Source organism: Nitrospira sp., from assembly GCA_024760525.1.
Classification (GTDB): domain Bacteria; phylum Nitrospirota; class Nitrospiria; order Nitrospirales; family Nitrospiraceae; genus Nitrospira_D.
The window spans coordinates 3,319,036-3,376,706 of record CP060499.1 but is presented as its reverse complement, the minus strand read 5'-3'; the positions used below and the strand labels follow the sequence as shown (position 1 = coordinate 3,376,706).

56 protein-coding genes and 1 pseudogene (2 of these 57 only partly in view) are annotated in these 57,671 nt (G+C 55.2%); 35 read left to right on the top strand and 22 right to left on the bottom strand.

The genetic code is table 11. The features are described 5' to 3' along the window. The 3 genes in view from fabF to H8K04_15880 are tightly spaced (at most 59 nt apart) and all read left to right on the top strand, a layout consistent with a single transcriptional unit that may run on beyond the window. Positions 1-398 carry the final stretch of a beta-ketoacyl-ACP synthase II gene (gene fabF / locus H8K04_15890; protein ID UVT15278.1) on the top strand. The gene continues 865 nt to the left of window position 1, outside the view, so only the last 398 of its 1,263 coding nucleotides appear in the window; its start codon lies off the left edge, out of view; the stop codon is at positions 396-398. Between the two features lie 13 nt (positions 399-411). Continuing rightward, positions 412-1,119, top strand: a complete 708-nt coding sequence (gene rnc / locus H8K04_15885) for a ribonuclease III (protein UVT15277.1) — start codon at positions 412-414, stop codon at positions 1,117-1,119. A 59-nt stretch (positions 1,120-1,178) separates the two neighbouring features. Beyond that, positions 1,179-1,784 carry a peptidylprolyl isomerase gene (locus H8K04_15880; protein ID UVT15276.1) on the top strand — a complete coding sequence of 202 codons (606 nt, stop codon included), beginning with the start codon at positions 1,179-1,181 and terminating at the stop codon, positions 1,782-1,784. Between the two features lie 105 nt (positions 1,785-1,889). Here the strand turns inward: H8K04_15880 and H8K04_15875 are convergent, their stop codons facing one another. The 3 genes from H8K04_15875 to H8K04_15865 form a co-directional block, all read right to left on the bottom strand. Then, entirely contained in the window at positions 1,890-2,792 is a 903-nt protein-coding gene (locus tag H8K04_15875) for a universal stress protein (GenBank protein ID UVT15275.1), read from the bottom strand. A 12-nt stretch (positions 2,793-2,804) separates the two neighbouring features. Further along, positions 2,805-3,410, bottom strand: a complete 606-nt coding sequence (locus H8K04_15870; GenBank protein UVT15274.1) for a hypothetical protein — start codon at positions 3,408-3,410, stop codon at positions 2,805-2,807. A 92-nt stretch (positions 3,411-3,502) separates the two neighbouring features. Further along, a complete protein-coding gene (locus H8K04_15865; protein UVT15273.1) occupies positions 3,503-4,546 on the bottom strand; it encodes an NHL repeat-containing protein in 1,044 nt (347 codons plus the stop codon). 119 nt (positions 4,547-4,665) lie between these two features. On the opposite strand from H8K04_15865, the gene folD reads away from it, so the two are divergent. The 3 genes from folD to panB are packed head-to-tail and all read left to right on the top strand — an operon-like array spanning position 4,666 to position 7,212. Beyond that, positions 4,666-5,526 carry a bifunctional methylenetetrahydrofolate dehydrogenase/methenyltetrahydrofolate cyclohydrolase FolD gene (gene folD / locus H8K04_15860; GenBank protein UVT15272.1) on the top strand — a complete coding sequence of 287 codons (861 nt, stop codon included), beginning with the start codon at positions 4,666-4,668 and terminating at the stop codon, positions 5,524-5,526. Positions 5,527-5,536: 10 nt separating this feature from the next. Beyond that, positions 5,537-6,424 carry a methylenetetrahydrofolate reductase gene (locus tag H8K04_15855; protein ID UVT15271.1) on the top strand — a complete coding sequence of 296 codons (888 nt, stop codon included), beginning with the start codon at positions 5,537-5,539 and terminating at the stop codon, positions 6,422-6,424. Next, positions 6,424-7,212, top strand: coding sequence for a 3-methyl-2-oxobutanoate hydroxymethyltransferase (gene panB / locus H8K04_15850; protein UVT15270.1), 789 nt, complete (start codon positions 6,424-6,426; stop codon positions 7,210-7,212). Before H8K04_15855 ends, panB begins: the two co-directional genes overlap by 1 nt. Positions 7,213-7,274: 62 nt before the next feature. Here panB and H8K04_15845 read toward each other — a convergent pair whose 3' ends face one another. The 4 genes from H8K04_15845 to H8K04_15830 form a co-directional block, all read right to left on the bottom strand. Beyond that, positions 7,275-7,808, bottom strand: a complete 534-nt coding sequence (locus H8K04_15845) for a DUF309 domain-containing protein (GenBank protein ID UVT15269.1) — start codon at positions 7,806-7,808, stop codon at positions 7,275-7,277. A gap of 4 nt (positions 7,809-7,812) precedes the next feature. Continuing rightward, positions 7,813-8,619, bottom strand: coding sequence for a symmetrical bis(5'-nucleosyl)-tetraphosphatase (locus H8K04_15840; GenBank protein UVT15268.1), 807 nt, complete (start codon positions 8,617-8,619; stop codon positions 7,813-7,815). Positions 8,620-8,719: 100 nt separating this feature from the next. Beyond that, on the bottom strand, positions 8,720-9,121 hold the full coding sequence (gene queF / locus H8K04_15835) for an NADPH-dependent 7-cyano-7-deazaguanine reductase QueF (protein UVT15267.1): 402 nt from the start codon (positions 9,119-9,121) through the stop codon (positions 8,720-8,722). A gap of 25 nt (positions 9,122-9,146) precedes the next feature. Beyond that, a complete protein-coding gene (locus tag H8K04_15830) occupies positions 9,147-9,395 on the bottom strand; it encodes a methylenetetrahydrofolate reductase C-terminal domain-containing protein (protein ID UVT18014.1) in 249 nt (82 codons plus the stop codon). 437 nt (positions 9,396-9,832) lie between these two features. On the opposite strand from H8K04_15830, the gene H8K04_15825 reads away from it, so the two are divergent. The 5 genes and pseudogenes from H8K04_15825 to H8K04_15805 all read left to right on the top strand — a co-directional run bounded on the left by H8K04_15825 (position 9,833) and on the right by H8K04_15805 (position 13,982). Further along, on the top strand, positions 9,833-10,735 hold the full coding sequence (locus H8K04_15825; protein UVT15266.1) for a ferredoxin oxidoreductase: 903 nt from the start codon (positions 9,833-9,835) through the stop codon (positions 10,733-10,735). Between the two features lie 24 nt (positions 10,736-10,759). Then, on the top strand, positions 10,760-11,476 hold the full coding sequence (locus H8K04_15820; GenBank protein ID UVT15265.1) for a 2-oxoacid:acceptor oxidoreductase family protein: 717 nt from the start codon (positions 10,760-10,762) through the stop codon (positions 11,474-11,476). Between the two features lie 21 nt (positions 11,477-11,497). Continuing rightward, a pseudogene (locus H8K04_15815) lies at positions 11,498-11,728 on the top strand (hypothetical protein). Positions 11,729-11,842: 114 nt separating this feature from the next. Further along, positions 11,843-12,607 carry a 2-oxoglutarate:ferredoxin oxidoreductase gene (locus H8K04_15810; GenBank protein UVT15264.1) on the top strand — a complete coding sequence of 255 codons (765 nt, stop codon included), beginning with the start codon at positions 11,843-11,845 and terminating at the stop codon, positions 12,605-12,607. 40 nt (positions 12,608-12,647) lie between these two features. Then, on the top strand, positions 12,648-13,982 hold the full coding sequence (locus H8K04_15805; protein UVT15263.1) for a ferredoxin oxidoreductase: 1,335 nt from the start codon (positions 12,648-12,650) through the stop codon (positions 13,980-13,982). 146 nt (positions 13,983-14,128) lie between these two features. Here the strand turns inward: H8K04_15805 and H8K04_15800 are convergent, their stop codons facing one another. Beyond that, a complete protein-coding gene (locus H8K04_15800; GenBank protein UVT15262.1) occupies positions 14,129-14,377 on the bottom strand; it encodes a hypothetical protein in 249 nt (82 codons plus the stop codon). Positions 14,378-14,415: 38 nt separating this feature from the next. On the opposite strand from H8K04_15800, the gene H8K04_15795 reads away from it, so the two are divergent. Continuing rightward, positions 14,416-15,597 (top strand): hypothetical protein, encoded by a 1,182-nt coding sequence (locus H8K04_15795; protein UVT15261.1) that lies wholly within the window; start codon positions 14,416-14,418, stop codon positions 15,595-15,597. Positions 15,598-15,750: 153 nt separating this feature from the next. Here H8K04_15795 and H8K04_15790 read toward each other — a convergent pair whose 3' ends face one another. Together H8K04_15790 and H8K04_15785 are read right to left on the bottom strand one after the other, a co-directional pair. Then, positions 15,751-15,933 carry a hypothetical protein gene (locus H8K04_15790; GenBank protein ID UVT15260.1) on the bottom strand — a complete coding sequence of 61 codons (183 nt, stop codon included), beginning with the start codon at positions 15,931-15,933 and terminating at the stop codon, positions 15,751-15,753. 42 nt (positions 15,934-15,975) lie between these two features. Beyond that, entirely contained in the window at positions 15,976-16,335 is a 360-nt protein-coding gene (locus H8K04_15785) for a hypothetical protein (protein ID UVT18013.1), read from the bottom strand. 95 nt (positions 16,336-16,430) lie between these two features. Between H8K04_15785 and H8K04_15780 the strand changes: the two genes are divergently transcribed. From H8K04_15780 to H8K04_15720, 13 genes are all read left to right on the top strand, one after another. After that, positions 16,431-16,862: a dual specificity protein phosphatase family protein gene (locus H8K04_15780; GenBank protein UVT15259.1), complete on the top strand. Its 432-nt coding sequence runs from the start codon at positions 16,431-16,433 to the stop codon at positions 16,860-16,862. Positions 16,863-16,951: 89 nt separating this feature from the next. After that, the gene (gene mutM, locus H8K04_15775) at positions 16,952-17,806 is read left to right on the top strand and encodes a bifunctional DNA-formamidopyrimidine glycosylase/DNA-(apurinic or apyrimidinic site) lyase (GenBank protein UVT15258.1); all 855 of its coding nucleotides are present in this window, start codon (positions 16,952-16,954) and stop codon (positions 17,804-17,806) included. 167 nt (positions 17,807-17,973) lie between these two features. Beyond that, on the top strand, positions 17,974-19,170 hold the full coding sequence (locus tag H8K04_15770; protein ID UVT15257.1) for an ATP citrate lyase: 1,197 nt from the start codon (positions 17,974-17,976) through the stop codon (positions 19,168-19,170). Positions 19,171-19,257: 87 nt separating this feature from the next. Next, positions 19,258-21,078, top strand: a complete 1,821-nt coding sequence (locus H8K04_15765) for an ATP citrate lyase (protein ID UVT15256.1) — start codon at positions 19,258-19,260, stop codon at positions 21,076-21,078. 165 nt (positions 21,079-21,243) lie between these two features. Next, positions 21,244-23,487, top strand: coding sequence for an aconitate hydratase (locus H8K04_15760; GenBank protein ID UVT15255.1), 2,244 nt, complete (start codon positions 21,244-21,246; stop codon positions 23,485-23,487). A 24-nt stretch (positions 23,488-23,511) separates the two neighbouring features. Beyond that, positions 23,512-25,740, top strand: coding sequence for an NADP-dependent isocitrate dehydrogenase (locus tag H8K04_15755; GenBank protein ID UVT15254.1), 2,229 nt, complete (start codon positions 23,512-23,514; stop codon positions 25,738-25,740). 72 nt (positions 25,741-25,812) lie between these two features. Continuing rightward, positions 25,813-26,523 carry a (2Fe-2S)-binding protein gene (locus H8K04_15750; GenBank protein UVT15253.1) on the top strand — a complete coding sequence of 237 codons (711 nt, stop codon included), beginning with the start codon at positions 25,813-25,815 and terminating at the stop codon, positions 26,521-26,523. A gap of 76 nt (positions 26,524-26,599) precedes the next feature. Beyond that, positions 26,600-28,183 (top strand): FAD-binding protein, encoded by a 1,584-nt coding sequence (locus tag H8K04_15745; GenBank protein UVT15252.1) that lies wholly within the window; start codon positions 26,600-26,602, stop codon positions 28,181-28,183. A 176-nt stretch (positions 28,184-28,359) separates the two neighbouring features. Further along, entirely contained in the window at positions 28,360-29,538 is a 1,179-nt protein-coding gene (gene sucC, locus H8K04_15740) for an ADP-forming succinate--CoA ligase subunit beta (GenBank protein ID UVT15251.1), read from the top strand. 97 nt (positions 29,539-29,635) lie between these two features. Beyond that, positions 29,636-30,508: a succinate--CoA ligase subunit alpha gene (gene sucD / locus H8K04_15735; GenBank protein ID UVT15250.1), complete on the top strand. Its 873-nt coding sequence runs from the start codon at positions 29,636-29,638 to the stop codon at positions 30,506-30,508. A gap of 551 nt (positions 30,509-31,059) precedes the next feature. Continuing rightward, the gene (locus tag H8K04_15730; GenBank protein ID UVT15249.1) at positions 31,060-31,929 is read left to right on the top strand and encodes a hypothetical protein; all 870 of its coding nucleotides are present in this window, start codon (positions 31,060-31,062) and stop codon (positions 31,927-31,929) included. A gap of 203 nt (positions 31,930-32,132) precedes the next feature. Further along, positions 32,133-32,483, top strand: a complete 351-nt coding sequence (locus H8K04_15725) for a hypothetical protein (GenBank protein UVT15248.1) — start codon at positions 32,133-32,135, stop codon at positions 32,481-32,483. 85 nt (positions 32,484-32,568) lie between these two features. Beyond that, entirely contained in the window at positions 32,569-33,426 is an 858-nt protein-coding gene (locus H8K04_15720) for a hypothetical protein (GenBank protein UVT15247.1), read from the top strand. A gap of 74 nt (positions 33,427-33,500) precedes the next feature. Here H8K04_15720 and H8K04_15715 read toward each other — a convergent pair whose 3' ends face one another. The 4 genes from H8K04_15715 to H8K04_15700 form a co-directional block, all read right to left on the bottom strand. Further along, entirely contained in the window at positions 33,501-34,271 is a 771-nt protein-coding gene (locus tag H8K04_15715; GenBank protein ID UVT15246.1) for a DUF72 domain-containing protein, read from the bottom strand. A gap of 5 nt (positions 34,272-34,276) precedes the next feature. Beyond that, on the bottom strand, positions 34,277-35,473 hold the full coding sequence (locus H8K04_15710; GenBank protein ID UVT15245.1) for a hypothetical protein: 1,197 nt from the start codon (positions 35,471-35,473) through the stop codon (positions 34,277-34,279). A gap of 133 nt (positions 35,474-35,606) precedes the next feature. After that, positions 35,607-35,960 (bottom strand): PilZ domain-containing protein, encoded by a 354-nt coding sequence (locus H8K04_15705; GenBank protein ID UVT15244.1) that lies wholly within the window; start codon positions 35,958-35,960, stop codon positions 35,607-35,609. 207 nt (positions 35,961-36,167) lie between these two features. Beyond that, the gene (locus tag H8K04_15700) at positions 36,168-37,751 is read right to left on the bottom strand and encodes a hypothetical protein (protein UVT15243.1); all 1,584 of its coding nucleotides are present in this window, start codon (positions 37,749-37,751) and stop codon (positions 36,168-36,170) included. A 1,149-nt stretch (positions 37,752-38,900) separates the two neighbouring features. Here H8K04_15700 and H8K04_15695 point away from each other — a divergent pair. From H8K04_15695 to H8K04_15670, 6 genes are all read left to right on the top strand, one after another. After that, the gene (locus H8K04_15695) at positions 38,901-42,968 is read left to right on the top strand and encodes a hypothetical protein (GenBank protein ID UVT15242.1); all 4,068 of its coding nucleotides are present in this window, start codon (positions 38,901-38,903) and stop codon (positions 42,966-42,968) included. A gap of 108 nt (positions 42,969-43,076) precedes the next feature. Further along, the gene (locus H8K04_15690) at positions 43,077-44,561 is read left to right on the top strand and encodes an amidohydrolase family protein (GenBank protein ID UVT15241.1); all 1,485 of its coding nucleotides are present in this window, start codon (positions 43,077-43,079) and stop codon (positions 44,559-44,561) included. Between the two features lie 154 nt (positions 44,562-44,715). Next, the gene (locus tag H8K04_15685) at positions 44,716-45,399 is read left to right on the top strand and encodes a TIGR00266 family protein (protein UVT15240.1); all 684 of its coding nucleotides are present in this window, start codon (positions 44,716-44,718) and stop codon (positions 45,397-45,399) included. A 284-nt stretch (positions 45,400-45,683) separates the two neighbouring features. Then, complete coding sequence (locus H8K04_15680; protein UVT15239.1) at positions 45,684-46,826, top strand: M48 family metallopeptidase; 1,143 nt, start codon at positions 45,684-45,686, stop codon at positions 46,824-46,826. Next, positions 46,823-47,323, top strand: a complete 501-nt coding sequence (locus H8K04_15675; protein UVT15238.1) for a metallophosphoesterase family protein — start codon at positions 46,823-46,825, stop codon at positions 47,321-47,323. Before H8K04_15680 ends, H8K04_15675 begins: the two co-directional genes overlap by 4 nt. A 127-nt stretch (positions 47,324-47,450) precedes the next feature. Next, complete coding sequence (locus H8K04_15670; GenBank protein UVT15237.1) at positions 47,451-48,053, top strand: DUF3332 family protein; 603 nt, start codon at positions 47,451-47,453, stop codon at positions 48,051-48,053. A gap of 40 nt (positions 48,054-48,093) precedes the next feature. Here the strand turns inward: H8K04_15670 and H8K04_15665 are convergent, their stop codons facing one another. Next, positions 48,094-48,645: an outer membrane beta-barrel protein gene (locus tag H8K04_15665; GenBank protein ID UVT15236.1), complete on the bottom strand. Its 552-nt coding sequence runs from the start codon at positions 48,643-48,645 to the stop codon at positions 48,094-48,096. Positions 48,646-48,832: 187 nt separating this feature from the next. Further along, positions 48,833-49,153 (bottom strand): hypothetical protein, encoded by a 321-nt coding sequence (locus H8K04_15660; protein UVT15235.1) that lies wholly within the window; start codon positions 49,151-49,153, stop codon positions 48,833-48,835. 347 nt (positions 49,154-49,500) lie between these two features. Here H8K04_15660 and H8K04_15655 point away from each other — a divergent pair, with 347 nt between their 5' ends. The 3 genes from H8K04_15655 (at position 49,501) to H8K04_15645 (ending at position 52,819) form a co-directional block, all read left to right on the top strand. Then, positions 49,501-50,010: a DUF3015 domain-containing protein gene (locus tag H8K04_15655; GenBank protein UVT15234.1), complete on the top strand. Its 510-nt coding sequence runs from the start codon at positions 49,501-49,503 to the stop codon at positions 50,008-50,010. Between the two features lie 81 nt (positions 50,011-50,091). Further along, complete coding sequence (locus H8K04_15650) at positions 50,092-51,978, top strand: DUF4105 domain-containing protein (protein UVT18012.1); 1,887 nt, start codon at positions 50,092-50,094, stop codon at positions 51,976-51,978. 76 nt (positions 51,979-52,054) lie between these two features. Continuing rightward, positions 52,055-52,819: an alpha/beta hydrolase gene (locus H8K04_15645; GenBank protein ID UVT15233.1), complete on the top strand. Its 765-nt coding sequence runs from the start codon at positions 52,055-52,057 to the stop codon at positions 52,817-52,819. Positions 52,820-52,892: 73 nt separating this feature from the next. On the opposite strand, the gene H8K04_15640 is transcribed toward H8K04_15645, so the two are convergent. After that, positions 52,893-53,342: a winged helix-turn-helix transcriptional regulator gene (locus H8K04_15640; GenBank protein ID UVT15232.1), complete on the bottom strand. Its 450-nt coding sequence runs from the start codon at positions 53,340-53,342 to the stop codon at positions 52,893-52,895. Between the two features lie 317 nt (positions 53,343-53,659). Between H8K04_15640 and H8K04_15635 the strand changes: the two genes are divergently transcribed. Next, complete coding sequence (locus H8K04_15635) at positions 53,660-54,139, top strand: tautomerase family protein (GenBank protein UVT15231.1); 480 nt, start codon at positions 53,660-53,662, stop codon at positions 54,137-54,139. A gap of 85 nt (positions 54,140-54,224) precedes the next feature. Here the strand turns inward: H8K04_15635 and H8K04_15630 are convergent, their stop codons facing one another. From H8K04_15630 to H8K04_15610, 5 genes are all read right to left on the bottom strand, one after another. After that, entirely contained in the window at positions 54,225-54,629 is a 405-nt protein-coding gene (locus tag H8K04_15630; protein UVT15230.1) for a hypothetical protein, read from the bottom strand. A 157-nt stretch (positions 54,630-54,786) separates the two neighbouring features. After that, complete coding sequence (locus H8K04_15625; protein ID UVT15229.1) at positions 54,787-55,521, bottom strand: SDR family oxidoreductase; 735 nt, start codon at positions 55,519-55,521, stop codon at positions 54,787-54,789. Between the two features lie 33 nt (positions 55,522-55,554). Continuing rightward, positions 55,555-56,328: a TIGR04282 family arsenosugar biosynthesis glycosyltransferase gene (locus tag H8K04_15620; GenBank protein UVT15228.1), complete on the bottom strand. Its 774-nt coding sequence runs from the start codon at positions 56,326-56,328 to the stop codon at positions 55,555-55,557. Positions 56,329-56,447: 119 nt separating this feature from the next. Continuing rightward, positions 56,448-56,861, bottom strand: a complete 414-nt coding sequence (locus H8K04_15615) for a hypothetical protein (protein ID UVT15227.1) — start codon at positions 56,859-56,861, stop codon at positions 56,448-56,450. A 2-nt stretch (positions 56,862-56,863) separates the two neighbouring features. Continuing rightward, on the bottom strand, positions 56,864-57,671 hold the 3' portion of the coding sequence (locus tag H8K04_15610) for a 2'-deoxycytidine 5'-triphosphate deaminase (GenBank protein ID UVT15226.1). 350 nt of this gene lie beyond the right edge of the window; only the last 808 of its 1,158 coding nucleotides appear in the window; its start codon lies beyond the right edge, outside the window; the stop codon is at positions 56,864-56,866.

Sequence of the window (57,671 nt, the reverse complement as noted above, 5' to 3'; positions counted from 1 at the left end):
GCTGCATGGAATTGGCGCTCAAGGACGCCAAAATCAGACGCGACCAGATCGGGTATATCAACGCGCATGGCACATCGACGATGGCCGATGCCATTGAGACGCGGGCCATCAAACAGGTGTTCGGTGAACAAGCCTTTCGCATTCCGGTCAGCTCGACCAAATCCATGACCGGTCATTTGCTGGGAGCAGCGGGCGGGATTGAAGCCGTCTTCAGTATTCTGGCGCTTTTCCACGGAGTGCTCCCGCCCACGATCAATCTCGACAACCCGGATCCCGCCTGTGATTTGGACTACGTCCCCAATAAAGCGCGGCCGACTGCCATTCAGATGGCATTGTCCAACTCGTTCGGATTCGGCGGGGTGAATGCGTGTTTGATCTTCAAGAGACTGGACGCCTAATACGCACGCCACGATGACACCGGCTTCTTCAGCCGATTCTCCTCCCGCCTTCCTCAAATATCGATTCACGAACTCGGCCTTCTTGACGGAAGCGCTGACACACAAATCGTACGTGAATGAACGACGAGACGCGGATCGAAAACATAATGAACGGCTGGAATTCCTGGGGGATGCCGTTTTGTCGCTCATTGTCAGCGATTATCTTGCCAGCCGATATCCTGAGTTGAGCGAGGGCGCTCTCTCGAAACTCAAAGCGAAGCTCGTGAGTGAGAGCCCGCTGGCGAATGCCGCCAGGCGTCTGGATCTTGGAGCCTACCTGCAGCTCGGTCGAGGTGAAGAACTTTCGAATGGGCGGGACAAAGCCTCACTCCTGGCTGATGCGCTGGAAGCCGTCATCGCCGCGGTCTACCTCGACGGAGGGTTTGAGGCCAGTCGCGATTTCACCATCGATGTGCTGAAGGATGAGCTGTGCCGCATCGAGCTTTTGCAAACGAAGCCCGGAGGGGATGACTACAAGACTCGCTTCCAGGAGTGGTGCCAGAAACGATATGAAGTGTTGCCTCGGTATGTGATTGTGCGAGAAACTGGACCCGATCATCACAAGTTCTTTGAAGTCGAAGTCCACGTGAATGACAAGGTCTGTGGCATTGGCCAAGGACACAGCAAGAAGGAAGCGGAGCAGGAGGCGGCGCAACGAGCACTGGAGCAAGTTGCGCGTTGACGCGCGACACGTGGTAGGATGAGACAGTACTGTCATGTAAACGGTTGTGGAGGTTGGTGATGCTGAAGCGCACAGGATGGCGAATCTGTCTGGGAGTGCTGGTGGGAATTGCCTTGTCAGTCTCAGGTATCGAGTCGGTGATCGCCGCGGATACGGCGACCACACCAAAAGCTGAAACCCCGAAAGGGCCGCGGGGGATCATCAAAACGAAATTCGGTGATATCGAAATCAAGTTCCATTCGGACGTTGCACCAAAACATGTGGAGAATTTTATCAAGCTGGCGAAGTCCGGCTTTTACAACGGGACCATTTTTCACCGCGTCATTCCCGGTTTCATGATTCAAGGCGGTGACCCGAATACGAAGGATACGCTCAAGAAGGATACCTATGGTCAGGGTGGCCCCGGCTATACCGTTAAGGCGGAGTTCAGCGATATTCCACATAAGCGCGGGGTGGTTTCCATGGCCAGAGCAGCCGAGCCGGATACGGCCGGTTCTCAGTTTTTCGTCGTGGTAGAGGACTCGCGGTTCTTGGATCGCAAGTACTCCGTGTTTGGCGAAGTGACCAAGGGAATCGGTGTGGCCGATAAGATCGTCAATGTTGCGCGCGACGAGCGGGATAATCCCAAAGAGCGTGTAGAAATGACCGTCACGATTGTGGAGTAGTATCCATCGGCATCCCATATTGGGTGCTTGTTCTCGAACAGTGGAGCCGCTTCTTACTTACACTCAGGCGTGAAGTGACAGTCCCGCGGAGAGTCTTGTCCCGCTTCAGGATCCTAGCCGGCTTTCTGATTGAGCTTCCAACACCGAGGCAATAAATCCGCCTGCTGGGATCGCCAGCAGCGGGCAGGGCGCTTTGTGAAGCACCCGTTCGCTATGACTTCCCCGCAAGGCATCGAGAAAGCCATGGCGTCCTTCGGTCGTCATGACAATGAGATTCGCCCTGATCTCTTCCGCAGTTCCACAGATCACGTCCACCACATCTCCTTGCTTGGTGATTCTATTCCACCGCCAGCCGGGCAGATCGAAGTAGTGGAGATCGGGCAGGTCTCCTTCCTCGCCGACGTGTAGTACCGTAAAGACGCCGGCGGGAGAATTGAGGCGGTATGCCATCCGCACGGCGGCCTGGAGTGCCGCCTGGCCAGGTGGCGTGGAGGTGACGGGAATCAGGATGTTGGTCAACGAGATGGACCCATCATGCGAAGAAACGAATCCGGCTGCGTCTTTCGGGATAAAGAGGGTCATCTGCCGTGACTCCAGAGCAACGGGCACCGCCACGGACTTGCTGAACCATGGAAGGCCGCCTTTACTTTGATCAGTAGCAAGCACGATCAGATCTGTCGCATGCTCCCTTACGTAGGATGTGACCGATTCAATGGGATCCGGATGGACCGCTTGGACTTTCTTGACGTTGATACCCAACTTGGCGACATCGGATCGCCGGCTGTTCATGGGTAGCAGGCCCCATCGTTCCAGTGCTGCACGTACACCGGGAAACTCCATCCATTCCGTATCCCGATCAGATGAGACATGTAGAATCGTCAGATTGGCCTGAGCCATCAAGGCGGTTCTCAAGGCATGCGCGAACGCGGCTTCGCTAGCCGGGGTGAAATCGGATGGATGAAAGATGTTCCGAAGGATAGGGATGTCGAGTGAGTCGGGAAGAGGCATGGACGATCCTCTCTAATGACTATGATGCCGGCAGTCGGGACCATGGGTATGTTCTTCGGGGGCGGGTGGTGGTAGGAACGATTGTCCCGGCAGAAGGATATGTCCCGATTCATGCTGCTTCTTGAGGTGCGCCGCGATTTCCGGATGCTGCACCTTCACGTAACCGATCAGTCCTCCCAGAAACCGGCTTGACTGAAACTCATTCTCTGAAAATGAAGAGACAAACTGGACGGCGCGATCCAGGATTGTGAGGGCGTCGGACGAGTCGGCAATCTGGTCCGGATGCTGCTTGTGAAAGGCCTCGTACTCTTTTTTGAGGCGCTCGGCAAAAACCGGGGCAGGGGCAGCCGGAATGTGAAGTGGGCTGAGTGTGCGGCGGAGCGTTTGCAGTGCCGTGACGACCTCGACATCCTGCCCATCCCTCCGTCCTTCAAAATAGCTGAACGTGACGACCTCAATCAGGTTGAAGAGCCCGACGGCTTTATGCCCCCCCGATTGCTCCAACTCCTGATAGAAGTTTCGGCGAACGGACGCGAATTGCACTCCGAGCCGTTTCTGCTGGTAATCACTCCCACTGTCAAGATAGGCACAGTCGTGGGGACATGAGATTCGCGTCATGCGATGCTCGCCACAGCACTGGCTGCAGATCGATCCTCCCAGGGCCGGACATGCCCGCTTCCCCTTCCGATTGTGGCAATAGACACATAAGCTCATTTTTTGATCTCTTCCGGCGCGGGCTTTGGGGGCGGAGGAATGAACCCATAGTCGGCCAGTGTGCGTTTATCGCCCTTGGGCCTGGCCGTTGACGGGGCTTCCAGCCCATTCATCTCGGCCGCATGCACGTAGTGATAGGGAACCAGTATGAGGTTATTTTCTCGGTCGATGCTGATATCAGCCGGGGCGGGGAGGTATTCGGCAATGACTTGGAATCGATGGTCCCTGGTCATGCGCCAAATCTTGCCTTTCGTGAAATCCGACACATACATGTTGCCCCATTGATCGAAATCGACGCCGCTCAGATTCTGGAAACGACTGGTAAAAAATCCATTCGACTCCAGTTCAGTCAGCTGTCCATCCGGAGTGATCTCGAGAATTTTCCCCTTGTCCCAGCTCACGGCAATGAGGTGATTGGTTTTCGGATGGATCGCGATTCCTGCGGGGCCGGCAAGGCGGTCGTCGTGGATCAGCAGGTCCACTCGATAATTGTCCGATGGGTTGATGCGGTAGATTGAATTGGCCGTTTGGTCCGAGGTGTACAGAAGGCCGGTCGGTGAAACCGTCACGTCGGTCAGGGATACCGGTGTCTGGGATCGAGAGGAAAACGAGACCGTGGTCACGAGTTTTCCGGTTGTCTTGTCGAAACCTTTCAATTGGTCAAGATCCGCGACATAAAGGATCGATCCCACGATGGCCATCCCCTTTGGAGCATGCAGAAGTTCCGCCCCGCCGCCTTGGATGAACTTGAGGTGGATGATCTTTCCCTCGGAATTCAACTTTGTGATGAAGCCGTTGTTGTCTCGGGCCTCCGGCTCCCCATTAATGTTGGAAATAAAATATTCTTTCGCCGTGGGGTCGCCGACGAAACTGTTGGGGGATTCCAAGCCTGTAATCTGGGCTGCCTCGCCCGGTAGCGTAAGGCCAAGAGTAAATGCCCAAGGGAGGAGAAAACGGTAGTAGGAATACAAGGGCAACGAGCGGATATCCCTGATTAGATCTAAGTTATCGTATCGAAGGTGTGAAGAGACTGTCAACATCCCCAATTCCTGACTACTCGCGCGGACCTTCAACCGTTCAATCAGCGTTGACTTGCATAAAATTCACCTGCTAAGTTGCAACGATTTTGCTGGCCAAATAGCTACAGGGGAGGGGGACTGTGACCGCACGATTGATTGATGGAAAAGCGCTCGCGCAACAGGTTCGTGACCGTCTGGCGGAGGCATCCGCGGAGTTGTTCGCTAAGAAATCGATTAAACCGGGGCTGGCAACCATTTTGGTCGGTGACGATCCTGCCTCGCATGTCTATGTTCGTAATAAGCAAAAGGCTTGTGAATTGGCAGGGATCCATGTCGACGATCACAAGCTCCCGGCCAGCACGACGCAGGCTGAGCTCTTGGCGTTGATCGACAAAAAGAATGCTGACCCTAAAATCCATGGAATCCTGGTTCAGCTCCCGCTTCCCAAGCATATCGACAGCAAGGTCATTCTGGAAGCCGTCTCGCCGCTCAAGGATGCAGACGGCTTTCATCCATACAACTTCGGCCGGCTTGTGGAAGGGCATCCCGTATTCGAGGCCTGTACCCCTAAAGGCGTCATCAAGATGATTGAATCGGCCGGCGTGACGATTGAAGGGAAGCGGGCGGTTGTACTGGGACGAAGCAATATTGTCGGAAAGCCGTTGGCGTTGATGCTGCTCCAGAGAAATGCGACGGTGACGATTTGCCATTCGAAGACAAGAGACCTCCCTGCGGTCTGCCGTGAGGCAGAGTTACTGTTGGTCGCGATCGGAAAGGCGAAGTTTGTAACGGCCGACATGGTGCGCGAGGGAGCGGTCGTCATCGACGTGGGTACGAACAAAACACCTGAGGGCAAATTGTGCGGCGACGTCGACTTCGAAGCTGTGAGCCAGAAAGCCGGTTGGATCAGCCCTGTTCCGGGTGGAGTCGGCCCGATGACCATCGCGATGCTGCTGGAAAATACAGTAGAGTCCGCCAAGAGAGCAGCAGGAATGATATGAGGGGCTAGCCATGAGCCGAGAGCCACAGCGCCTGATCGATATTCTCAACCGAGGCACGTTCGCCGTCACGGTCGAGTACAATCCTCCCAAGGGCACGAACATCTCGTCCGTGCTCGAGAATGCCAGACAGTTAGTAGGGCGTGTCCACGGAGTGAATGTCACGGACAATACGGCGGCCGTGGTTCGTGCCGGCTCGCTGCCGGTCTGCCGCCTCCTGTATGAACTAGGGCATGATCCCGTGATGCAGTTGACCTGTCGTGATCGCAACCGAATTGCGATGCAGTCGGATTTAATGGGTGGGCATATGCTCGGGATTCGAAATATTTTGTGCCTCACCGGCGATTACCCGACCGTCGGCGATCACAAGGAAGCCAAACCGGTCTACGATCTCGATTCAGTTCAAGTGATGCAGCTTGTGCAGGGATTGAACAATGGGCACGACATGACCGGCCATAAACTGGATGGCTCGACGGCGTTTACCATCGGCGCGGCTGTGACTCCTGAAGCTGATCCGCTGGGGCCTATGCTTGCCAAGTTTGAAGTGAAGGTGAAGGCGGGTGCCCAATTCTTTCAGACCCAGGCGGTGTACCATCCGGAGCAGTTCGGGAGCTTTATGAAGGCGATCCGGCCGTTCAAAGTGAAGGTCCTGGCCGGTATTCTTGTATTGCGCAATCACAAGATGGCTGAGTTCATGAACGCCAACATTCCGGGCATCTCAGTGCCAAACGAGATGATCGAAGAACTCAAGGCGGCCGGTGAGAGAGCCGAGGATGTCGGAGTCGACATCGCTGTACGGACGATCAAGGCGGTGCGGCCACACTGCGACGGTGTCCATATCATGGCAATCAAAGCGACACATCGGTTGGGAGAAATCATCACCAAGGCCGAATTGGACTGATGACCATCCTCGATTTTCAGCAGTACAAACGAGAAAAGAAGAAGGTGGTTGTCGTGACGGCCTACGATGCGCTCTTCGCTCGCATTGTGGAGCAAGCGGGGATTCGCGCGATCCTGGTGGGAGATTCGCTGGGCGTCGTTGTGCAAGGAAAACCCAATACGCTCACGGTCACGATGGAGGACATGCTGTACCATACGAAACTGGTAGCCGGCGCCGCGCAGCAGTGTCTGGTGATCAGCGATATGCCGTTTATGTCCTACCAGGTGAGTACGGAAGAGGCTGTCCGCAATGCGGGCCGGTTACTGCAAGCCGGGGCCGCAGCGGTGAAGCTGGAGGGAGGCGCGGCGGTAGCGGATCGAGTCAAGGCGATCGTGAACATTGGGATTCCTGTCATGGGCCACTTAGGCATGACCCCGCAATCGGTCCATGCGCTTGGCGGCTACAAGGTCCAAGGCAAAGTCGAAGATCAAGCGGCCAGACTATTGGAAGATGCTCAAGCGCTTGAGGCGGCCGGGGCGTTCGCCATCGTGTTGGAAGCGGTGCCTGTCGGGTTGGCCAAGAAAATTACCCAAGCCCTTTCGATCGCCACCATCGGGATTGGAGCGGGTCCACACTGCGACGGCCAGGTACTCGTGCTCTACGATCTGCTTGGTCTCTTTGATACCTTCATCCCGAGATTCGTCAAAACCTACGCTCACCTTAAAGCGGATGCTCTTCAAGCGCTGAATCGGTACAAGGAAGAAGTCGAACAGGGGAAATTCCCCAGCGACTCCGAGAGCTACCGCTAAATCAGCATCGTTTCTCGACTTGCCGTGCATGTGGACGAGCGGTCTCGTTCCCGCTGAGTCAGTTATCCCGGTTTTTGCGAGGAGTCGCAGGTGAGAAGAGTGAGGAGAGCAGGACGGAATTCTGAACCTTCAGAGGCTGTCGTTTTGTACCGTTCGGTAAAAGCGGTCACATCGATGCCCATGTAGGGAGAAGGGACCTTTTGTAATCGGTCTAACCCGTTACGGGCAAGTTTCCGTGCAGCGGTCTCATTGCCTAGAGACCATTTCAGGTTCGATGCGGCAAACTGGATGAGGGCTTGAAAAAGGTTTCCTTGCTCACTGTTGTGTCCGAACGCGTGCCACAGTCCCTCAAAAACCTCATGGCATTCCCACCAATAGGCAAAGTTATAGAGGTCGATCCCATACAAGTAATCCTCTGAAGTCTGCCATTCATCTACGGCGAACCGGGTTGGTTTCCGCTCCGGCTTACCATATGAATGCCCGCTTGGATCACGGCGTGGGTGTGGTGCCAGGCCCGGCGCAAACCGGTACGAAGGAAACGGTTGTGTGGAATAACGCGGTCCGTTGGGATCGGGCGGTGTCGGCTCAATCGCCATCGTCTCAGACGCCGTTACAGGGCACCTGAAAGACTGCTCGGTCTTCCAACCGTAAAGCCGTCAATTGCCGTCCCCACACACAGCCACTGTCGATGGCTAAAAGATGTGCTTCGCAGTGGAGTCCTAATGCAGCCCAGTGTCCACAGATGATGGTCGTGTCGCGATGGGATCGGTCAGCAATTTTGAACCAGGGGACATATCCGACGGGGATTCGTTCGGGGGGTCCACTATAAGTAGATTCCATCCGACCATCGGGAGAGCAAGCCCGAAGTCTTGTGAAGACTTTCAAGATAGTTGCCAGTCGAGTCGAACCGGTCAAGGTTGAGGACCATTGTAAGTGTTTACTGGGATAGAGAGCCTGGAGAACGTCCCGATAAAATGGGCCCCGCAAGCCGGTTTCAACCTCATGGGCCAGCTGTTGAGCTTCTTCGATCGACCATTGAGGCAGTACGCCTGCGTGGACAAGGGCGAAAGGATCTTCGTGATAGAAGAGCCGTTGTTGACGGACCCATGCGAGAAGCTCATCACGATCCGGTGCTTCAAGGACCGCCTGCAGGGTATCTTCAGGGCGAACCGCGACAACGCCCTCCGCAACGGCAAGGAGGAACAGGTCATGGTTGCCCAGCACGACAACCGCTCTGTCTTCCAGATCCTTGATATAGCGGAGGACAGAAAGCGAATCCGGCCCACGGTTGACCAAATCGCCGACGAACCAGAGACGGTCGACAGTCGGGTCAAACCGAATATTCTCAATAAGCCGTTGTAAGGCATCATGGCATCCCTGCACATCGCCGATCGCATAGGTGGCCATGGATGAAGGATCGTTCTCCTTTCGCGTTCAACTTGTCGTGACGACACCGAGGCGAGACGGTGACCTCTCACCGGCAGATTCGGTCCATTCGAGTGTTCAGTTATGGAAACTTAGCTTCTATTTGGCTCGACAGTCCGCCTCGAGCGGTGAACGTACCGGTCACTTTCGCCCAAACGGGTCGGCTGGACGTGACGACATCGTGGAGGATTCGGTTGACGGCATTTTCATAGAAGATGCCGAGATTGCGATAGGCATGGATGTATGTCTTGAGGGATTTTAGTTCGAGACATTTTTGATCAGGCATGTAGTGCAGCGTGATGGTCCCGAAGTCCGGCAAATTGGTCTTCGGACAGATCGCAGTGTATTCGGGAATCTCAATCGTTATTTCATACCCCTTATACTGATTTGGGAAAGTGTCTAGTTCAGGCAGAGGAGAGTCGATACCGCTTCTCGCGTGCCGCTCATTGTAGCCCAATTTCGTGGTCTTCTGCTTACCTCTCATGTTCTCCTCTTCTCCGCCGGTCTCGTCACACTTGCTTCATCCATTCGGTCTGGCCGATTTTTTCCAATTCAATGTAGAGCGAGACCCATGGACACTTCATTTCGGGATAGACTTCGCACAGTCCACCCCGACGGACACCTCCGCAAGGGCCGTGTGCCATGAACTTCGGGCATTCAGCCTTGATTGAATCGTCCGGAATCGGCGGGCGTTTATGGACCCCGCCTACGTGGACACCCGCGTCATCTTCGCCCGGGATGAGCACCCGTAGTAGCATAAAAGTCAGTGTAAACGGAACGCGGCGAATCGGCAATCTCTAAACATGAATGTTTGAAAGATTTGGAGACTTTCATGCGTGCTAGTCGATCGTTTGAGATATTTGGGGCGAATGGCCTATCCAGCCAGTGGGATCTAGGCCTTCTTTCGGATGCCCTGGGTCCACTTAGAAGTTGCTTTGATTTCCGTGGCGTTATAATCTTTACAGGTGTGTAGACGATTCGGGGTACGTGTAGTCGAGCATCCATGGGGGCGAGAAAAGGCTTGAGCAAGATTGACAGTCTTTTTTCGGCTTTGCTAGGATGGCCGAGATTCAGTGGCCGAGAGTGTTGGTTCGATTGTCCAGATCCTCAAGTCTCCAAGTTTTTTCGTTGCATGTGACAGCGTAGGGAATATAAGCAGCGGTCTTCCGTTGCTCACGATATAGGGAGGTGCCTGATGAGTCTTGATTATGTCAAATTTTCGAATGGGTTCGAAAAGTTTATGCCGAAAGAATATCGGGACATGGTGGAGCATGGACCTTTTGGGAAAAAGGTCACGGTCTCACAGATGGGAAGTTTCAAGGAAGTGTTGGAGGAGCATCCCATGTGTGCCGGTTGCGCGATGACGCTCTTCATTCGGCTTGCCATGATTGCGTTTCCCAATCCCGAAGATACCATTACTGTCGGAACAGCCGGATGCGGTCGTCTTGCCATCTCTCAGGCTGCGATTCCTTTCGTCTACGGCAACTACGGCGACCAAAACGGCGTGGCGAGCGGCCTGTCCCGTGGCCTCCGTCTTCGCTTCGGCGACAAGCCGAAGGATGTGGTCGTGATGGCCGGCGATGGTGGAACGGCGGATATCGGATTCCAACAGGTTCTCCATTCGTGGTTCCGCAAAGAGCGATTTACGACCATCATGTTGGACAACGAAGTGTATGGGAATACTGGTGGTCAGGAAAGCGGCATGACCAATCGGGGCGCTGTGCTGAAGATGGCCCCTCTCGGCAAGAAGTTCGAAAAGATGGATATGTTACAGATGGCGAAGGTTGCGGGTTGCGCCTATGTGGCGACGGTGGTGCCGAATAATCCACGCCGTGTAGAAAGCGTCATTAAGAAGGCCGTCTTGATCGCTCGCGAAGTCGGCTCGAGCTATATTCAGGCGTATACTTCCTGCAATATCGAGTATGCGATTCCTACCGACAAAGTCATGGAAGATGCGAAGACGGTCGAAAACGATCGGTATCAGTTCACGGAATATGTCAGTGACGAAGCAAAACAATATCTAGCCGATCGGTATGGCTACAAAGAATATCTCCCGAAGCCGACCGCTCCCGCCGGTGCGATTCCAGGCAAGGCCTAAGGACGACGAAAAGGAGTCTGAACTATGGCGAAGCGATTCAACATTCGAATGGCAGGTGTCGGTGGACAGGGTGTTGTGACCGGCTCACATATTCTGAGCACAGCCGTCATCAACGCCGGTGGTGAAAGCACCATCGTGCCGTTTTACGGATCGGAAAAGCGAATGGCGCCGGTTGAAAGCTACGTCCGTGTTTCGGATGAGCCTATCTATGAAATCGGCGAAATCACATTTCCGCACATCATCATCATCTTTCATCCACAGGTCATTACGCACGGCAAATCCTATACGATGCCGTTCTACTTTGGTCTGAAAGAGGACGGGATTGCGCTGATCAATAATGATGGCCCGATGAATTTACACAGGGATCAGGCGCGTGAGCTACAGGAGCGTCGCGCGAAGCTCTATTACTTCCCGGCGACGAAGATCTCATTGGAGGTCGCAGGCATGGACCTCGCCACCAACATGGCCCTGATGGGCTGTATCGGTGCGATTACAGGCCTGACGAGCATGGCTGGATTGGATCAGGCGGTGAAGGATCGGTTCCTCGGAAAAGGCTTCGTGGTATCCGGCGGTACAGCCGCACTCGATAGCGTTGTTGAGCGAAAGTTCAAAAAGAAGCAGGAACTGATCGAGAAGAACGTCGCGGTCATGCGCGCAGGATGGAACTACGCCGTCGACCATGGTTGGGCTGCGGCCGACGTCAAACGTGCTGAAGAACCAGTGGCAGCGGCTACCGCATAGCCGAGCCATAAAGGAGTTTTCATGTACCTCGTAGCTGATATCAGTATTGAAATCTGTGCCGCAAAGAGTTGCAAGCTCTGCACGCAATACTGCCCGGAAGCCAACACGATCAATTACAGTGATGAGATGGGGAAAGATCGCGGATTCAAATACGGTTCAGCCTATGTGGCCGTAGACCGCTGCAAGGGGTGCGCGCAGTGCGTGTGGGTCTGTGACAACATGGCGAAGAACAATGCCATCAAGATGATCATGATCGATCAATTGCCCAAAGCGGCATTGACAGACAATATTACTTATGGTGAGAAGAGCACCACGGCGGTTCTAGCAAGTCCTGTCGTCGGGTAAGTTAAGGAAGGGGAGTCAGGCGTGGCAACTACACAAGATACGAGAGAGCGGATCATCGTACCGGGTCCAGCTGGATTTCATCCGCCGTCTGCAGCGCAGTTAGGTGTAGCCCTGCCGGATCCTGGGCAGGCATTGTACTATGGCCTCCTCGAGCCCAATGAGGAGGTCGTGATTGAAGAGATGGCTCGGAAGATGCTCACGAGCCCAAATGCCACTATTTTCCCAGGTCCTCTCCTCCTGTGGGCTTGGAACGATCACGCTGTAGAAAAAGCGAAGGCGACGCTCGAAATCGCGGCGCAGATCCCTGAAGTCATGATCATTCCGATGCCGGATTATCGGCCGAAATACCCGAAGATCGATCCCGAAGAAGTCATCAATCCCAATCATCCGAATCTGACGATCTGGGGCAATAAGATCGAAGCCTGTATCTTCATCGGTGTGCATTGCCATTATGCGAATCTCACCCTCAAAATGATCAGGGCTGGAACCAATTGCTGCACGATGGCGGTTTGTGCAGAGCAAGGCCATGAAGATGCGATGCTGACAATCCGAGACTCCGATACGCTGAAGATCAAGCGTGTGGCTCAGATTTTCAAGCGTATCCGGGAGGAGATGGGAATCAAGTTGCCGGAGAACGGTGAAAATGTCCGGTTTACCGGCACACAGTCCAAAGTGCATGGCGGGAAGACCCATACTAACCCCATGGCGTTCGCTCCGACTCCAGGTGGGACGGGTAGTGCGGCGATGTTTGGTCATTCTGCCGAGCACATGAAGCGGGAAGGATAAGGTCGAGCGGCAACGCTCGAACTAGCCAAGAGGTGTAACTATGAGCGAGACCGAAGTCAAAACCAATCCACAGGGCGATCCGATTACCAGCGTGGCCGTGCCTAAGTCAGATGGGAAGAAAGATCCCCATGGCGAGGCCAAAAGGCAGCGGGTCGTGACGCCGGAATATATGTTTCACGAGGCGCCTCGGACTAAAGAGTTCATTACCGGCAGTGAAGCGGCGAAGGAGGCGATCCGACGCTCAAATGTGGATTTGGCCATTGCCTATCCCATCACGCCGCAGAGCGAAACGATGCAGCTCGTCGGCGTACTCTACGGGGAAGGCTATGTGAAGGAGTATTATCGTGGCGAAGAAGAAGTTGGCGTCATGGCCGCTATCGCCGGCGGGTCTCGTGCAGGGGTCCGTTGCTACACTGCCACTGCCGGCCCCGGTACGTTACGCGGCCTTGAAGGTATCGCTTCCTGGCCAGGCCACCGTCTTCCGGTCGTCGCCATGTTTACCTGCCGAGTTGTCAACGCTCCACTCGCTATTCAGCCGGATAACATCGAAGTGTCCTATTTGCTCAACTGCGGTATGATTGTGTTTCACGCTGAAAATCAGCAGGACATGTTCGATTTTACGATGGCGGGCTTCACGATCAGCGAAAAGAATGACGTGACGTTGCCCGTCGGTGTCTGCTGTGATGGCTTCTTTGTCACCCATGCCCGTGGCTACGTTCGCATGCAGGATCGAGGAATCAAACTGCCTGGTCGAGAGGCATGGCGCGGGGCGGTTCCAGTCCTGGATGCAGAAAATCCTCCGGCCCGGTTATCGCGCGATGCCCCGGTTCAGAAGTCCAATTTCATGGCGTACAATATTCACGCTGTCTGGCAGCAGGAAGTCTGGGCAGCGGTCGAGCGCTCAAGGAAATATATCGATCGGTACATGGGCGGATTGCTGACGGCTGAAAATGTTGATGATGCCGAAGTGATCATCATTGCGTCCGGCAGCGCAGCCGCGCAATCGCGCGAAGCGGTTCGTCTCTGCAAGGAAAAGGGTATGAAGGTCGGGCTGATCAAGGTCCGCTCCCTCCGCCCGTTTCCGACGAAGGAACTGCGCCAATTGTGCGTGAAGGCCAAGCTCATCGTGGTCCCAGAATTCAACTACGTCGGCTGGCTGGCGAAGGAAGTGGCAACCGCCATCTATGGCTTCTCCAACGCAAAAATCATCGGCGGGCCGCGCGTGTACGGCGGTCAGTCCATGCCGGTGGAGTTGATCGTAGACGAAGTCGAATCCGGTGTGAGCGGTAAGAAATCCACCAACGTCGCGATGTCGCAGATAATGGGCGGGGTGGTCAATCCTGACGAGGTTGCTCACTTTATGCGCAGCATCTGAGGCGAAGCTTCAGAGAAACAAAGGCCCGATCCTTCATGGGATCGGGCCTTTGTATTTTCTGCGAACGCGCGTGCTTCGCCGCCCGTGACTCTGAAAACCTGTCAGGTGCCTTATGAATGACGTTTGGTGAATGACGAGAGGCGTGCTCAGCCCTGAATGTCGTCTTCAGCCATCTCCTCACTGGCCGGCATCCCATAGGCCACGTACTTCGCATACGAGAGGTAGATTGACGCACTATCCGTCATGGCCTTCGAGCCTGCGGTCATTCGTAGGACCTTGTCCGAACCTGGCGGCTCCACATTCTGCAACATCGTGACGTGGTCGTGCAGCAATCTGATATAGCGTTCCACGGCCGCTTCGACCTCTTTATAGGCTTTCAGAATTTCATCCGTCATAGTTGTCCTCCGTAATACGCTGAGCATACACTAGGCTTATGCAAAGCCTCAACGCCACCGTTTCTTCCATTGTGCTCCAGATCATTGAAGAGGCGGCGATACAGGGAGGAGGTGTCCGGCGAAAGGGCCTTGCACAGGAAGTCGCTCAACTCTCAAGTCTCTTCACGAAGAAGCGACCCACATTAGGTTACTCGTACCTTGACGTTCCCTCCTTTGCCTCCGCATATCTCAATTATTTTCTGCCGGTGAATCTTGCCAAGATCCAAGTGCTTCTCGATGAAATGCCGGTCGAGAAGGAACATGGACCATTCTCCGTGCTTGATCTAGGATCAGGGCCGGGCACCGGGAGCCTCGCGGTCCTCGACTGGTGGCATGGGCGCCGGGAGGCTTCGGCCTTGTCTGTTGTGAGCGTGGACCGCTCATCGTCGGCACTGCATGATGCTGCACGATTGTGGGAGCGATATAGTCAAGCAGCAGGGGTGAGGGGAGCGACTCTTCAAACCTACGAAGGAGATTTGGAACGAAGCGTATGGTTGAACGCAGTAGGGCCAAGAGGGCCTTTCGATCTCATCATCCTGGCGAACTGTCTCAACGAGATGTATGCCGGTGCGACAGACCCGGTCGAAACGCGGACTCGCTTCGTGACACAAGCCTTATCCCTCCTTAAAACCTCCGGCACCATGATGATTATGGAACCGGCATTACGCGAGACCTCACGAGCACTGCATCAGGTGCGCGACCGATTACTCCATGACAACCGGTGCACGATCTATAGCCCCTGTCTCCATGAACGGAATTGCCCGGCCCTCGCGAAGCCTGACGATTGGTGCCATGAAGAGCGGATGTGGGAGCCGCCGATGATTGTTCAGCAAATCGACGAACAAGTAGGCTTTATCAAAGATGCCCTAAAGTTTTCGTATGTGTTGCTGCGTAAAGACGGCAAGACAATCGTTGAACGGCGACCTGAGGTCTATCGAATCGTGAGCGAACTCCGTCAACTCAAGGGTGAAAAGCGGGCGTGGCTGTGCAATGAGCGAGGCCGACAGGAGGTTGGGCGGCAGGATCGTCTCGCCTCTCCTCACAACCAAGCGCTCGATCAGTGGCATCGTGGCGCCATCGTGCAGATCGAAAAGATTGTTCACAAAGAACGAAAGGGGAAGGTGTCGTCGCTGGGACGGATCGAACAGGATGGCACTGTCCAGATCGTTCGCTCAGTGTGAGGAGATGCAGGGGAGGAAGCGGCGAACGGACGGGCGTATCGTTCGCGTCATCATGAATTATTCAGACAAGAAAGGATTGAATGATTCCACAGAGGGATGGGTGGAGTCAGGACGAACGGGGTGACCGATGACAGGTTCGCGGTCCTTAGATGGCTAATCCGCTTCCGGTTCAGAGCTACCGTGCTGGTGGGACACCTTGTCTTCTTCGAACAGGTCGGCCATTTCTTCAGCCATTACCGCATCATCATCCTGAATGGCGAACACAGGAATTTCTTTTCTCGTCTTGGGCTTCTCTTCCGGCGAGGAGGGCTCAGGCTGTTTTGGATGATCAGTCATAGGACTTAGTATACACCCGCGCTCAGAAGAACGTGGGTAAATTTATTCGAATGCCTCCAGCGACGACTTCTCAGGGAATTGCTGCTTGCAGTTCCGGCATGTGACGAAATAGTACGCTTCTCGTACGGACACCGTCGCTCGGAAATCGAGACTCACTCCCTTCTGACTGCAGGCCATGCAGGAGATCTCCTTTAATCGCAGCGGCACATCGGGTTGCGTTCGCAGGTAGAACTCCATGTCCGTATAGACCGGAAAGGTGTAGTAGCACTTTTTGCAGATGGCACGCCAGTCACCATCCGGTCCCATGAATCGTTCGTCGATGGCAAAGCTGGACTGTTTACAAATGGCACAGGACACCGTGTTCAGGCGCCGTTCCACTTCCTGTTGGGTTAGCGTGACCATGTTGCGAGTATAACGGGCGAAGAAAGGAAATCGCAACCGCCGCAGACGGCGAGAAGACTTGACGCGCACCATAGTCGAGCTATACTGACATCGCCATGCATGTGATTACGGACAATCTGTTGGTGGGGAGCGTCGATGATGCGCAGGAGCCTCCTGCCACGGTCGGCACGCTCTTACTCGTGGCCGAGGAGTTTTCAATCACGCCGGCTCCTTGGGTGGACTATCGACGGATTCCCCTTCGAGAGTTTGCCAAAGCCGATCCCACCAAGCTGATGGAAGCCGTACAATGGCTTGAATTGCGCGCACCAACAAGCCGAACGCTGGTCTGCTGTCGAGCTGGAATGGGGCGCTCGGTTTCCGTGGTCATGGCATATCTGTGTTGCGTGGAAGGCCGGACCTACGATGAGACGTTGAAGTTGGTCATGGCTCGACGACCCGGCGCCATGCCGTTGCCGAATCTTCAAGTGGCGATCGAACGGGTTCGCCAACTCCGACGTGCCGGTAATCCTCCCGTCCCTCAGTCGTGAGTCTTTTCCCAATCTCACACTATCGTCTTGCCTTTCCGTAATCCGCGTGGCGTAATAGGTGTCTCTCCGCTCTATCGACTGGTCAAGTTATGCCGGAGCTGCCAGAAGCAGAAGTCGTTGCCCGACAGATTCGTTCTTGCCTTCTCGGTGCACAACTGCGCGATGTGTGGGTCGGACGGGCCGATATTGTACGGTCGGGACTCACGTCCTTGTCCCTGTATCGCGGTGCCATCTTGCAGTCTGTCGATCGATACGGAAAGAGTGTTGTCTTGGGTTTTGTGAATGAACGAGCCTGGCGCTATGTGGTGGCCGAGCTTGGGATGACCGGACTGCTCCTGTTCCGGTCGGTGTCCACCAAGCATCCACAGCATATACATGTCAGACTAGTGTTCGAGGGTGCGAGTGAACCGGAACTGCGATACTGGAACCCTCGTCGATTCGGCCGGCTCTCACTGCTGGACAAGACGGGGCTTGAGCACTATCTTGCTCGCCGATTCGGAGTGGACCCGCTCTCTGTCTCGCAGCAGGACTTCGTGAGAGTCTCGCGAGAACGTCGTGGCCGGCTGAAGCCGCTCTTGATGCATCAGCAGGTCATTGCCGGCATCGGGAACATCTACGCGAATGAGATTCTCTTTAGAGCCGGTCTACACCCGAATATGCCGGTCAACCGGCTTTCCGTGGGGAAAGTTGAACGGCTCTACAAGATCATGCGTGAGGTCCTTGGGGAGGCGATCGCCTGCGGGGGGTCGAGCGTGCGAGATTTTTTTGCTCCTGATGGAACAGAGGGGCAATACAAACGTCAGCATCTGGTCTACGGAAAGGAAGGGCAGCCCTGTCCCAATCAATGTGGCAGAGTGATTCGACGGCTTCAAAGTGAACGAAGCTCCTTTTTGTGCCCTCACTGTCAATCGTTACGATTCCCACGGGAAAGGACTATGCAGTAGAACATTTTGTTTTTTAAGCGCTTAGGTCTCCAGGCAACTTGGTAAACCCGCGCTAGGCCTTTTGATCCTCTCCACTTTAGTCCCTCTGGTGTCTTGAGACATCCTGTTGATTTCCGCTACAATCCGGCTCCCCTAATCGGCTACGTTCACGACGAAGGAGAATTCGCATGGCTAAGGTGTTGGAAGGCCCCGGGATGGGGCTGATGAAGAAGTGGGGCATTCATGTTCCCAATTATGTCGTCGTCACTTCCGCAGACGAACTTGCCAAGCTCGGACAAGCCAATGATTGGATGAAGAACTCCAAGCTGGTCGCGAAGGCGCATGAGGCCCTTGGGTCGCGCTTCAAACTCGGTCTGGTGAAGGTCGGGCTTGATCTCGCCGGTGCGGTGGCTGCGACCAAGGAAATGATTGGTCGTCAGGTCGGCAGTATCACAGTCAGCCAGGTCATCGTCTCCGAAATGATCCCTCACAAGGAAGAATACTATTGCGCGGTAAAGTCCACACGGGAAGGCAGCGAGATCCTCGTCGCGAACTGCGGTGGAATCGAAGTCGAATCGAACTGGGATCGGGTGAAGCGGTTGTGCCTCGAAGTCGGGCAGGCTCCCACCCACGAAGCGCTGGAAAAGCTTTCAAAAGACGCAGGTTTTACCGGTGCACTGAGCAAGAAGATGGCCGATTTCGCCGGCAAGATGTTCACCTGTTTCGACACCGAAGATGCGCAGTATCTCGAAGTGAATCCGGTCGTGATCCGGGAGCACGACGGCGAATTGGTGGCGCTTGACGCGGTCACCCTCCTTGACGGTGACGCCAAATTCCGCCATCCGGATTGGAACTTCCAGTTTGCCGCTGAGTTCGGCCGTGCCTACTCCAAAGACGAAATGGAGGTCATGGCGGTCGATTCAAAAATCAAGGGGTCGGTCAAGTTCATCGAAATTCCTGGCGGCGATACGGCGATGCTCCCAGCCGGCGGCGGTGCAAGCGTGTATTATTCTGATGCCGTTGTGGCTCGTGGCGGGAAGCTTGCCAACTATGCCGAGTATTCCGGCGATCCTCCTGACTGGGCCGTCGAAGTCCTGACGGAGAAGGTCTGTTCCTTGCCCGGGATCAAAAACATTATTGTCGGCGGCGCGATTGCGAACTTCACGGATGTGAAAAAAACGTTTGGAGGCATTATCAACGGCTTCCGTAAGGCAAAGGGCGACGGCAAGATGAAAAACGTCAAGATTTGGGTCCGCCGTGGGGGACCTCGTGAAAAAGAAGGTCTTGACGCGATGCGCGCGCTCAAGGACGAGGGCTTCGACATCCACGTCTTCGACCGCAACACCCCGCTGACGGATATTGTCGACAAAGCGTTGCATAAGTAAAACGACAGCGTGCAGTTCTAAGGGGTGAGTAGCGGGCTACTCGTCGCCTCAGGACACGGCACTCAGCACTGACAAGAGGAGATTCCGATGAGTATTCTAGCCAATAAAGACACCCGCGTGGTGATCCAGGGTGGCGCCGCGGGCGTCAATGCAGCCCGCCGTATGGCAGAGTTCTGCTATCTGATCAAGCGTCCGCTCAACGTCGAGGCGTTCGTCTATCCGCCGGACGCCGGCAAAACCAACGAAATTCCGTACGGCAGCGGCTTGATGGCGATCCCGATCTATAAGACTATTGCTGAAGCGACCAAGAACCATTCGACGATCAACACCAGCCTCGTCTATATCGGCGCGGACCGCGCGATGAAGGGCGCGATGGAAGCGCTGGATGACTCCCACATCAAGGTGGTCTCAATGATCACAGAGGGAGTGCCGGAAAAAGACGCGAAGCTGCTTGGCGCGCATGCCCGCAAGCTCGGCAAGGTGTTCAACGGTCCCTCCTCGATCGGAATCATCTCCGCCGGTGCGTGCCGGTTGGGAGTGATCGGCGGAGCGTTCGATAACCTGGTGCTGTCGAAGTTGTATCGTGAGGGTTCGTTCGGCGTCATTACGAAGTCGGGCGGTTTGTCCAACGAGATCATCTGGATCTGCTCGCAGTTTGCGGACGGTATTACGACGGCCATCGGGATCGGCGGTGATGCCTATCCCGGCACCGACTATGTGAGCTATCTCGAAATGTTTGAGAACGATCCACAGACGAAAGCCGTCGTGATCGTCGGTGAAATGGGTGGGGACCTCGAAGAGCGGGCTGCCGAGTGGTATGGAGCCAAGAAACGACGGGTCAAGCTGATCGGTGTCGTCTCCGGATTCTGCCAGGAAAGTTTACCGAAGGGGATGAAGTTTGGCCATGCCGGCGCCAAGGAAGGGATGAAGGGAGAAGGGTCGGCCAGGTCCAAGTCGGATGCGCTCAAGAAGGCCGGTGCCATCGTCCCTCCGACATTCGGCGCTCTTGGACCTGCCATCAAGGACGCGTATCAGGAACTCTTGAAATCCGGTCAGATCAAAGAAATCATCGAGCCTGTCAGTCTTCCCAAGCTCCCCAAAACCGTCGAAGAAGCGATCAAGGCGGACGAAGTCATGGTGGCGCCCCTCATCCGCACGACGATCAGCGACGATCGCGGTGACGAACCGTGCTATGACGGCTATCCAGCCTCCGAACTCATCAACAAGGGTTACGAAATCCCGCACGTCATCGGTTTACTGTGGGACAAGCGGCTGATCTCGAAGCAAGAGGCCGAAATCATCAAGCGAATTATGATGCTATCAGCCGACCATGGCCCCTGTGTCAGCGGGGCCTATGCGACGATTCTGGCCGCCTGCGCCGGGATCGGGCTGTCGCAAGCCGTGGCTGCCGGATTGATTATGATTGGACCTCGCTTTGGAGGCGCGGTCACGGACGCCGGTCGCTGGTTCAAATATGCGGTCGACAACAAGATGAACGTGGATGAGTTCCTGGCCTACATGAAGAAGAACGTCGGGCCTGTGCCCGGTATCGGCCACCGGGTAAAAAGCTTGCGCAATCCGGACAAGCGAGTGAAGGAACTCGTCGGCTATGTGAAGAGTCTCCATATCAAGACGCCCTGTCTCGATTTCGCCTTGCAAGTTGAGCAGGTGACGGCGGCCAAGAAAGACAATCTGATTCTGAACGTGGATGGGACGATGGCGGCTGTTCTGGTCGATCTCGGCTTCCCAGTCGACAGCTTGAACGGCTTCTTTATTCTCTCGCGCACGATCGGGTTGATCGGCCACTGGGTCGATCAGAAGCGACAGGACAGCCGGTTGATTCGGCTATTCGATTACCTGGTGAACTACGCGGCGCCGAAGCGGCGGGAAGTACCGCCGTTAAAATAGCGCCGCGAAGTGACACCGCTGAAATAACTGCGGGAGCTCCTGCTGCTCGGAGAGTGGCGGGATGTGCCGCTCTAACAGAGGCTATCGGTGAAGGGTGCGCGGCAAGGGAGAGCAACTCCCTCGCTCCCGACATCATGTCCCTAGCCCGCTCGTAAGGAGAGAGCAATGTCACTCGAGCTCGCGAAAAAGCTCTACGCCAAGATGCCGGATCTTTGCGCAAAGGCAAAGGCGAAATTCGGCCGTCCCTTGACGTTGGCGGAGAAGATTCTCGTTTCGCATGCCGATAACTTCGAGACGCAACACTGGGAACGTGGCAAAGCCATGCTGGCGCTGCGCCCCGATCGTGTGGCGATGCAGGATGCCACGGCGCAGATGGCGATGCTTCAATTTATGCAAGCCGGAAAAAGTAAAGCGGCCGTGCCGAGCACGATCCATTGTGATCATTTGATTCGCGCTGAAATGGGGTCCGAAAAGGATCTGCTTCGCGCGGTGGATGAAAACAAGGAGGTCTATAACTTCCTGGCCTCAGCAGCCAAGAAATATGGGATCGGGTTCTGGAAGCCAGGCGCCGGGATTATTCACCAAGTGGTGCTCGAAAACTATGCGTTCCCCGGCAGTTTGATCATCGGCACCGACTCTCACACGCCCAACGGCGGTGGATTGGGCGGGTTGGCGATCGGCGTCGGCGGCGCTGACGCAGGTGAGGTTATGGCCGGTTTGCCATGGGAGGTGTTGCATCCGAAACTCATCGGTGTCCGTCTGACCGGCAAATTGAACGGTTGGGCCTCGCCGAAGGACGTGATCCTCTACCTGTGCGGCCTGCTGACGGTCAAGGGCGGAACCAATAAGATCGTCGAATATTTTGGACCCGGCGCGGAGACGATCAGTGCGACAGGGAAAGGCACCATCTGCAACATGGGGGCCGAACTCGGGGCGACAACGTCCGTGTTCCCGTTTGACCAAAAGATGGTTGCCTACATGAACATCACGGACCGATCCGATCTGGCCAATTTGGCTCAGGCCAACAAGGCACTCCTTGTGTCCGATCCAGAAGTGTATCAGTCGCCGGAGAAATACTACGATCAGATCGTCGAAGTCGACCTGTCGAAGCTAGAGCCGCATGTCGTCGGTCCACACACCCCGGACCTCGCACGACCAATTTCGAAGCTGGCTGAAGAAGCGAAGGAAAAGGGGTATCCGGTTGAATTGAAGGCGGCCCTGATCGGGAGCTGTACCAATTCTTCCTATGAAGACATCAGCCGGTCCGCGCACATCGCCCAGCAGGGTCTCAAGGCCGGGTTGAAAGCGAAGACCTCGTTTCTCGTGTCGCCGGGATCCGAGCGCATTTATCACACGATGAAGCGGGATGGTTTTCTGGAGACGTTCGAAAATCTTGGGGGCACCGTGCTGTCGAATTCGTGCGGCCCCTGCATCGGGCAGTGGAAACGCGCCGACGGCGTGAAGGGGAAGGCGGATTCGATCGTCAGCTCCTTCAACCGGAATTTCCCGGGTCGTAACGACGGCATTAACGAGACATTGTCGTTCTTGGCCAGCCCGGAAGTCGTGACGGCCTACGCGCTGTCCGGTGATCTCCGATTCGATCCGGTCAACCAGAAGCTGAAGGCTGCCGACGGGAAGGAATTCATACTCGAACCGCCGGTGGGAGAAGAGCTTCCGGCCAAAGGGTTCGCCAAGGGTGAAGAAGGGTACGTGGCGCCGGCTGATAACGGCGATGCCTTGACCGTCGACATTCCACCGACCAGTGAACGGCTGCAATTGCTGCAACCGTTCCCGCGTTGGGATGGGAAGGACTTGGAGAAGTTGCCGTTATTGATCAAGACCAAAGGGAAGACCACGACCGATCACATCTCTCCTGCCGGTCCGTGGCTCAAGTTTCGCGGACATCTGGACAAGATCAGCGATAATATGTTCCTCGGCGCAAACAGCGCATTCGCATCCGAGCCGGGCAAGGGCACGAACGTATTGACCGGCGAATCCAACCTCACGATCGCGCAGATCGCCCGAGCATACAAGGCAAAGGGCATCGGATCGATCGTCGTCGGCGACGAGAATTACGGCGAAGGCAGCAGCCGGGAACATGCCGCCATGTCGCCGCGGTTCTTGAATGTGCGGGCGGTGATCACGAAGAGCTTCGCGCGCATCCACGAGACAAATCTCAAGAAGCAGGGCATCCTGCCGTTGACTTTCGCCGATCCCAAGGACTACGAGAAGATCGAGATGAACGATCGGCTCAGCGTCGTGGACTTGGCGAACCTGGCGCCGGGTAAGCCGGTGACGGTGGTCATTCACAAGACCGGCGGCGATGTGAAGATCCAAGCGAACCACAGCATGACAGCACAACAACTAACCTGGTTTAAGGCCGGTTCCGCGTTGAACGCGCTGAACTAAACAGATATTCAAGAGGGGAAAGCCATGGCACAAGCAGACAAGATTATCTATACAAAGACTGACGAAGCGCCGATGTTGGCAACCTATTCGTTCCTCCCGATCATCAACGCCTTCTCAAAGGCGGCAGGGGTGTCGGTGGAACTGCGTGACATTTCGCTCGCGGGCCGTGTGATCGCGGTGTTCCCGGAGTACTTGACTCCGGCGCAGAAGCAGCATGATGCTCTGGCCGAATTGGGCGAGATGGCCAAGACACCTGAAGCCAACATCATCAAATTGCCGAACATCAGCGCGTCGATTCCGCAGTTGGTGGCAACGATCAAGGAATTGCAGAGCCAGGGGTACAAACTGCCGGACTATCCGGAAAATCCGAAAGATGACAAGGAAAAAGACATCAAGGCCCGCTACGACAAAGTGAAAGGGAGCGCAGTCAACCCCGTATTGCGTGAGGGGAACTCGGACCGCCGCGCTCCGCTCTCTGTGAAGGCCTACGCACGGAAGCATCCCCACAAAATGGGCGCTTGGCCGTCGGATTCCAAGACCCACGTCTCTCATATGAAGGGTGGCGATTTCCGCTCGAACGAAAAATCACTCACGATCCCCGCTGCGACGACGGCGAAGATCGAGTTCGTCGGCGCGGACGGCAAGGTGACGGTACTGAAAGAGAAGATCGCCTTGCAGGCCGGTGAAGTGCTGGATGCGACCTACATGAGCGTGAAAGCCTTGCGGAAGTTCTTGGAAGAGCAGATCGAGGATGCCCAGAAGCAGGGGGTGCTTTTCTCGCTCCACATGAAGGCCACCATGATGAAGGTCTCGGACCCAAAGATCTTCGGCCATGCCGTGACGGTCTTCTACAAGGACGTCTTCGAGAAGCATGGAGAGACACTGAAGAAGCTGGGTGTCGATCCGGATAACGGCCTCGGTGATCTGTACGCCAAGATCAAGTCGCTGCCGGACGATCAGCGCAAGGCGATCGAAGCCGACATTCAAGCGGTTTACAAGAAGCGGCCTCCCATGGCGATGGTGAACAGTGACAAGGGCATTACCAATCTTCATGTGCCGAGCGACATCATCATTGATGCCTCCATGCCGCCGGTCATCCGCGATTCCGGTAAGATGTGGAATCCTGAGGGCAAGCTGCAGGATGTTAAGTGTGTGATTCCCGATTCGAGCTACGCGCCGGTGTATCACGAGGTCGTCGAGTTCTGTAAGAAGAATGGCGCCTTCGATCCCCGTACTATGGGAACGATTCCGAACGTCGGTCTGATGGCCCAGGCGGCCGAGGAATACGGTTCGCACGACAAAACCTTCAAGGCCCCCGGGAACGGCACGATCCGCATCGTCGACGCAGCCGGGACGACCCTGCATGAGCACCAGGTCGAGGAAGGCGACATTTGGCGCGCTTGCCAGGTGAAGGATGCGCCGATCCAGGATTGGGTCAAATTGGCGGTGAGCCGTGCAAGGGCGACGGGAGCTCCCGCCGTGTTTTGGTTGAACAAGGATCGCGCGCACGACGCTGAGCTGATCAAGAAGGTGAATGCCTACTTGCCGAAGCACGACACAACCGGTCTCGAGATCAAGATCATGACACCGGCCGATGCCTGCCGCTTCTCGATTGAACGGATGAAGGACGGCAAGGATACGATTTCCTGCACGGGCAACGTGCTGCGTGACTATCTCACGGACTTGTTCCCGATTCTCGAGATCGGGACCAGCGCCAAGATGCTCTCGATCGTTCCGTTGTTGAACGGCGGTGGACTGTTCGAGACGGGCGCGGGTGGATCGGCGCCGAAGCATGTGCAGCAGTTCCAGGAAGAGGGCTATCTACGGTGGGACTCGCTCGGAGAGTTCCTTGCGTTGGCGGCCTCGCTGGAGCACCTCGCGAAGGTGGGAAACAATTCGGTAGCGAAAATTCTGGCGGATACGCTGGATCAGGCCAATGCGCAGTTCCTGGAGAGCAACAAGTCTCCAGCCCGCAAGGTCGGGGAGATCGACAACCGCGGCAGCCACTTCTATCTCGCACTCTATTGGGCGCAGGCGCTTGCAGCGCAAACTGCGGACAAGAAGATCGCGGAGAGGTTCCAAAAGATCGCGAAGGATCTAGGTGACAACGAAAAGACGATCGATCAGGAGTTGCTTGCGGCGCAGGGCAAGCCTCAGGATGTCGGTGGGTATTATCACCCGGACGATGCCAAGGCTTCCAAGGCGATGCGCCCGAGCGCAACCTTAAACAAGATCATCGACGCGATCGCCTAAAGGACACGTCAGATAGATACGTAAGGCGTAAGAGGCATTCGCCTCTTACGCTTCACGTGTTAGGAAAGAACGATGGCTCAAGAAGACACCAATGTAATCGATCAACCTGAGGTGATGAAGCCTCGGATGGTGACGATCGAAATCGCCGGCAAGAAGGTGGAAGTGCCGGAAGGAATCACCGTCATCAAGGCGATGTGGTATGCCGGCCAAGAAGTCGTCCGTGGTGTCGGCTGCCTTGGTGGATTCTGCGGCGCGTGCGCGACCTACTATAGGACGAAGGACGATCCGAAAGTCAGGACCTGTCTGGCCTGCCAGACGGCGGTGCAAGATGGAATGTGCTTTACGATGATGCCGCCGTTCCCGGCGCGCAAGGCCACGTACGATATCCAGAAGCTCCAAGATCCGAAGCAAGACTTGTTCAATTTCTACCCGGAAGCGCCGCTTTGCCGGAATTGCAATGCCTGTACGGAAGCCTGTCCGCAGCAAATCGATGTCCGCGAAGGGGTGTGGAAAGCCGTCTTCGGTGACTTCAAGAGTGTCTCCGAGATGTTCATGGACTGCGTCATGTGCGGCATGTGCACGCCGGTCTGTATCGCAGACATCGCGCCGAATCTTGTGGCGCTGTACGTGAGCCGGGCGCAGGGAGCGCATTTCACCGAGAAGCCGGTGGGACTCGATACCCGTATCAAGGAAATTCAGGATGGCCGGTTCAGCGACGAGTGGAACAGGATTCTCAAGATGAGTGAGAAGGAACTAGCCGATCATTGTGCGACGGTGAAATAGCATAAGCAGCAGTCAGTCGTCGGCTTTCAGGCTCCGATGGACGCGGTGGCTGAAGGCTGATACCTCAAAGCCGGACATGGACATTCACGCACTCCAACAGATCGTGCACAAGACGCGGGATGCCCGCCGTCAACAGACCATCCCGAAGTTTTCTTCCGAAGACCGCGACCAGCTGATCCATAAATATCATCCGGATTACCGCGCCAGCGCCTATCGGCCGATTCGCTTCGGTCCCAACGAAGGGGACAAGACCGTCGTTGAGCTGGCGACATTGCTCGAGGGCGACAGTCCGATCCAGAACAATGCCGATCTCACGCCGCACTATACGACCGACGTGCTGGTGATCGGGGGGGGTGGAGCTGGCTGTGCTGCGGCCTTGCACGCGCATGCGGCCGGATCCAAAACAATCCTGGCCACGAAATTGCGGCTTGGCGATTCCAATAGCGTGATGGCGCAGGGCGGTATGCAGATTTCTGTGGCGCCGGAAGATTCCCCCGTCACCCATTTTCTCGATACGCTGAAGGGCGGGCACATGCAGAACGACCATGCCCTGCTCAAGGTCATGGTGGAAGACGGACCGGCGATCGCCAAATGGTTGCTCGAATTAGGAGTCCTATTTGATCGGCAGGCCGACGGCAACCTCCATGTGAAGAAGGGTGGCGGTAGCTCCAAGCCTCGCCTCCTGACCTGCTCCGACTACACCGGCCTCGAGATCATGCGGGTCCTCAAGGATGAGGTCATCAATCAAAAAATTCAGTTGCTCGAGTTTGCAGCGGCTATCGAATTACTCAGTGATGACAGCGGGGCTTGCAGTGGCGCCATCTTCAAAGACCTCGACAATCAGCGACATGTCGTCGTTGCCGCGAAATCCGTCATTCTCGCGACGGGTGGGATTGGCCGGCTGCATATTCAGGGGTTCCCGACGAGCAACCACTATGGCGCGACCGGCGACGGTCTCTGCCTGTCTTACCGCATGGGCGCCAAGCTGGCGCATGTCGATACGTTCCAATACCACCCATCGGGCGCTGTGTATCCGGAACAGCTGATCGGGGCCTTGGTCACAGAAGGCATCCGTTCGGAGGGCGGTCAGCTCGTGAATGCGAAGGGCGAGCGCTTCGTGAATGAACTCGATACTCGTGACGTCGTGTCTTCGTCGATTATCCGCGAGTGTGAGGAAGGACGTGGTATCCGAACCATGTCCGGCCGTGTGGGCGTTTGGCTGGATACCCCCCTTCTGGATGCGGAACATGGACCGGGAACGGTCGAGAAACATTTTCCGGCCATGATGCTGCAATTCGAGCGTTTCGGCATCGATATCAGCAAGGATCCGGTGCTGATTTATCCGACGCTGCATTATCAAAACGGCGGCGTCAAGATCGATACGAATTCGGAAACGAACGTGAAGAACCTATTCGTGGCCGGCGAGGCATCGGGCGGGTTACACGGCCGCAATCGTCTGATGGGCAATTCACTGCTCGACTTGATGGTATTCGGAAAGCGTTCTGGACTGACCGCCGCCTCACGAGCCGGATCGATCAAGCAGGGAAGACTCACATTGAACCATCTCCAACAGTTCCGCGAAGATGCCACGAAGCATGGGAATGTGAGCGGGGTCGTATCACCGATGATCCTGCCGGCCTACACTCGAAAGGTAGGATAAGAGAACCGCGACGCGGATATTTCGTGTGCTTACCCGCCGCGCACGCAAGGCTCAATCAGACTCTAAGATTTCGGTCGGTGCGCGCAAGGAAGAAGAGCGCGCTCAGGGGAGGCGGGTGAAGATAGCCTGCGTCATGAGACATATCCCCGTCACCGTCCTGAGAGGGAGAGAACAGAATGAACGTGCATGAGTTCCAAGCGAAGTCATTGTTCGGGCAATTCGGAGTGCCTGTGCCGCGTGGGAAAGAGATTACCTCTGCCGACGCCGCGACGGCTTGGGCCGACGAGCTGAACACACCGGTGTTCGTCGTGAAGGCGCAAATCCATGCCGGTGGCCGCGGCAAGGCCGGTGGGGTAAAGATTACGAAGGACAAGGGCGCAGTGGCTGGTTTCGCCAAAGAGTTACTCGGCAAGACTCTGGTGACTCATCAGACCGGCCCGAAGGGGCGCCAGGTCCATCGCCTTTTGATGGAAGAAGGCGCCAATATTGCCAAAGAACTCTATCTGTCGATCCTCGTTGATCGCGACACTGGTTGGCCCACCTTCATCGCCAGTACAGAAGGCGGGATGGAGATCGAAGAGGTCGCCGCGAAAACACCAGACAAGATCATCAAGGAAGCGATCGACCCGGCGGTCGGTTTTCAAGGGTACAACGGCCGCAATGTGGCGTTTGCTCTGGGGCTTCAGAATATCGAGCCGGCGGTAATCAATTCTTTCGTCAAGATGCTTGGAAATCTCTATCGCCTGTTCATGGAAAAAAATGCGGCGCTGGTTGAAATCAATCCGCTCATCATCACGAAGGAAAAGACGTTGGTGGCATTGGATGGCAAGGTCTCGTTCGACGACAACGGCCTCTTCAAGCACGAGGATGTGCAGAAGATGCGGGATTTGAACGAGGAAGAACCGCTGGAGATCGAAGCGACAGCCAACAACTTGAATTATGTAAAGCTGGACGGAAATATCGGTTGCATGGTCAACGGCGCAGGTCTCGCCATGGCGACGATGGACGTGATCAAGTTGGCCGGCAGTGAGCCGGCGAACTTTCTGGATGTTGGTGGCGGGGCAACGAAGGAGACCGTGGCAGCCGGCTTCCGCATTCTCCTGAAAGATCCGAACGTCAAAGGCATCTTCATCAATATCTTCGGCGGAATCGTCCGTTGCGAACGCATTGCGCATGGCGTGATCGAGGCGGCTAAGGAAGTGAAAATTACGGTGCCGCTGGTTGTTCGACTGCAGGGGACCAATGCGGAGGAAGGTCGAAAACTGTTGTCTGAATCTGGCCTCAAGCTCGATGTGGCCGATGATCTGTGGGAAGCGGCGCAGAAGATTGTGAAGCTGACAGGCAAGACAGCGTAGGAGAAGTGCGCGCCGGGCCAGGTGAGGTTGATACGCGCAGTATGAGCCCCGACCCGGCACACCTTCTTGACAAAGACGAACAGGAAAAGAGGGAATCGTGAGCATATTGGTAAACAAGAATACGCGGGTGGTGGTGCAGGGGATTACGGGCAAGGAAGGTTCGTTCCATGCGACCCAGTGTAAGGCATACGGAACCAAAGTCGTCGCCGGTGTCACACCGGGGAAGGCCGGGCAAGAAGTAGAAGGCATTCCCGTGTTCAATACGGTGACCGATGCGGTCAAGAAGACCGAGGCCGATACCTCACTGATCTTTGTGCCGCCGCCATTTTGTGCGGATGCAATTCTGGAAGCTGCCGATGCCGGAATCAAGTTGGTGATCTGCATCACGGAAGGGATTCCCGTCAACGACATGGTGAAAGTGAAGCGGGCTCTCCGAGGCCGCGACGTTCGATTGATCGGCCCGAATTGCCCCGGCGTCATCACGGTCGATGAAGCGAAGATCGGTATCATGCCGGGCTTCATTCACAAGAAAGGCGTCGTCGGAGTCGTTTCCCGCAGCGGCACCTTGACGTATGAAGCCGTGCATCAATTGTCCACCTTGGGATTGGGAGAAACGACGTGTGTCGGTATCGGGGGCGATCCGGTCAATGGCACAGGGTTTGTGGATGTGTTACCCCTGTTTGAAAGGGACCCTGAGACTCAGGCCATTGTCATGATCGGAGAAATCGGCGGCGACGCCGAAGAGAAGGCAGCCGAGTTCATCAAGAAAAACGTCAAGAAGCCTGTGATCAGCTTCATCGCCGGCATCACGGCACCTCCTGGACGCCGTATGGGCCACGCCGGGGCCATCATCTCCGGCGGCAAGGGGACCGCGGCTGAAAAGATGAAAACTCTGGAAGCGGCTGGCGTCAAAGTCGTCAAGAATCCGGCTGAGATCGGCGCGGCGGTCCAACAAGCGTTGGGACGGTAATTCCTCAGGTACATTCTTCCGTTGGCATCCTCCTCTGTCACAACGTCGTCGATGTCATCTCGATGGGAGATCCATCGCCTCCGGGCAAGTGAGTCGGGTGCGACGGTTGTCATGTCTTTCCTTTCAATGAGTTGTTTGCTGGTGTGCGGCCGTGCCATCTGGAAGCGCGCCCGGTGATGACGGTGAGTGCAGGCTGGAGACAGAGTCGATTCATCCATCGCCACAGCCCTGTCCGCATGTCCGATGGGATATTGGATTTACCGATAGCTCCAATCCGTTTTATCTATTTTCAAAACTGAAGGCGGGGTTGCTACTGTGGGCGCCGTTCGCCCCTACGATGCGAGAAGAGTATCCCCTCCTGATCGCTCTGAGAGGCGGATCGATGGACGTTCATGCCAAGCACTGCAACCGCCGAACCGGGGGTCGAGTCGAGTCGTACGCAGCGTCACTCGTCTCGCCGCACTGACCAACGACGATCGACTGATGGATCTCAGATTGCGCAACCCAGATTCGTCGAAGAACATGGTTGCTTTACCGTGGGAGGACGATGAATGAAAGCGAGAATTTCGGCGATGATTTGTCTCCTCTGTGTCCTCGGCTCTGCGGATTTCACCCGGGCGGAAGATCCGTACAGCCAACGGGTCGCCGATCCCTATGCCCTATCGTCGGGCCTCCCGACCATGTCCTCCGGGACGCTCGAGCCTTATTTTTCCCTCATGGCGGGCGTGGCGATTCCGTTCAGTCAGGACGCCACGTTTTCGGATGGGACCCAGCCGACGGTGGTCAGGGATGTCGACTATCAGATGAAACACTCATGGGGGGGCAGCGCAGGGATCTGGTTTCCAACCAGAAACAAGTTGGCAGGATTTGATCTCGGTATTGAAATCACCGGCTATGTTTGGTATCCAGACGTGGCTTGCTGTCGGGACTTTTATAATAATGACCCCACGGGCGCTAACAATGGGGGATTCCCCAATCGCGGCACCACGACTGAAATATCAAGCGTCTACATCGGCCCCAATTTCCTGATCCGCTACCCCATGGCGATTTCCGAAGCCTATCCCAACGGGCGGTGGCATCCGTACGTCGGGATCGGCGTGGGAGCGCATCAGATGGGGATGAAGCCAGGTGGATTCCGGGGGGGGTCTCTTAGGAACGCCGACACCACCCAACGGGATACAACGGTCGGGTTTCAGGGAGTGGGAGGAATCAAGGCGCATCTCTTCAAGTACGTAGCGGCGTTTGTGGAGGCGAAGTATCTCTACGCCCATCACACCGGGCTGTCGTCGGATCGGTTCGCACAGAGCCCCGATGGCGGTTTAGTAAATGCGGTCGGTCCTTTTATGAATCCATATACATCCACGATTAATACGGTCTTGGTGCATGCGGGCTTGTCGATTCACTTTGACTGGAAGCCGTAGCGTCGTGCCGGATACGTCCCCCCACCGCTTACGGTGGGGGCCACTCGTTCTCGTCTCTAATCCTCCTTCTCCTCACCTCATTCCCATCAATCGGGCCAGACATGGTTTTGGTTGATCCCTAGCATGACCTCCCATTTTAACCCCTCAGACAGTTAATCGCTCTGAGTTTGTCGCAGGGCGCATACCTTCAGGCTGTTCCGTTCATGGTTCGACAAGCTCACTACGAACGCATTTCTGAGGCGCTACACGAAAGCACGGCGGGTGATGACGGTGAGTGCAGGCTGGAGACAGAGTCGATTCATCCATCGCCACAGCCCTGTCCGCATGTCCGATGGGATATTGGATTTACCGATAGCTCCAATCCGTTTTATCTATTTTCAAAACTGAAGGCGGGGTTGCTACTGTGGGCGCCGTTCGCCCCTACGATGCGAGAAGAGTATCCCCTCCTGATCGCTCTGAGAGGCGGATCGATGGACGTTCATGCCAAGCACTGCAACCGCCGAACCGGGGGTCGAGTCGAGTCGTACGCAGCGTCACTCGTCTCGCCGCACTGACCAACGACGATCGACTGATGGATCTCAGATTGCGCAACCCAGATTCGTCGAAGAACATGGTTGCTTTACCGTGGGAGGACGATGAATGAAAGCGAGAATTTCGGCGATGATTTGTCTCCTCTGTGTCCTCGGCTCTGCGGATCTTACCCGGGCGGAAGATCCGTCCAGCCAACGGATCGCCGATCCCTATGCGACATCGCTTGATGCCAATCCCCCGACCATGTCCTCCGGGACGCTCGAGCCCTATTTTTCCTTTATGGCGGGCATAGCAATTCCACGCAGTGCGGACGCCACGTTTACGGACGGGACCACACCGACGGTGGTCAAGGATGTCGACTATCAGACGAAACACTCAGTCGGAGGCAACGCGGGGATCTGGTTTCCAACCAGAAACAAGTTGGCAGGATTCGATCTCGGCGTGGAAATCACCGGATTTATTTGGTATGCGGACGTGGCCTGCTGCCAGGACAATTATAATCGTGATCCCGCAACGGGATCGGGCACCACGACCGAAGTCAATGGCATCTACGTCGGCTCCAATTTCCTGATTCGCTACCCCATGGCGATTTCCGAAGCCTATCCCAACGGGCGGTGGCATCCGTACGTCGGGATCGGCGTGGGAGCGCATCAGATGGCGACGAAGCCAGGTTCACAACTGGGGACGGGTTTTTCCAACGCCATCACTGAACAACGGGATACGGCGGTCGCGTTTATGGGAGTGGGCGGAATCAAGGCGCATATCTTCAAGTATGTGGCGGCGTTTGTGGAGGCGAAGTATATCCATGCCGATCACACCGGGCTGACGACGGATCGGTTCGGGAAGTCCGGCCCTGCCTTTGATGGTGGGTTGCAAGGGCAACTTGCTCTTAATCCCTATGAATCCACGATCAATACGATTCTTGTGCATGCGGGCATGTCGATTCACTTTGACATCAAACCATAAGCCTACAGACGCATCACACTGGTTTCATCGCGCAGAGTTCGCGAAAGGCTCAGCCGTCCGGCTCCGGACAACTTCTAGAACTGGCCGTCGTTTTTCTCCTCCACTATGTTGGTTGAAGCTCTCGACAGATTCAGAAGCCGAATCAGCTTATCTGCCCACAGCCAGGGCGAACCTTCGTCTTCATGCTTGCAATAGACAAAGCAGTCCTTCCCTTTCTGTAATGCTTCCTGAAATCGTTCCACCCATCGGTTGAGATCTCTCTCAATGTATGTGGTTTTTCGCAGCCGCACATACCGAAAGTCCGCCGTGTCTCGATGCTCCACCTCTTGTTCATCCGTCTCGACGGCTGCCCACGCGACAGCATGTCGGAGGAGGAGTTGTTCGATCTCGTCCGTGTGCCAACTCTCATGGCGAAATTCTATGGCCCACCGATGTGTCGATGGTAGACGGCTTAAAAAGTCCTCCAGTCGTCCGTCATCGCGCTTCAAGTTAGGAGGCAGCTGGAGCAGGATCGGTCCCAGCTTGCCCATCTTGCGAAGCGGTTCGAGCCGTTGAAGCATCGCCATCAGCGTCGGCAATCCTTCCAGCTTCAGGCGGCGGAGGTGTGTGATCTCTCGATGTGCTTTCGGAGCGTAAATAAAATTCGGCGGTGTTGTTTGAGACCAGGTTTCCACCGTCTTCTCGGTTGGGAGCCGATACCAGACTCCGTCGAGTTCAACCGTTGAATACCGAGAAGCATAGTAGCGGAGAAATTCAGCGGGCTTGATATCTGGTGGATAAAACCTATGTAAACCTTGCCATGCTTTGTAGGAATAACCGGAGAGACCGATGGAGGCCTTGGCCATACTAATTACTCAACCAACACTTGCCGTGTCTCGTCGAGATGCTTTTGTAGGTACGCCATGAAGGGTGTGCCTCCTGTCCCTACGGCGGTGGGATTGCTGGTGTGCGATTGCTGCTGACGGTGGATGTAGCTATCGGCATATCCGATATGGATCTCGCGAAACTGCGCGAGAAGCTCAATGCAGCTTCGGTAAGCGGCCCAGAGAGCAGGATGTCGGAGCTTTCGATCCCGCACGTAACCGAGGAGCACCGGGCGGCCCCGATCATCAGTGGCTTGCTCCAATGCTTCCAGAAATGCCCGATGACGCGGAGGCATGTACTCACGCATTTCCTGCAGATAAAGAGTCAGAAGACCCGGGGCGTGAACGATGCCCAGCCCGGCGTCAAGGCAGGGCACGATAGAGCTTTGAGCGCCGGTTTCACCGCGGAATTGCTGCGGGGCACCGTTAAAGGCTGTCACCCCCTGATATACGAGACCGGATGGCAAGGCGGGGCTGTTTTTCCACCCATGAATGTAGGGTCGCACGCGCGTGTAGTAAACATATGGATCGCAGCGCTCCTTCATCCTGATAAGCGTATCGCGCATGGCGGTTTGGGCTGTCGCTAACGATTGAAGGCCCAACAAGACTTCGTCTTCCTTCTCCTCGACTGCGCTTCGCATCGCGTGGAGAAGTCCAGCCAATGCCGGGCCTGCTTGTCGTTCGATTTGGATGTGGACGACAACAAACCACTCTTCGTCCTGACCGCCGAGAAAATTCTGCAACAAGACGATGTTATCGACTTGGATCGGCTTCTCCGGATCGAGCCTTCGCCAGTTGTCGAGGGCATAGGACGCGTACGATAGTACCGGTGGCCGGCCAAGCCGCTGGGCAACCTCAAACCAGGGCTGTGCAAGTTGGGGTGGCAATATCGGCGCCGGTTGGTCCGGAATTTCCCATACGTAAGCGTGGCCGGCGAACGAAAGAATCCGCATTGCGGCTTTATAGTGCTCACGTTGCCATGTCTGGGGAATGACTGCGCTCTGCTGAAATTGCTCGTCGATGAATCGCCGAACCGCTCGCGCGACGAGCAGCTTCGGTAGTTCCTCCCCGACAAAGTTCAGCTCAGGAGAGTTAGGAAGGCCCTTAACAGGTTCTTCGGGAAGAAAGCCTCGCTCCGGTGAAATGTCATAGTCGGGGAGATCGAAACGAAGGGGATGCATCATAGTGGCCACCAATCGTCATCCAGTATCCGCCTTCACTGTACCATGCGGTATGGATTGAATCATGGATTTCTGAGAGGCGGCATAGCGAAATGTACGATCCGGGCGAAGAGTATTTCGAAGAAGGACTTGAGGGTTAGGTCAACGCTGGGAGGAGGTTTTGATCTGTGGCCAGACCTCCAGTCATCACTCGATCAAGTCGGTGACGGGCGATGGTCGGCAAGCGGATGAACTCCACGCCGAAGGTATTTTCGCGAACCCAGCGGATCTTTCCCAACTCGATAAATAGAGAAGAGGCTGGATCGGGTAAGAGGACGCTCAGTTTAATGTAGCTCCCGGACAGGACTGTCCGATCACAGGTCACTGCACAGCCGGAAAGGGAAAGGTCGGAGACAGTCCCCTCTCCTACGAATGGGGCGCCTCCAAAGATCACGGGATATGCCACAGGAAGCCGGGGATGGATTCGCCAGTTGACAGTTGTGTCCACCATTCTCATACCCTCCGTTAGGTACGGAGTCTATCGGGAAAGATGGAATGGGACCATTCCCCGGAGGAGGGGCCTAAGGGCATACGAAGTAGGCAGTTCAACAATTCCCGCAATGCTCTTGAAAATCAGGGGACACTCCCGTCAGTAGCTGGTCAGCTACCAAAAGAATGCCCCTCTCTACATTCACTTGGTGTCGAGAATTCGTCCGCGTTATGGCTTGTTGGGCCGTTCAGCAGGCGAAGAAGGAGGAACTGCCGGAGAAAGTTCGAGGCGCTCAATCACATCCTGCTTGAGTTTTGTAGGCTCCTCAATACGGTTATCTCGTTGTAAGATGTTGACCTCTTTAGCTTTTCTTGCGTTCAATTCGATCATATCCGCATCGTCCCGAACAAGGTGGGGAGTGAGAAAGACGAGAAGATTCAACTTCTCAATTTGGCGAGACTGGGATTTGAACAACCACCCCAACCAAGGAATATCCCCTAGGAGAGGAATCTTCCTTTCGCTGAGGGTGACGTTATCACGTACCAGCCCACCAACCACGAGTGTCTGCTGGTCTTGGGCGATTGTCGTTGTTTCCATGGATCGTTTGGTAGTGGTGGGGCCGACAGGAATGGTTGCCGCCCCGGAGCCGATCGTTTGCGCCACATTTTCGGCAATGGCTGTAATTTCTTGCTTGATTTCAAGGCGGATCAAATCATCTTCAAGCACCTGTGGCGTCAATTCTAATGTGACACCGACGTCTTTCCGTTCGATCGTCACAAGAGTTCCACCAGTGATGCCTTGTGCTTGACCGGTTGGGAATGGACGATTCTCACCGACGACGATCTTCGCCTTTTGATTGTCCGCAGCGAGGACCTGAGGTGTGGAAAGAATATTGGTATCCGTAAGGTTCATCAGTAAGTTCATGAAGGCACGGACATTGACCGTGTTCAACACGGTAACTGCGCCGCCGGTGGCGCCTCCCGCAGCGACGCCACTGATGGCCTGAGCCACGGAGGCAAGATCTTCCGGTGCCCTGTTCAATCCGCCGATTCCTTGCAAAAATCCTGACTTCCCTGCACCCAGAACTTGCGTGGGGTCAGTACCGATTTGTCGCAGGCGGTCAACTTGAACCTCCAAAATAACTGCCTCCACAAAGACCTGCTTGCGCCGTATGTCTAAATCACGAATCACGGTTTGAAGACGACTCCAGGCGGCTTTGGTCGAGCTGATGACAATAGAGTTTGTTGCCTTATCGGCAAACACTTGAACGGGGGCTTCAAATTCCGTCAGGGGCCTGATCGGAGGCCGAACACCAGGAGTGACTTGTGCAACGGTTTGTGAGCGAGCCACCAGATTTGTCAGCACCGCAGCCAGGTCTGTCGCATTGGCATGTTTGAGCTTATACACAAACACGCCGCGTTCGGGCGGAAGGTCGCCCATCGGCACGATCTGATAGAGGTTGCCTCCTTTTGGGACAACGGCCATGCGGGCCGCTTCTAATGCGGCCACGAACATGTTGAACGCCTGATCGGCGGAAACCTTGCTGGGAGAGAAGACCGAAATCTTTCCTCCTTGTTTCTTGATGGTTTCATCCAACACAAAGTTTTTTCCGGTGAGCTCGCTGATGAAACGAACAAAAACGGGGATGTCAACATCATTGAAATCAAGGGCGACTTTGGTCGATTGAGCTCCCGTTCCTTGTGAAAAAAGATCAGAAGGGAAGACCAAAGGAAACAGGAGGAACAAGGCCAGGTAGACTCCAAGTCCCCTGGTCGTTCCTAATGCATGTTTTAAGTTTGAACGATGTCGCACAGTGGTGGTTAGTGATTCCGTGATATCAGCCGAGTCAGATAACAAAGTTTGACCGTATCATACGCATATCGAATGACACAACCAGGATGCAATTATTTGAGGGAGGGTCTGAGGCAAAACTATGAAAGGAAAGGCTTACTCAATGATTGTCTGGCGGATTCTGTCGAAGTTACCGCCGACTTGAAGGTCATTTCGTGCTCTCCACTGTCCAGGCAACGGGGCAGGGGGTGAGGGACAGGCCGGTTTCCATGCCTGTTAATTCCTTGCACAAAATAGCCGATAGGAGAAGGTGAGGTGAAGGGGGCGAGTCCAACGATGGATCCGAAGACCGTACAGGAGAAAGTTGCGGCATTTACTCAGCAACTGCTTCATGAGGCGAATGGTGACCCCATACGCGCCTTGGGGCTCTTGGTCCTTGTTTTGGATGGGGCAGAGCTTACATCACCAGATCATGCGTGGCGTCTCATGCTCGAAGTACGCCATGTTCTGATGCCGGACAGCATAAGCGAGTCCCCAGTACCCACTCAGCATCTTATCGGAGATGTCTCATGGGAGGGAATTCAAAATTGCCTTCGATGTGGAAAGGTTTTGGCCAGAGATTGTCATGAGCGAGAAAACACGCTTGTCCCAGGGTATATTTTCGAAATTGGGCCACGATTGACTTCTGAACCATGTGATGGCTACCGAGTTTGTACCTAGAACCTTATCTACGCTCTACGACGGCGATGATGTACTTACAAGTGGGCTCGATGTTTCGAGCGCAGACCTAGATCCATTTTTCGCAACACTGCGCTTATATGTTTGGTTTCACTGTTGATTGATCGACTTCGTTGGATGTGTATCCGAAGTCTTATGCCTCCTTCTTCACAAAGCGGGACCGTCCAATAATGGATGGGTGATGCAAATTTGTGGAAGGGGATAGGGTATAAGCTGTTAATTTTAAAAACCTTTTCTGCGCGGTTCATTCAAGCCGTAAGGCACCTAGATTGCATTCTCGTCCCAAGTTTGCCTGGGCGAACAGCCAGTTTCGAGAGCTTTAGAGCAGCGGACCAGGTCGCCGTTGCAGGCTTCCACAGCGCGGAAATCTGCTAAGGTTGTACTGTGCTGTCGAATAAGAAACCCCCATTAAAAGCGAATAAAACTCAGGCCATGCGTGCTCAAAAGCGCGGTGTGGTCGGGTACAGCAGGAAGACCGCTCTCCTTGAAGAGGCCATTACCCAAATGAACGCCGGGAAATATGGGCGTTCCTCCACTGCTCTCAAAGAATTACTCGCACTCGATCCGCAAAACATGGAGGCAAGGCGGCTTTTTGCCACACTGCATCTTCGACTTGGGAGTCTCATCCCGGCGAGACAGGCCTTTGATTCGCTCATTCACGAAGCCTTTGAACGTCAAGACTACTGGCTCGCGGAATCTCTGCTTCGTGAATACTTAGTGGCAGGTCCTCGATGTGTTCCGTTCTTAGAAAAGCTTGGGGCGCTGTATCAAGAAAAAGGGGATGCCCTCGAGGCCGTGGCCGAGTATGGCAAGGCTGTCGATATCTTGATCGAAGATCCTGATACCGAAAATCCACACCATGCCTCTCAGCTCTATGTAAAAATACGGGAACTCGCTCCTGCGAGCCCCGTGGCGTTCCGTCTCGCTTCTTTCTTTGACGCACAAACCGGAGAATTGTTGGCTCGCCAGCCTGGCAATACCGGTGACACCACCGCTGCCCCACCTCTTTCTTCGACGGCAGAGAGTCAGGGTGGTTCGTCCATGCCGGAGCCGGTGACCGGGGCAATGCCATGGGAGGTTCAGCATTCTCCGGATGCGGCCGGATTCTCTACCGTAGCAGCCGCCTCGGCTGATTCTCGGTCCATTTCAGACTCGCCTGCGGCTACGGATGATCCTGTAGACGAGGCGTTTTCGTTAGTGGGAGACGCATCGCCTTCCGCTCCACTCTTACTTCAGTCAGCCGAAAGCAGGATCAATGAAGTGCACCCTGAGGCGCCGAATGAAGTTTCAGCTCAGGAATTTAGAATCGCTCGGGATGGAGCGGAAATAAGCAATCCTTCCGGACAGGGTATTTCCGCAGATTCCTCATCATCTGTTTCGCCATCTGATTCCGTGGCTGAGATCTCGGAAATACAAGCAGGGTCCGATCCAATTGTGTCGGCAGCGGATCCTGCCCTGGCTCATGAGCAAGACCGGTTGCAGGAGGAGTCTCAACCGAAGACGTCTGCAGATGCTGCCTGTGCATCAATGGTTTCCGCACTGACAGATTCGGTGAATGCACAAGGGTCTCCGATCAGCACGCCAGTGGATGGCCCACATGATGACGACATACCCGCTCCACGGGTTGAAGGTGTACCTCCGTCCTTGGAGACGGGGTCATTGCCTTCAGAACCAATTCAGCCGCAACAAACTGCGGGATTGTCCAGTCCGCAGCTTATCGAGACCGATTCTCATGAGTCGCTTGCGGAAACGCCATCCGGTACCGGAACCTCCTCAAGCCAGGCACCAGCTTCAGGAAATGAGAGCTCAGAGCCGTGGAAGCAGCCGGGATTTTCATGGGCATCGGTGTTCAACAGCGCCTGGAATTTCGGAAAGGACGATTCGCCGAAGACCTCTCAGCCGGAGCTCACACCAGCTCGTGCCGAAGAGGCAACAACGGAAACTCCGACGGTTTCTTCTCTTCAGGAACCGTTGCTTGAGAATCCATCGGTTGAGATACCGGAAGGGAAACGAGAACCCTCGCTTGGAGACAAGCCCACCTCCGAGTTTACCATTGCGCCGATGCCATGGGATCAAGTTGAGGAATCAGTCATCACGATCCCTCCGGCTCAGACGGATGAGCCGATTGCAGAGAGCGTGGAACCGACGCTAGATCGATTAGGCGAAGTAGCTGAGCAAGACCTGATACCAACGGCTGGCGAAAGTCAATCCCAACCGCTTCCACCAACTTATCCTGTTGCAGAAACGGATTCTTCCTCAATAGGTCAAGCTCCCCAATCGCTCGTGTCGCCGGAGCCGGACATTCGAGCCGGCGATGTGGGGCTGGCTCCGGTCCAAACAGAAGGAGAGCAGTCTACTTTCGTAGAGCCTGAGCAAGTTGCTGTAGCGGAGACTCCTGCAATGGAGGAGCCGATCTCGGACACATCGGTCTCAGATCCCATCCCGCCGATGTTTACCGACAAACCGATCGTGGACAATGTGGAGGTCCCTCCGGAAGAACCTTATCCTGCGAACCCCGATGCGCCCTTGAAAATAATGATGGAGGTGCCTACGGCCGCCCCCCCGGACCCTCTTCAGGAATCCGCGGCAGAGCCTGTTGCTCATTCATTACAACCTTCTGACGAAATCACGGACAGAGAGACTGACAAAATTCAATCTTCTCCGTCAGTACTCAAGGAACAGGCAGCTTGGGAGCCGTCACATGAGATCGCGGTATTCCCGCCTGTCGCAAAGGAAGCGACCGAGAATCAGCCGCGGGAAAGCCCACCACAGGAAGCAGCATCCGTTGAAGCGCGAGTGCCTATGCCTGAGCCGGCGCCTCGGCAAGAAGAATATGTACGGACTGAAGAATCAATTCGATTCGTCGAACAGCCCTCCGTTGCTCCGGTTGTGCACGTGTCGCCGCAACTATCGAGTCCAGAGGAAGTCGGCCGGCCGATGTCGGCAGCAGCCTCTGCCGTTGACGTGCTCTTCGAATCGAGCCGGAATGTTAGGAAAGCAGAGACGAGAGAACGAGCGGCTGAGCCGAAGCCGAACCGAAAAGTCGGATCAGCACTGAGCCGAATCCGTGCCGCGATTGTAGGATTTGTCAGCTCATGCTTCTCGACCACGCGTGCCATCGTGACGACGCTGGTGGGGCTTGTGGTGCTTTCCGGGGCGCTTGTCGCGTTGGGAATCGGTGTCGTTGCAGTGACCTGGCTCATCATGGAAGAGGCACCGTCACCGCTGTATCACAGTCTCACGACGACTCCTCAGCGAACTCTATCTGATTACAAAAAGAACGGTTATCTGCTCCTGCTCGGAATCGAGGCACCGGCAGATCAAGATCCTGTACAGGCGGGGTATGACCGGAAGCCTGGTGCCAAACGTGGTGAGATGGCATTGGCTTGTTTTGGGAATTCCGGATCGAAGTCGATGGAAGGATCGAATGCATCGGCAAGCGTCATTCGTGGCTGGTTCCGAAGTTCGGATCCCATCAACCAGTTCAAATCTCGTCAGGAGACCATCAAAGGATGGGTTGGTCAGAATCAGCTTCTGCTTAATCGGTATGATCAATGGAAAAAGCTTCCTTTCGAAGACTGGGGCTATGGCCAAACCGTCACGCCCCCATGTGCCGCGATGGTCTTTGCTCACCAGCTCAATCTGGCGGATGGGTTCGTACAAAGTACAGATGTCGGCGTCGACCGACTGGAGACGGACATGGAAGCGTGGCGTATCGTACTCGGCCAGGCAAAGACCCTTCCGGTAAAAATGCTGGCGCTGCAGGCGATCAATGACGACATTGCGGTTGCGTCGGGACTTCTCGTCCGTTCCGATTTTGATGGCAAATACCTCGGCCGTGTCACCAAGTTCCTTCGACCGCTTGACCAGGGTGAACTCTCGATGCGCTGGCCGATGCAAAGCGAATTGGTCTCCGCCTCAAGAACATACGACGCGCAGTTGAAGGTGGAAAGAGCCGAGGAACAAGCGGTTCATGCTACGGTGGCTTCGGCTCTTCCCCTGCCGAAGCAGCGCCGTCTCAACGACTATGCAGAGTATTACGAAGCCTCTTATAAGGCTGCCGGCGAAGGACGCTATGGTTCCTTACCGAAGTGGAAGGAGTATATCCACTTCCCTGCATCCGGCTTGATGGACTATTTCACCAATCCGATCGAAAACGTTGTAGGTCTTGAACCGCTTGCGCCTTGGGATTTGTACAATGGATTCGTCGTCGACACGGATGCCCATCTTCGGCTTGCCAGTTTACAGGCCTGGCTCCGTCGTGGCCCCGCAGACGGTGATCTTCTCGCTCGTATGGCGAAAGCCGGGCAGAATTTCTATGACCCTTATACAGGGCTGCCGATGCTGGTGAACATGAAGAAAGGTGTGTTCTACAGTGTCGGGCACGACGGGAAAGATCAAGATGCCGATCCGCAGTTGGACGTGGTCGTGGGAATCCCCGCTGCTCAATCGACTGTCCCTTCGACGAAATCTTCGACAGGTTCATCCAAGTCGAGATAAGGCCTTTACCGTCTCACATTCGCTCTTACCCTGTTCTTGAATCGTTTGCTTGACAGCGCTGCCGGTATTCCACACAATCACCGCGTGCTGCTCAGACGAAGAGGCTCCATGAGGTATCCATCCAACCTATCGTCGGACCGTCTTTCGATGAAGCAGGGGATGACGTGTCTCACCCCTATTCCTACACAGATTGTCTCCAATGAAGAGTTTCGTCCTGTCCCCCAGACCACGGCGCAAGAGGCCGTCGAGCACCTGGCGACAGAGCTGTCCGAAATGGCGGCGGTTCGAGCAGGGTTGACTCGGCGAGGGTTCCTGAAAACAACGGGTGGAATGGCGGCTGCGTTGCTGGCCATGAATGCCGTGTTTGGACGATATTTCAACACCACGGAGGTTGAGCTCTTCGAGTCGGCGGCGTTTGCCGAGCAACAAGGGATGCCCTATTTTATCTTTGACGTGCAAACGCACTATGTCAGTTCCGGCTATGACCCGTCCGATGTCGAGGCCAAGCGCAAAGGTGCTGTTTCTAAGCAGGCCTTGATCTCGCTGAGACGACACATCCGTGAAGCAGGGCTGAACCCAAGGTTGGGAGGAGATCGAGGAGCCATCGATGATTTGTCGTGGAAGAATTTTGTAAAGGAGGTGTTTCTCGATAGTGAAACCACCGTGGGGTTGATCAGCACACCGCCCGGACCATATCCCCAAGAAGCCGTCGTTCCGCCTAAGGAAATGGCTCATATTCGGGATGAGATCAATCGGTTGGCCGGTTCGCAACGGATGTTGGCGCACGGGCTGGCAACTCCCCAATTGGGTACGGCCGATTTGGAATTCATGGCGATGCAGGCTGAAACCCTCAAGATCGATGCGTGGAAATGCTATACCGGTTCTTGCCCGAAGGGATTCGACCGAGGCTGGTGGATGGACGATGAACACATCGCCTATCCGATGTTGGAACAGGCTCGAAAGCTCAAGGTGAAGCGGGTATGTGTCCACAAGGGATTGCCCCTCGGTCCCGTGCCGGACTACAACCATCCGAGAGATCTGATCAAAGCGGCCAAAGACTTCCCCGATCTTGACTTTTTGGTGTATCACTCCGGGCTCCGAGGCGTGGCATCTGTCGATCAGGTGTTTGCGAAAACGGGCGAGATTCCGTGGACGACAGAATTCTGCCGGATGAAAGAAAAGGAGCCGGGAATCTCGAATATCTATATGGAGTTGGGTTCCACCTTCGCGCAATTGGTGACGACACATCCACTGATCTGCGCGCATCTGCTTGGACAGATCACCCGCGCATTCGGTGTGGACCACGTGTTGTGGGGGACAGATTCAATTTGGTATGGGACGCCGCAATGGCAGATCGAAGCGTTCCGGCGGTTCCAGATCCCCGATCAATTGATCGAGAATCATCGCTATCTTCCTTTGACAAGGCAGGTCAAAGAACGGATTTTCGGATTGAACGCCGCCAAGATTTTCGGTGTCGACGCCGAGGCGAAACGACGTGAGGTGCCGCAGGACGCCTTGGGTCGGCTGAGGATGAGCTATCTACAAGAGGGGCCGGAACCGAGTCAACGGGTCTATGGATGGGTAGTGGGGTGAGCGGGCGGATCAGGTCGTGTCTCCTGCTCGCGCACCGCGCACACAGGATTGATTATAGAGCTAGGTCACGGTCGGTGGTCGGTGCATGCGCGCAACGAGACATCGACCAACTTCGCCCGCGGATGGGTGAAGTAAAGGAAAGAGGGGAGGAACGATGAAGAGTGAAATTCTTTATCCCGGCGCGTTCCCGATGGTGCGTGTGGAGTTGGCAGACGGAGAGCACATCAAGGCAGAGTCAGGCGCGATGGTGGCCTGCTCGCCGACCATCGACATTGAAAGCAAAATGGAAGGTGGATTTCTCGGAGCATTGTCGCGGAAGTTTCTCACCGGAGAAAAGTTCTTCTTTCAGACGCTGCGTGCCAGCCGAGGCGCCGGAGAAGCCTTGCTCGCTCCCACCGTACCCGGAGAAATCGTCATCCTGGAACTCGATGGGGTCAACGAGTACATGGTCCAGAAAGATGGATTCCTTGCGGGAGCGGATAGCATCAACATCGACAGTCAGATGCAGAGCATGAGTCGCGGGCTGCTGGGTGGCGAGGGATTCTTCATTCTGAAGATGAGCGGGAAGGGGATGCTCGTTCTGAACAGCTTCGGGGCCATTCACAAGATCGAGTTGAAACCCGGCCAGGAATATATTGTCGACAATAGTCATCTGGTCGCATGGGCCACCACGACGTCGTATAACATCGAAAAAGCCACTTCCGGGTGGGTAGCCAGTTTCACTTCCGGTGAAGGGTTTGTCTGCCGATTTCGCGGGCCGGGTGTTGTCTATATCCAGAGCCGCAACCCAGGCGGGTTTGGTGCGTGGGTACGACAGTTCATTCCAGTCTCTGAATAGCGGATGCTGAAACAGCCTACGGTATCACCCTCCCCACCCAGTCGCGCCAAGACGCGCCAGTTCCCAAGCTTCGTTCTCGGTTCGACTCAATCCTCAACGTCTCCCGCACGAGGAGAGAGCTGTCTTGGCAGCTCAGGGCGAGAGGGTGAACACTACGACGCCTGCGGCCTTGCTTGTGGAAAGGCGCGTCTTGGCGCGCCGGGGTGGGCGGGTGAGATCAGCAGCTGTTTTGAGCATCGGCTCGAGAACATTCCGCTGCCAATGAATCAATCGAGAACCACACCATGACCGCATTCCATCCCAACGCACTCTGTTTCGGGGAAGAATTTCCTGCCAGTGGCGCGCCTTGCCTTGTCCATGTCGAAGGCCATGGGCTTACGATTACTTTTTCCTCTGAGGCCGATCACAAGCAGTCGGAATCGGTGCCGTTTTCAAGTATGGCGGTTTCAGCAGGAGGGTTGGACCACGATCACCTCGTCATAAAATGGGCAGGGCCCACAGGGCAGCGAACGTTGTATCTCAAGAGCTCCGATGTGATTCGTGCGTTCCGGCAGGCAGCACCTGATCATCTAAATAGGCCGCTTGAACAGGCGGTGGAACAAGTCCGCCGTGTACGTCAACGGCACCGGATCGTATGGAGTATCGTCGGAGGGACTCTTCTGGCCTTGATGGTGGGGCTATGGTTTGGGAGTGACCTGCTGGTCGAACTGGCCGTTGATCGAATCCCGGTAGCGTGGGAGCAGAAGCTGGGGGAGTCGGCCTATCATGATTTCCTTGCCGCTCAGGAGATTGTGAAAGACGGCCAGGCCGTCGCGGCCGTCAAGGAGATGACCGGTCGCCTGGCTAGTCAGATTCCTGATAACCCCTACACATTCGATGTGACCGTCGTGAAGAGTGACGTGGTGAATGCGTTTGCCCTGCCAGGTGGCTACGTCGTGGTCTTTACCGGATTGATGAAAAAAGCGGAAAATCCGGAAGAAGTGGCGGGAGTATTGGCGCATGAGCTGAACCATGTGCTGCAGCGGCATGGACTCGAACGTATCGTGAAGCAACTGGGCTTTGTGGCCGTGGTCTCGATCGTACTGGGGAGTCAGCAAGGGCTCGGCCAGGTCATGAAGCAACTCGGCGTTGAATTGGTGACGCTGAAGTTCGGCCGGGCACAAGAGACCGAAGCGGATTTGACCGGTCTTCAACTGCTACATCGCGCCAAGATCGATCCCTCCGGCATGATTACGTTCTTTGAACGACTCGCGGAGAAGGACGAGGGACGAGTCGAGTGGCTCTCCACCCATCCCATGAGTGGCGCGAGGGCCGAGCGGTTGAAAGCTGAGCTTGCGGCCATGCCGAAGTTTCGGCCTGAGCCCTTCACATTCGAGTGGGGCAAGGTCCGAGCGTCGCTCGGTGGGCAGGCCGGTGCGGGCTCATGAGTGCCTCACGTACACTTCGTATCGGTGTTCTGGCGGATACCCATGGACTCTTTGATCCGGTGCTCGAGCAACATTTTCGTCGTGTCGATCATATCGTTCACGCAGGCGACATCGGTGGGCAATCCGTGATCGAGCAGCTCAAGACGATTGCTCCAGTCACCGCCGTTTCCGGTAATGTCGATGAGTATGAACGAAGCGGATTTCCGCGTGAGACAGTGATCAAGTTGGCCGGCATTCGGATTGCCATCCGCCACATTCTGTACGAAGGTGGAAAGCTCACCAAAGAGGGAAGAGCGTTCTTGGATCGTACGCATCCGGACATTTGTATTTTCGGCCACACCCATCAGCCGAGAAACGAATGGCTGGGAGAGACGCTTTTGTTCAACCCGGGATCGGCCGGTCCAAGACGGTTCACATTGCCCAGGATGATAGGAGCGATATCGATAGGGACCAGACTGTTAACGAAACATATCAAATTGAAAGATAGGTTGGAGTAGTCTAACCCTCTGAAAGTGTAAGGTATGGGAAAATTGAGTGTGCCTTCGTATGATGCTAGATCAATATCCAACTTTATGAAGGCGGCTGTTGGTCCGTCTTGTCGTGTTTTGAGAAAGGGGAGAGACGATGACTAGATTATTTCGCCGGCTTGTTGTTGCGGTGGTATTGATGTCGTTCGTAACCGCGAGCACCGCATGTTATGGTCCGTTCAATCTTACGAAGAATGTCTATCACTGGAACAGCAACGTCAAAGGTAGTGGCCAAATCAATGATAAGTGGATGAGGGAAATTGTGTTCTTCGGTATGCTGATCATCCCCGCCTATATGTTCTCGGCGCTGTTGGATACGTTCATCTTCAATGCGATGCACTTTTGGACCGGAGAAAGCCCGATCAAGGCGTCCGATTTTGGTAGTGATGGCACGAAGGTGACCACCTTGGGTGAAACCACGATCCGATGGACGCCACCGGATGATGGGGCAATCGTGACGTACGAGCGCCATGGGATCGTCGAACGCCGTGCCACACTCGTAGCCAGTTCTGCAGGCTATCGTCTGATTGATGAAAACGGACGTGTACTGTCGGAGGCAGAGCATGATGCTGACGGCAACATCCGCTTTCTTGACGGAGAGTGCCGAGTGGTCAAGCAGGTGAGCCTGGGACAGCTGGAATCCATTGCTCAGGGCCGTTCGTCGATGCCGAACGAGTTAGAGATCTGGAAGAGACTCTAAGGGGTAAGAGGTGTCCGCGCAAAGCTGACAGCTGCGCAGATCAAAAACGCAATCCAACACCAGCTAAGCTGTTGTGTTCTCGAAAGTCGACAGCCAGGCCCTCCCAGTGGTAGTCGGCCGAGAAATATCGGTATTCGGCAAACACGAAGATTTTGGGGCTGAGAAGGACTTGGACACCGCCAAGAAACTGATGCCCTAAGGCACGGGCCGAACCAAAATCCGTATCGTCGCGTCCGGCGATGTTTGGATTGAGAAGCACGCCTGTGGCCCATCCTATGCCTCCCCCGACGTATGGACGCACGAACTCGCCTGGGTAGCGTAGTACTACATTAAACGTTGTCTTGATCACGAGGAGGTCTGAGCGGCCTGACCCTTGATCTTGTCCATCTGCAATATTTGGAAATGAGAGGCTGCTGCTGTGTATGTTGGAATCGATTTCGAGACCGACGACTCGATGCAACGCTGCAGGAAAAAGTCCCGCTTTCAACCCGGCGCCGAACCCTTGTCCGATTGAACCCGGTCCTGTCGTCCCTTGGTTGAAGATATCTTCGTCGCGCGGCCAACTGCCCATGGCATATGCACTCAATTCCACGTCTCCGAACTCGGCCGGCAAGGCTATCTCAGTTACGCACAGACACCAGAACAGCAAACTGGGCAGACCGATGAATCTCGCAGCGAAGTCCAATCTCACGGTTCACGGAATGAGAAATGGCAGAAAATGAAAGGGCCTTCCGGAAGTATTCCAGAAGGCCCTTTCCATTGCTTCTTATGAGTGCAGATCAGCTACCACGAACGATTGTGCACCATTCACCGAAAATGCCCAAAATGTTCTTGGCCGAGTGGTCGACCGAAGCCACGGCACTGATGCCTCCGGCTGTCTTGGCAGCTTGGACACTGGCATCACCGGTTGCAACCCAGCCCAGAATCGAGGTGCCGCAGGCCTTGCCCTCTTTGGTGGCGGCCGTCGCGGTGGTCGCGACATCGCCGTACTTGGTTTCATTGTAGATGCCGCCCGCCAACGGAGAGGCGACGATCTGACAGCCTGCCGAGGTGAGCCCGACGAGCGCTGCGAGGGCAAGTAATAGGTGCATTTGCTTCATAGATCCTCCTGATGAAAAAAGTTTGATAAACCCTGTGATTGTTTGGAAAGCAGAGCAATCACCTCTGCGGAGTATAGTGATGCATGGGGCATCCGTCAATTTGGAATTGAGCCGGTGTTTACATGGCACATGGATTGAGTGGAGGAAGAAAGGACGGTGCGAAGAAAAAGTTGTTGCGCTCACGTGATTTGTCTATAATCATTGCCCTCACTTCGGTGGGCTGGATGACTTCGGAGCGAGAAATTTTTTATCAACATCAGAGATGAATTCGGTTATACTTCGGGTCGGTGTCTTGGCAATATCACAATGTCAGTGGGTACTTAATCAATTCTAACGGAGGAGGACTTATGTCGAAGAAAGTGCTCTTATTGTCTATCGCCGTATTGTTCGGCGCCCAGGCGGGTCTGGCAATGGCGGCAAATCCAGACACCGGTCCGGGCTGCGGGCTGGGGAAACTGGCGTGGGGTGAGTATAAGGGCCAGAAGGAAATTGCCCCTCAGGTGCTGCAAGCAACCACGAACGGTACGTTTGGCAGCCAGACGTTCGGCATCAGTTTTGGCACCTCCGGATGCACCAACGATGGCAAGATCATGAGCGAGCACAAGACGACGATGTTCGCATCGCTGAACTTCGATGCCCTCACGGCGGAGATGGCTCAGGGACAGGGCGAACACTTGGCCTCACTCGCGACTCTGATGGGTGTGCCGGCTGAGCGCCATGCACAGTTCTTTGCCATGACTCAGGAGCGGTATACCTCTCTGGTACAAGCTGGAGAAGCTTCTCCGGTAGCATTGGTGAAATCTCTCAATGATGCCATTGCGGGCCATCCAGTCCTCGCACAAGCATCGGTACGCTAACTAAGGTATTGCAAGGGCTCTGGCAGAGATGCCAGAGCCCTTGTTGTCTCGTCTTACACCGTGTTGGTTCCCCTTCTTGCGCTGCTCGTCTCGTTATTCGCTCCATTTCCTTCCAGTGCGCAACAATCAGATCATGAGCAATATCTCGCGCAATTGATCGATCAAGCTGGGCAAGAGAGACTTGCGGATCGGCGTGAATGGCATCTGTTGTTGCACTACCGCAAGGGAATCTTTGGAGGATATGAGAGTGAACAGGATGATCAAGGATTTTTCTTATCCTCTCAAGGAAAGACCGATCCTTCTGCCGAACTCGCGGCTACCCTTACACAATTCTTTTCCAACGAACTGGTCGGTCGTTCTCGACAGCCGGCTCAATGTGCCTTCATCGCTCGCTACCACTGGCTCAAGGAGCTACTGAGGTTTGATTCGACCCGTCTTCCGCCTCTCGCCTGCGAGCGGTTTGATCGATGGTACGAAGATTTCGAGGTTCAATCTATTTCCCTGATCTTTCCTTCGGCCTTCCTTAATAATCCGGCGTCGATGTTCGGCCATACGCTGTTTCGCGTCGACCAGAAGGGGCAGACCGAGCAGACCCGTATCCTTGCCTATACGATCAACTATGCAGCCGACGTACCTCCCGGCGCCGGCCTTGCTTATCCTATTCGAGGTATCTTCGGAAGCTATAAGGGGTACTTTTCGACGATTCCGTATTATCTCAAGGTGCAGCAGTATCGGGACATCGAGAACCGGGATATTTGGGAATATCGCCTGAACCTCACGGAAAACCAGCTGCGGCGATTCTTGATGCATGCGTGGGAACTTGGGAATGCGTACTTCGACTATTTTTTCTTCAAGGAGAATTGCTCTTACCATCTGCTTGCGCTGTTGGATTATGCCGACCCCGACTTGCATTTGACCGACGAGTTCATGTTTTGGACTGTTCCAGCTGACACCGTGAGGTTGATTGTATCAAAGCCAGGCTTGGTATCGAATATCACCTATCGCCCTTCCCGTAGTACCGTCATCAAGCGAAAGCGAGAGTCCTTGCTTCCTGCGGAGCGAGATCTGGCCCACCGGATCACACAGGATCTTGGTGAGTTGACCTCGCCGACGTTCACCCGATTGGTTCCTGCGAAACAGGCATTTGTGCTGGATCTGGCGTCAGATTATCTGCGTTATCGGATTGAGACGACGGACTCTCAGAAGCCAGAATGGAAGGAGCGAAACCGAGCGGTTCTGACAGCCCGCAGTCAGCTCCGCATCCCGTCCGAGGAGTTTACCGTGCGCCCCTTTGCGAGACAGCCCGAACTTGGCCACAAGATGTTACAGGCTGCGATCGGGGGAGGCTGGCGGAATAACGATACCTTTGAAGAAGCGACGTTTCGAGGAGGCTATCACACTCTGCTGGATCCTGAGGTCGGCTATACTCCCGATGCGCAAATTGAAATGGCTTCCATCACGGTACGGCACTACAACCGTGCGGATCAGACACGGGTAGAACGGGCCACGTTGCTGAATCTCCTCTCGCTTTCCCCGATGGATTCTGTCTTTCACGCACCTTCATGGAAACTAAACATCGGTATGAACACGATTCGCCACAACGATTGTCAACTGTGCAGCAACGGTTTCTTCAACGGCGGCATCGGAGGAGCGAAGGAATTTCGCGTGCTGAAACGGGAAGTGCTGTTCGCCTTTGCGGAAGTAGAGGCGAACGTCAGCAAGGCCTATGATGAGATGCATCGAGTTGGAGGTGGAGCAACGGTTGGGATGTTGGCTGATGTCACGGAGCGTTGGAAACTTATGGCGACGGGGTCGTATTTGAAGTATCCGTTGGGAGATCAATCCGACGATTTTCGATGGTATGTCGGATCGCGCTTCACATTGGCCCGCAATTGGTCGATGAGGCTGGAATATAATCATCGCGATCGCGACAATGACGTCCTATTCAGCGTCCAAAGATTTTTCTGATTCAATGAATTGAGCTCATGCAGGTGATGCGGAGAGAACGCTTTCTTCTCCAAGGCGGTTCCGCTATGCTCCTTCCGTGAGCATCCTCGATCAATTCTTCGTCTATCATCCGGAACCTTGGCAAGATCGCGATTGGGCACGGCAGAGCGGGTTGCCGCTCGAGGACGTGCGGTTTCAATCATCCAACGGTGTTCAACTGTTCGGCTGGTATGTCGAGGCAGCAGCCGACCGTCCTGTGCTGCTCTGGTGTCACGGCAATGCGGGGAATATCATCAACCGCCTTGATAATCTCAGGCTCCTGTACCAGATGGGGTTGTCCGTGCTTTTGTTCGACTACCGAGGTTACGGGAAGAGCCAGAATATCCGCCCCAGTGAAAAAGGGCTCTACGAAGATGCGAGCGGAGCGTACGACTATCTCACGCGAACCAGGAAGATTCGCCCTGAGCGAGTCGTCTTGTTTGGACGATCGCTTGGGGCTTCCGTGGCAGGTGACCTTGCGGCCCAACGACCTGCCTCAGCATTGATTCTCGAGTCGTCGTTTCCTTCTATAGAGGCTGTGGCTAAATTTCATTACAGCGGTTTGCCGATGCATTGGTTCCTTGGGGCGGAATTTCGGTTGATCGATCGCCTGCCGTATCTCTCACTGCCGAAGCTGATCATTCACGGGGACAAGGATGACATCATCCCCATTGAATTGGGACGCCAAGTGTTCGACGCTGCTAAACCACCCAAAGAATGGTATGTGATTCAAGGGGCCGACCACAACGACACGTATGCAGTGGGCGGGACGGCCTACCTCCGCCGGCTCGGAGAATTCATCAAACAAGTCCTGTCAGCTTAGCTCAGAAGGCGAGTAAGAGTGACGTTTCCGTCATCAACTTTTCTCGTGCGGAAAGAATGGCGCTCGCGTGAGTTCAACTTTTAAGGAGTCTCGATCTACATAATTTGTGGAGCGTAGTCCTGAGTGATACGGCTTCTCCTTCTCCCAATGCTTGCTCATATTCCTGCTGCGCCTTTAGCCACAGTTTCTTCGTCGCCTTTAACTTAGCGGTTCCCTTCGCCGTCAGCGTGACGCGACGCGTCCTGGCATCGGTGGCGTCCTGTTGTAAGGCCACAAGTCCCTTACGTAGAAGAGGACGCAGATTATGTCCCAGCGTTGAGCGATCCATCACCAGATAACTTGAGAGTTCATTCATGGTCGGAGGTGCAGGACGGTCTCTGGCAATCTCAGCAAGTAAAGAAAACTGACTCGTTCTGAGCCCACTCGCTCTCAGTCGAGCGTCATAGATGAGTGAGACGCGACGCGCGGCTTTTCGTAATTCAGCGCAGTAGCAGAGAGATTGAAACGGCAGATGATCAGTCATCGTTCATACGCGTCAATCGATGCTCTATCTAAGCCGGCCTAAACATACGACACCATTATATGACTGAATCATCTTCGACATAAAGAGTTTGACACGGGAATTACACGGTGATATATAGGGGCATATGCCCATATATAGGAGAGACGTCACAATTTGTAAGCGGGCAATGGCTAGAGTTCTTGTCAGGAAAGAACAGCTCTCGGTTGAGGAGACATCATCAATAAGTGAGCGACCTGCATAATTGGAGAGGCGACAGGATAGCAATTACGTGGCCAGGCTGGCACATCATGTGCCTAACAGATGAGGAGGGACGAACGATGCCATTGTGGAAAGTCTACCATCCGGCGGGAGCGTATACGGCAGAGGACAAAAGGGAAATGGCAAAGCGCATCACAGAGGTGTACGCAAGCATTCCCCTCCCGAAGTTCTATGTCGTCCATATCTTCGAGGAAGTGCCCAAGGGGTCCTGCTTTGTAGGCGGCGAACCGCACGACCGATTTGTGCGATTCAAGGTCGATCAAATTGCCAGGACACTGCCCGGTCCGATTCTGAGAGAATGGTGGATCAAGACACTGGATAAAGTGATTGCTCCCTTTGTGAAGGACAGAGGCTATGACTGGGAGATATCCATCGATGAAACACCCTTTGACCTGTGGTCGCTTCAAGGGGAGTTGCCTGCCCCCTTCGAGTCTGTGGCGGAGAAGCGATGGGTAAAGGAAAACAGAGCTAGCGCATATACGCTGGACGAGAAGCTTCCGATCAACTTGGTCCTCACCCCAGGCATTGCGGACCGGTAGACTCAAACTATGGTTTCAAGGGAGATGGATGGTCAACCTGGCATCGCCATCTCCCTTGGACCACGTTGCTAGCTGCAGGTATCCGTTACCGTTTCGCTTCCGGTGGCGGCCAGTTCATTTCAGTGTGGCGGCCGCAGTAGTAGCACAAGAGACGATATCGGGCTTTGCGGCGAGGATTGGGTAAGGAAATGAACGTGATGGGTGTATCGTCGTAGGGACACGCCGGTTGTTCATGAAGGAGATGCGTTTCCGCCATCAAAGTGATGGAGGCCACGTCCCACGACGGCTGGTGTTCTTCCTTGCCGGTGATCTTCTCAATTGTGTGACAACGTTCGCAGGCCGCTTCGTAGGTCTTAATGCGGGCGCTGTGCGGAGTATGATCGGTGATCGCCATCGCTCCCCCGCAGTCGGGTTTGGTACACGTCAGATGCTCATGTTGGAGCGCCTGAACAAATCGGCGATGAGCTTCACGTTCCTGTTCCGATTTCATCGGCAGCCCTCCCTTTCCTAAACTCTCTTCTCGCCAAAGAACGGCAGCCAGGTTGGTTCCCCTGCGCACATTGAGCGAGCACAGCCCTTCACCGAATATGATTATTCCGAGTGCGCGCTCAGAGAGCAAGGAACTAACCTGGGTGTCGTTCTACCCTCTATATCCCCCACGCCCCGCTAATTTGAATATTCGCACCATTCACATACCGTGCGTCCTCGCTGAGCAGGTAACGGACAGCTGCAACGGTGTCCTCAACCGTACCGATGTAGCCGGCCGGAATGCGCTTGGTCATGGCTGCAAGTTCCTGCGGTGGCGCGCTGCCCGAGTCGATGAAGCCCGGCGAGATGGCATTGACAGTAATGCCATATGGCGCCAATAGTTTGGCCAACGTGCGCGTGAGGATGAGCACTCCGGCTTTGGCGATATAGTGGGCGGTCACATCGGCCTGCGCTTCCATCTGGTCTGCATTCGCCATACTGAAGCTGATGATCCGGCCGGCCTTGCGGGCCTTCATGCCTGGCGCCACAGCCTGCACAAGATAGAAAATAGGGTGCAGATTGCCGTCGAACATCTCGTTCCACCCCTCGACCGTCTCGTCGAAAATGTTCACTCGGTGATAAGGACCGGCTCCGTTGATCAGAACGTCGATCCGCCCCCAGTGGTTTTCTACCTGCGCTGCCAGATTCTTGGCGGCTATGGGGTCTGAAACATCGCAGCGAATCGCCAGGGCCTGTCCTCCTTGCCGCGTAATGTCCTGTGCCGTTTCCTGTGCCGCTGCTTCGCTGCTCCGATAGCAGAAGGCAATCTTCCAACGGCGGGCGGCGAGGTCGAGCGCGATACCTCGTCCAATGCCTTTGGCCCCTCCGGTAATGAGTGCCACACGTTCATCCATATGAATACCTTTGGCCGATGAAGACCTCGCGCATTATGCTCTTAAACTCAGTCGTTTGGCGAGTAGTTGCAACACGCCGGTGGTACGACTTGAAAAAACCCGATCATTCTTGGGTTTCTTGCCGTCAGCGATGCTGGCCTTGATGAGGGCTTGAAGATCGTCAAAAGTATCGACCGCACGCCAGGGCTCGATCAAGACGGTCTGAAGTCCAAGCGTGGCCGCTTTCTCTTGGGTGAATCCGAGCACGTGCTCAGACGACCAGGGAATATCAGCGAAGAGCTCGGGGCATGTCTGATTTAGGCCGATGAGATAATAACCTCCATCGAAGGTGGGACCGAGCGCGACATCGTGATGTTCCAGCAGGGTCAGGGCCTGTTTGAAACGGTCGAGCGGAAGTGTCGGCACGTCCGTCCCGATAACGATGACCCGCCGGTATCCTCCGGCGAATAGTGTTGCAACAGTCTGGTTCATACGTGTACCGAGGTCGTGGCCGACTTGGTCGATCAACTTCACACCGTGCCGCTCCTCCAGAATTTTGAAAAACACGTGGGTGGAAGATGGCGCACAGGCTAGATAGCGTTCGATCGGCAGTTTCCCGACCGCGGCCTTTGTCCGTTCGAGTGTGTCGAGTACGAAACTGCCGTGCAGGGTAGCCGCTTCGTCGGCAATGAGCGGCGGACAGAGGCGCGTCATTACCTGGCCGGGAATCGGTGCCTTGGCGAATATCACCAATGCGGTACGGAGCGTCGGATGCTCGTCTCGCTGAGCGGACGATGCGGGCTGAGTGCTGAGACGAGGGTTCGGCATTCGTTTCTACTCACTGATCATGTCGTGAACGTCCGAGGCCGATGGTCATGCCGGAGTCCGGGTGAGTGTACTTTCTTCGTTCAGAGTTGGAATGATGACGGAAAACGTCATCGAGGAGATCACGTTGTAGGTTTCTTGGGCTCGACGAACATGAAGTACATGACAATGATGATGGTTGCCCAGAAGATGACCTGCTTATGCCAAAACAGAACTTCCCCATACTGAAAAAGGCCCAAGGCCAACGCGATCGCAAGGCCCATGACTCCGTAACGGATGGTCGGAGTTTCGATGGCCGCATTCGCCCATATCGTCAAGCCGCAGAAATAAATGAGAAACGGGACGACATTGATTTCGAAGCCGCCGCTGATGGACAGAAACACATTGAGAAAGCCGATAAACATCAACGCCGTGCCGACCATCAAGCCGATGACATGCACTTGGTGATCGCTCCCCCCATCTTGCTCGCCCGGTTCGGTCGGAGGCGACGGCTTCAGCGACTCATCTTGATGTGGTGGCAGATCGGATGGAGTCATGATCAGACTTTGAAATGCTTGCTGAGCGTCAACGTTTGTTGTTGATAGGATGATCCCAGTAATGATCCGTAGAGTTGTGTCGGCAGCCCCATCATCTTGTCATAGACGACCTTGAAAAAAGTCTGTCCGTCATGGATCAAGAATGGCACGTCGTGGGGGCGGACCTCCAGCACGACTTGTGTGCCTTTGATCTCTCCTTTCGACCCATAGCCGAAGCCTGGGTCAAAGAAACCGGCATAGTGGGTCCGCAGCTCTCCACAGGCTGCTTCATAGGCGACCATTTCAGCAGCATAGCCGGCCGGCACGCAGATGCGCTCCTTCGAAGCAAGGATATAGAACTCTTCCGGCTCCAATAGCAAACTGTCATGGCGATGACGATGGAGGGGTTCCCAAAAATCGGCCGCCGCATAGTGGCCGACTTTGGCAAGGTCGATCACGTGGCTGTTCTTTTTCGCGCGGTATCCGATCACACGGGAGTCGGCTTGATCCGTGCCTTTCAGATCGATGCGGAGGAACAAACCCCGTTCGGCGCGAAAGCCTCTGCTGCCGATAATCTTATCGGAGGGCACATTGTGATACAGCAACGGTGTGCTCCGATGAAGTGTCTGAAGAGTTCGGTCCGAAACGGTAGACTCGCCACAGACAAATCGGATTTGGTTCAGCGACTGCCCAGTGCGCACCTTGATGGCAAACGAGCGAGGAACCACTTCCAGGAAGAGCCGGCCCTGGTAGCCGGCCCGGATTTCATCAAATCCGGCGGTGAGATCGGTGACCACACGGGTGAACACATCCAGACGACCCGTCGTGCTT

Bases quoted from the DNA above. Each gene is read 5' to 3' on its own strand.
- H8K04_15780 (UVT15259.1), top strand. From the start codon at position 16,431: ATGCATGTGATTACGGACAATCTGTTGGTGGGGAGCGTCGATGATGCG.
- mutM (UVT15258.1), top strand. From the start codon at position 16,952: ATGCCGGAGCTGCCAGAAGCAGAAGTCGTTGCCCGACAGATTCGTTCT.
- panB (UVT15270.1), top strand. From the start codon at position 6,424: ATGACCATCCTCGATTTTCAGCAGTACAAACGAGAAAAGAAGAAGGTG.
- H8K04_15800 (UVT15262.1), bottom strand. From the start codon at position 14,377: ATGACGGATGAAATTCTGAAAGCCTATAAAGAGGTCGAAGCGGCCGTG.
- H8K04_15840 (UVT15268.1), bottom strand. From the start codon at position 8,619: ATGGCCACCTATGCGATCGGCGATGTGCAGGGATGCCATGATGCCTTA.
- H8K04_15720 (UVT15247.1), top strand. From the start codon at position 32,569: ATGAAAGCGAGAATTTCGGCGATGATTTGTCTCCTCTGTGTCCTCGGC.
- H8K04_15640 (UVT15232.1), bottom strand. From the start codon at position 53,342: ATGACTGATCATCTGCCGTTTCAATCTCTCTGCTACTGCGCTGAATTA.
- H8K04_15715 (UVT15246.1), bottom strand. From the start codon at position 34,271: ATGGCCAAGGCCTCCATCGGTCTCTCCGGTTATTCCTACAAAGCATGG.
- H8K04_15725 (UVT15248.1), top strand. From the start codon at position 32,133: ATGGTTCGACAAGCTCACTACGAACGCATTTCTGAGGCGCTACACGAA.
- H8K04_15785 (UVT18013.1), bottom strand. From the start codon at position 16,335: ATGGTCACGCTAACCCAACAGGAAGTGGAACGGCGCCTGAACACGGTG.
- H8K04_15625 (UVT15229.1), bottom strand. From the start codon at position 55,521: ATGGATGAACGTGTGGCACTCATTACCGGAGGGGCCAAAGGCATTGGA.
- H8K04_15685 (UVT15240.1), top strand. From the start codon at position 44,716: ATGAAGAGTGAAATTCTTTATCCCGGCGCGTTCCCGATGGTGCGTGTG.
- H8K04_15705 (UVT15244.1), bottom strand. From the start codon at position 35,960: ATGGTGGACACAACTGTCAACTGGCGAATCCATCCCCGGCTTCCTGTG.
- H8K04_15655 (UVT15234.1), top strand. From the start codon at position 49,501: ATGTCGAAGAAAGTGCTCTTATTGTCTATCGCCGTATTGTTCGGCGCC.
- H8K04_15870 (UVT15274.1), bottom strand. From the start codon at position 3,410: ATGACGCGAATCTCATGTCCCCACGACTGTGCCTATCTTGACAGTGGG.
- H8K04_15710 (UVT15245.1), bottom strand. From the start codon at position 35,473: ATGATGCATCCCCTTCGTTTCGATCTCCCCGACTATGACATTTCACCG.
- H8K04_15760 (UVT15255.1), top strand. From the start codon at position 21,244: ATGTCACTCGAGCTCGCGAAAAAGCTCTACGCCAAGATGCCGGATCTT.
- H8K04_15615 (UVT15227.1), bottom strand. From the start codon at position 56,861: ATGACTCCATCCGATCTGCCACCACATCAAGATGAGTCGCTGAAGCCG.
- H8K04_15730 (UVT15249.1), top strand. From the start codon at position 31,060: ATGAAAGCGAGAATTTCGGCGATGATTTGTCTCCTCTGTGTCCTCGGC.
- H8K04_15825 (UVT15266.1), top strand. From the start codon at position 9,833: ATGAGTCTTGATTATGTCAAATTTTCGAATGGGTTCGAAAAGTTTATG.
- H8K04_15805 (UVT15263.1), top strand. From the start codon at position 12,648: ATGAGCGAGACCGAAGTCAAAACCAATCCACAGGGCGATCCGATTACC.
- H8K04_15750 (UVT15253.1), top strand. From the start codon at position 25,813: ATGGCTCAAGAAGACACCAATGTAATCGATCAACCTGAGGTGATGAAG.
- H8K04_15660 (UVT15235.1), bottom strand. From the start codon at position 49,153: ATGAAGCAAATGCACCTATTACTTGCCCTCGCAGCGCTCGTCGGGCTC.
- H8K04_15875 (UVT15275.1), bottom strand. From the start codon at position 2,792: ATGCCTCTTCCCGACTCACTCGACATCCCTATCCTTCGGAACATCTTT.
- H8K04_15630 (UVT15230.1), bottom strand. From the start codon at position 54,629: ATGAAATCGGAACAGGAACGTGAAGCTCATCGCCGATTTGTTCAGGCG.
- H8K04_15620 (UVT15228.1), bottom strand. From the start codon at position 56,328: ATGCCGAACCCTCGTCTCAGCACTCAGCCCGCATCGTCCGCTCAGCGA.
- H8K04_15795 (UVT15261.1), top strand. From the start codon at position 14,416: ATGCAAAGCCTCAACGCCACCGTTTCTTCCATTGTGCTCCAGATCATT.
- H8K04_15765 (UVT15256.1), top strand. From the start codon at position 19,258: ATGAGTATTCTAGCCAATAAAGACACCCGCGTGGTGATCCAGGGTGGC.
- H8K04_15635 (UVT15231.1), top strand. From the start codon at position 53,660: ATGCCATTGTGGAAAGTCTACCATCCGGCGGGAGCGTATACGGCAGAG.
- H8K04_15680 (UVT15239.1), top strand. From the start codon at position 45,684: ATGACCGCATTCCATCCCAACGCACTCTGTTTCGGGGAAGAATTTCCT.
- H8K04_15830 (UVT18014.1), bottom strand. From the start codon at position 9,395: ATGCTACTACGGGTGCTCATCCCGGGCGAAGATGACGCGGGTGTCCAC.
- H8K04_15755 (UVT15254.1), top strand. From the start codon at position 23,512: ATGGCACAAGCAGACAAGATTATCTATACAAAGACTGACGAAGCGCCG.
- H8K04_15865 (UVT15273.1), bottom strand. From the start codon at position 4,546: ATGTTGACAGTCTCTTCACACCTTCGATACGATAACTTAGATCTAATC.
- sucC (UVT15251.1), top strand. From the start codon at position 28,360: ATGAACGTGCATGAGTTCCAAGCGAAGTCATTGTTCGGGCAATTCGGA.
- H8K04_15845 (UVT15269.1), bottom strand. From the start codon at position 7,808: ATGGCGATTGAGCCGACACCGCCCGATCCCAACGGACCGCGTTATTCC.
- H8K04_15745 (UVT15252.1), top strand. From the start codon at position 26,600: ATGGACATTCACGCACTCCAACAGATCGTGCACAAGACGCGGGATGCC.
- H8K04_15770 (UVT15257.1), top strand. From the start codon at position 17,974: ATGGCTAAGGTGTTGGAAGGCCCCGGGATGGGGCTGATGAAGAAGTGG.
- H8K04_15675 (UVT15238.1), top strand. From the start codon at position 46,823: ATGAGTGCCTCACGTACACTTCGTATCGGTGTTCTGGCGGATACCCAT.
- queF (UVT15267.1), bottom strand. From the start codon at position 9,121: ATGAGAGGTAAGCAGAAGACCACGAAATTGGGCTACAATGAGCGGCAC.
- H8K04_15790 (UVT15260.1), bottom strand. From the start codon at position 15,933: ATGACTGATCATCCAAAACAGCCTGAGCCCTCCTCGCCGGAAGAGAAG.
- H8K04_15820 (UVT15265.1), top strand. From the start codon at position 10,760: ATGGCGAAGCGATTCAACATTCGAATGGCAGGTGTCGGTGGACAGGGT.
- H8K04_15690 (UVT15241.1), top strand. From the start codon at position 43,077: ATGAGGTATCCATCCAACCTATCGTCGGACCGTCTTTCGATGAAGCAG.
- H8K04_15855 (UVT15271.1), top strand. From the start codon at position 5,537: ATGAGCCGAGAGCCACAGCGCCTGATCGATATTCTCAACCGAGGCACG.
- H8K04_15880 (UVT15276.1), top strand. From the start codon at position 1,179: ATGCTGAAGCGCACAGGATGGCGAATCTGTCTGGGAGTGCTGGTGGGA.
- rnc (UVT15277.1), top strand. From the start codon at position 412: ATGACACCGGCTTCTTCAGCCGATTCTCCTCCCGCCTTCCTCAAATAT.
- H8K04_15695 (UVT15242.1), top strand. From the start codon at position 38,901: ATGCGTGCTCAAAAGCGCGGTGTGGTCGGGTACAGCAGGAAGACCGCT.
- H8K04_15670 (UVT15237.1), top strand. From the start codon at position 47,451: ATGACTAGATTATTTCGCCGGCTTGTTGTTGCGGTGGTATTGATGTCG.